Origin of the sequence: Chryseobacterium sp. GP-SGM7, assembly GCF_049166575.1 — a bacterium.
Lineage (GTDB): Bacteria > Bacteroidota > Bacteroidia > Flavobacteriales > Weeksellaceae > Chryseobacterium.
Genome location: NZ_JBMHFF010000003.1, coordinates 57,672 through 115,342 on the forward strand (window position 1 = coordinate 57,672; position 57,671 = coordinate 115,342).

The 57,671-nt window shown below is 32.9% G+C and carries 59 protein-coding genes and 1 pseudogene (2 of these 60 cut by a window edge); 13 read left to right on the plus strand and 47 right to left on the minus strand.

Translation table 11 applies throughout. The features are described from left to right. From ACOOWA_RS12620 to ACOOWA_RS12635, 4 genes are all read left to right on the plus strand, one after another. Window positions 1–1,205 carry the 3' portion of a DUF2326 domain-containing protein gene (locus ACOOWA_RS12620; RefSeq protein WP_421375663.1) on the plus strand. It extends 493 nt beyond the left edge of the window, so 1,205 of the gene's 1,698 nt are visible here — the last part of the coding sequence; its start codon lies off the left edge, out of view; its stop codon occupies window positions 1,203–1,205. A gap of 180 nt (window positions 1,206–1,385) precedes the next feature. Continuing rightward, the gene (locus ACOOWA_RS12625; protein ID WP_421375665.1) at window positions 1,386–2,240 is read left to right on the plus strand and encodes a DUF488 family protein; all 855 of its coding nucleotides are present in this window, start codon (window positions 1,386–1,388) and stop codon (window positions 2,238–2,240) included. A gap of 8 nt (window positions 2,241–2,248) precedes the next feature. Next, a complete protein-coding gene (locus ACOOWA_RS12630; protein WP_421375666.1) occupies window positions 2,249–3,076 on the plus strand; it encodes a hypothetical protein in 828 nt (275 codons plus the stop codon). 97 nt (window positions 3,077–3,173) lie between these two features. Further along, entirely contained in the window at window positions 3,174–5,420 is a 2,247-nt protein-coding gene (locus tag ACOOWA_RS12635) for a hypothetical protein (RefSeq protein WP_421375668.1), read from the plus strand. A 152-nt stretch (window positions 5,421–5,572) separates the two neighbouring features. Here ACOOWA_RS12635 and ACOOWA_RS12640 read toward each other — a convergent pair whose 3' ends face one another. From ACOOWA_RS12640 to ACOOWA_RS12770, 27 genes are all read right to left on the minus strand, one after another. Beyond that, entirely contained in the window at window positions 5,573–6,547 is a 975-nt protein-coding gene (locus ACOOWA_RS12640; RefSeq protein WP_421375670.1) for a hypothetical protein, read from the minus strand. A gap of 382 nt (window positions 6,548–6,929) precedes the next feature. Next, entirely contained in the window at window positions 6,930–7,841 is a 912-nt protein-coding gene (locus tag ACOOWA_RS12645) for a bacteriophage abortive infection AbiH family protein (RefSeq protein ID WP_421375672.1), read from the minus strand. 96 nt (window positions 7,842–7,937) lie between these two features. Beyond that, window positions 7,938–9,494, minus strand: a complete 1,557-nt coding sequence (locus ACOOWA_RS12650; RefSeq protein WP_421375674.1) for a hypothetical protein — start codon at window positions 9,492–9,494, stop codon at window positions 7,938–7,940. A 156-nt stretch (window positions 9,495–9,650) separates the two neighbouring features. Then, window positions 9,651–14,795: an Eco57I restriction-modification methylase domain-containing protein gene (locus ACOOWA_RS12655; RefSeq protein ID WP_421375675.1), complete on the minus strand. Its 5,145-nt coding sequence runs from the start codon at window positions 14,793–14,795 to the stop codon at window positions 9,651–9,653. Further along, window positions 14,795–15,472, minus strand: coding sequence for a hypothetical protein (locus tag ACOOWA_RS12660; protein WP_421375677.1), 678 nt, complete (start codon window positions 15,470–15,472; stop codon window positions 14,795–14,797). The genes ACOOWA_RS12655 and ACOOWA_RS12660 overlap by 1 nt, the downstream gene beginning before the upstream one ends. A gap of 76 nt (window positions 15,473–15,548) precedes the next feature. Next, window positions 15,549–17,159 carry a hypothetical protein gene (locus tag ACOOWA_RS12665; protein ID WP_421375679.1) on the minus strand — a complete coding sequence of 537 codons (1,611 nt, stop codon included), beginning with the start codon at window positions 17,157–17,159 and terminating at the stop codon, window positions 15,549–15,551. Between the two features lie 23 nt (window positions 17,160–17,182). Continuing rightward, window positions 17,183–17,884 (minus strand): hypothetical protein, encoded by a 702-nt coding sequence (locus ACOOWA_RS12670; protein ID WP_421376370.1) that lies wholly within the window; start codon window positions 17,882–17,884, stop codon window positions 17,183–17,185. 28 nt (window positions 17,885–17,912) lie between these two features. Continuing rightward, window positions 17,913–18,764 carry a M23 family metallopeptidase gene (locus ACOOWA_RS12675; RefSeq protein ID WP_421375681.1) on the minus strand — a complete coding sequence of 284 codons (852 nt, stop codon included), beginning with the start codon at window positions 18,762–18,764 and terminating at the stop codon, window positions 17,913–17,915. A gap of 4 nt (window positions 18,765–18,768) precedes the next feature. Then, window positions 18,769–20,757, minus strand: coding sequence for a type IV secretion system DNA-binding domain-containing protein (locus tag ACOOWA_RS12680; RefSeq protein WP_421375683.1), 1,989 nt, complete (start codon window positions 20,755–20,757; stop codon window positions 18,769–18,771). Window positions 20,758–20,811: 54 nt separating this feature from the next. Continuing rightward, window positions 20,812–21,678 carry a conjugative transposon protein TraN gene (gene traN / locus ACOOWA_RS12685; protein ID WP_421375685.1) on the minus strand — a complete coding sequence of 289 codons (867 nt, stop codon included), beginning with the start codon at window positions 21,676–21,678 and terminating at the stop codon, window positions 20,812–20,814. Window positions 21,679–21,683: 5 nt separating this feature from the next. Continuing rightward, a complete protein-coding gene (traM, locus tag ACOOWA_RS12690) occupies window positions 21,684–22,892 on the minus strand; it encodes a conjugative transposon protein TraM (RefSeq protein WP_421375686.1) in 1,209 nt (402 codons plus the stop codon). Next, window positions 22,882–23,235 carry a hypothetical protein gene (locus ACOOWA_RS12695; RefSeq protein ID WP_421375688.1) on the minus strand — a complete coding sequence of 118 codons (354 nt, stop codon included), beginning with the start codon at window positions 23,233–23,235 and terminating at the stop codon, window positions 22,882–22,884. Before ACOOWA_RS12695 ends, traM begins: the two co-directional genes overlap by 11 nt. Before the next feature lies 1 nt (window position 23,236). Then, window positions 23,237–23,851: a conjugative transposon protein TraK gene (traK, locus tag ACOOWA_RS12700; RefSeq protein ID WP_421375690.1), complete on the minus strand. Its 615-nt coding sequence runs from the start codon at window positions 23,849–23,851 to the stop codon at window positions 23,237–23,239. A gap of 20 nt (window positions 23,852–23,871) precedes the next feature. Further along, a complete protein-coding gene (locus ACOOWA_RS12705; RefSeq protein ID WP_421375691.1) occupies window positions 23,872–25,119 on the minus strand; it encodes a hypothetical protein in 1,248 nt (415 codons plus the stop codon). A gap of 2 nt (window positions 25,120–25,121) precedes the next feature. Beyond that, window positions 25,122–25,949 (minus strand): hypothetical protein, encoded by an 828-nt coding sequence (locus ACOOWA_RS12710; protein WP_421375693.1) that lies wholly within the window; start codon window positions 25,947–25,949, stop codon window positions 25,122–25,124. 4 nt (window positions 25,950–25,953) lie between these two features. After that, entirely contained in the window at window positions 25,954–26,619 is a 666-nt protein-coding gene (locus ACOOWA_RS12715) for a hypothetical protein (protein ID WP_421375694.1), read from the minus strand. A 1-nt stretch (window position 26,620) separates the two neighbouring features. After that, complete coding sequence (locus tag ACOOWA_RS12720; protein WP_421375695.1) at window positions 26,621–27,304, minus strand: hypothetical protein; 684 nt, start codon at window positions 27,302–27,304, stop codon at window positions 26,621–26,623. 10 nt (window positions 27,305–27,314) lie between these two features. After that, window positions 27,315–27,968, minus strand: a complete 654-nt coding sequence (locus ACOOWA_RS12725; RefSeq protein WP_421375696.1) for a hypothetical protein — start codon at window positions 27,966–27,968, stop codon at window positions 27,315–27,317. Beyond that, a complete protein-coding gene (locus ACOOWA_RS12730) occupies window positions 27,955–31,023 on the minus strand; it encodes a DnaJ domain-containing protein (RefSeq protein ID WP_421375697.1) in 3,069 nt (1,022 codons plus the stop codon). Before ACOOWA_RS12730 ends, ACOOWA_RS12725 begins: the two co-directional genes overlap by 14 nt. A gap of 10 nt (window positions 31,024–31,033) precedes the next feature. Then, window positions 31,034–31,354, minus strand: coding sequence for a DUF4133 domain-containing protein (locus ACOOWA_RS12735; RefSeq protein WP_421375698.1), 321 nt, complete (start codon window positions 31,352–31,354; stop codon window positions 31,034–31,036). A gap of 1 nt (window position 31,355) precedes the next feature. Next, a complete protein-coding gene (locus ACOOWA_RS12740; protein WP_421375699.1) occupies window positions 31,356–31,676 on the minus strand; it encodes a DUF4134 domain-containing protein in 321 nt (106 codons plus the stop codon). Between the two features lie 119 nt (window positions 31,677–31,795). Continuing rightward, complete coding sequence (locus ACOOWA_RS12745; RefSeq protein WP_421375701.1) at window positions 31,796–32,299, minus strand: hypothetical protein; 504 nt, start codon at window positions 32,297–32,299, stop codon at window positions 31,796–31,798. 23 nt (window positions 32,300–32,322) lie between these two features. Then, window positions 32,323–32,973 carry a ParA family protein gene (locus ACOOWA_RS12750; protein ID WP_421375702.1) on the minus strand — a complete coding sequence of 217 codons (651 nt, stop codon included), beginning with the start codon at window positions 32,971–32,973 and terminating at the stop codon, window positions 32,323–32,325. A 42-nt stretch (window positions 32,974–33,015) separates the two neighbouring features. Continuing rightward, the gene (locus ACOOWA_RS12755; protein WP_421375704.1) at window positions 33,016–34,479 is read right to left on the minus strand and encodes a relaxase/mobilization nuclease domain-containing protein; all 1,464 of its coding nucleotides are present in this window, start codon (window positions 34,477–34,479) and stop codon (window positions 33,016–33,018) included. Beyond that, window positions 34,476–34,838, minus strand: coding sequence for a hypothetical protein (locus ACOOWA_RS12760; protein WP_421375705.1), 363 nt, complete (start codon window positions 34,836–34,838; stop codon window positions 34,476–34,478). Before ACOOWA_RS12760 ends, ACOOWA_RS12755 begins: the two co-directional genes overlap by 4 nt. Window positions 34,839–34,866: 28 nt before the next feature. After that, on the minus strand, window positions 34,867–35,190 hold the full coding sequence (locus ACOOWA_RS12765) for a bacteriophage spanin2 family protein (protein ID WP_421375707.1): 324 nt from the start codon (window positions 35,188–35,190) through the stop codon (window positions 34,867–34,869). A gap of 40 nt (window positions 35,191–35,230) precedes the next feature. Beyond that, window positions 35,231–36,322: a hypothetical protein gene (locus tag ACOOWA_RS12770; protein ID WP_421375709.1), complete on the minus strand. Its 1,092-nt coding sequence runs from the start codon at window positions 36,320–36,322 to the stop codon at window positions 35,231–35,233. 669 nt (window positions 36,323–36,991) lie between these two features. On the opposite strand from ACOOWA_RS12770, the gene ACOOWA_RS12775 reads away from it, so the two are divergent. The 4 genes from ACOOWA_RS12775 (at window position 36,992) to ACOOWA_RS12790 (ending at window position 39,504) form a co-directional block, all read left to right on the plus strand. Beyond that, window positions 36,992–37,270 carry a hypothetical protein gene (locus ACOOWA_RS12775; protein WP_421375710.1) on the plus strand — a complete coding sequence of 93 codons (279 nt, stop codon included), beginning with the start codon at window positions 36,992–36,994 and terminating at the stop codon, window positions 37,268–37,270. Window positions 37,271–37,280: 10 nt separating this feature from the next. Next, window positions 37,281–37,529, plus strand: a complete 249-nt coding sequence (locus tag ACOOWA_RS12780; protein ID WP_421375712.1) for a hypothetical protein — start codon at window positions 37,281–37,283, stop codon at window positions 37,527–37,529. 144 nt (window positions 37,530–37,673) lie between these two features. Then, entirely contained in the window at window positions 37,674–38,765 is a 1,092-nt protein-coding gene (locus tag ACOOWA_RS12785) for a hypothetical protein (RefSeq protein WP_421375713.1), read from the plus strand. A 199-nt stretch (window positions 38,766–38,964) separates the two neighbouring features. Further along, a complete protein-coding gene (locus ACOOWA_RS12790; RefSeq protein WP_421375715.1) occupies window positions 38,965–39,504 on the plus strand; it encodes a transposase in 540 nt (179 codons plus the stop codon). A 193-nt stretch (window positions 39,505–39,697) separates the two neighbouring features. Here the strand turns inward: ACOOWA_RS12790 and ACOOWA_RS12795 are convergent, their stop codons facing one another. The 10 genes from ACOOWA_RS12795 to ACOOWA_RS12840 form a co-directional block, all read right to left on the minus strand. Continuing rightward, window positions 39,698–40,381, minus strand: coding sequence for a GNAT family N-acetyltransferase (locus ACOOWA_RS12795; RefSeq protein ID WP_421375717.1), 684 nt, complete (start codon window positions 40,379–40,381; stop codon window positions 39,698–39,700). A gap of 218 nt (window positions 40,382–40,599) precedes the next feature. Then, the gene (locus ACOOWA_RS12800; RefSeq protein ID WP_421375719.1) at window positions 40,600–41,403 is read right to left on the minus strand and encodes a PRTRC system ThiF family protein; all 804 of its coding nucleotides are present in this window, start codon (window positions 41,401–41,403) and stop codon (window positions 40,600–40,602) included. Next, the gene (locus ACOOWA_RS12805) at window positions 41,403–42,125 is read right to left on the minus strand and encodes a PRTRC system protein B (RefSeq protein WP_421375721.1); all 723 of its coding nucleotides are present in this window, start codon (window positions 42,123–42,125) and stop codon (window positions 41,403–41,405) included. The genes ACOOWA_RS12800 and ACOOWA_RS12805 overlap by 1 nt, the downstream gene beginning before the upstream one ends. 10 nt (window positions 42,126–42,135) lie before the next feature. Further along, window positions 42,136–43,293, minus strand: a complete 1,158-nt coding sequence (locus tag ACOOWA_RS12810) for a hypothetical protein (protein WP_421375723.1) — start codon at window positions 43,291–43,293, stop codon at window positions 42,136–42,138. A gap of 53 nt (window positions 43,294–43,346) precedes the next feature. Next, a complete protein-coding gene (locus ACOOWA_RS12815; RefSeq protein WP_421375725.1) occupies window positions 43,347–43,565 on the minus strand; it encodes a PRTRC system protein C in 219 nt (72 codons plus the stop codon). An 11-nt stretch (window positions 43,566–43,576) separates the two neighbouring features. After that, window positions 43,577–44,119 carry a PRTRC system protein E gene (locus tag ACOOWA_RS12820; RefSeq protein WP_421375726.1) on the minus strand — a complete coding sequence of 181 codons (543 nt, stop codon included), beginning with the start codon at window positions 44,117–44,119 and terminating at the stop codon, window positions 43,577–43,579. A 13-nt stretch (window positions 44,120–44,132) separates the two neighbouring features. Further along, the gene (locus tag ACOOWA_RS12825; RefSeq protein ID WP_421375728.1) at window positions 44,133–44,471 is read right to left on the minus strand and encodes a penicillin-binding protein; all 339 of its coding nucleotides are present in this window, start codon (window positions 44,469–44,471) and stop codon (window positions 44,133–44,135) included. 1 nt (window position 44,472) lies between these two features. Then, the gene (locus tag ACOOWA_RS12830; protein ID WP_421375729.1) at window positions 44,473–44,910 is read right to left on the minus strand and encodes a hypothetical protein; all 438 of its coding nucleotides are present in this window, start codon (window positions 44,908–44,910) and stop codon (window positions 44,473–44,475) included. 75 nt (window positions 44,911–44,985) lie between these two features. After that, window positions 44,986–45,198 (minus strand): addiction module toxin RelE, encoded by a 213-nt coding sequence (locus tag ACOOWA_RS12835; RefSeq protein ID WP_421375731.1) that lies wholly within the window; start codon window positions 45,196–45,198, stop codon window positions 44,986–44,988. Window positions 45,199–45,208: 10 nt separating this feature from the next. Then, a complete protein-coding gene (locus tag ACOOWA_RS12840; RefSeq protein WP_421375733.1) occupies window positions 45,209–45,607 on the minus strand; it encodes a single-stranded DNA-binding protein in 399 nt (132 codons plus the stop codon). A gap of 638 nt (window positions 45,608–46,245) precedes the next feature. Here ACOOWA_RS12840 and ACOOWA_RS12845 point away from each other — a divergent pair. Next, complete coding sequence (locus ACOOWA_RS12845; RefSeq protein WP_421375734.1) at window positions 46,246–46,422, plus strand: histone H1; 177 nt, start codon at window positions 46,246–46,248, stop codon at window positions 46,420–46,422. A 107-nt stretch (window positions 46,423–46,529) separates the two neighbouring features. Here the strand turns inward: ACOOWA_RS12845 and ACOOWA_RS12850 are convergent, their stop codons facing one another. The 9 genes from ACOOWA_RS12850 to ACOOWA_RS12890 form a co-directional block, all read right to left on the minus strand. Next, the gene (locus ACOOWA_RS12850) at window positions 46,530–47,366 is read right to left on the minus strand and encodes a toprim domain-containing protein (RefSeq protein WP_421375736.1); all 837 of its coding nucleotides are present in this window, start codon (window positions 47,364–47,366) and stop codon (window positions 46,530–46,532) included. Window positions 47,367–47,788: 422 nt separating this feature from the next. Continuing rightward, window positions 47,789–48,856, minus strand: a complete 1,068-nt coding sequence (locus ACOOWA_RS12855) for a hypothetical protein (RefSeq protein WP_421375738.1) — start codon at window positions 48,854–48,856, stop codon at window positions 47,789–47,791. A 54-nt stretch (window positions 48,857–48,910) separates the two neighbouring features. Then, entirely contained in the window at window positions 48,911–49,132 is a 222-nt protein-coding gene (locus ACOOWA_RS12860; protein WP_421375739.1) for a hypothetical protein, read from the minus strand. A gap of 24 nt (window positions 49,133–49,156) precedes the next feature. Next, window positions 49,157–49,717 carry a hypothetical protein gene (locus tag ACOOWA_RS12865; protein ID WP_421375741.1) on the minus strand — a complete coding sequence of 187 codons (561 nt, stop codon included), beginning with the start codon at window positions 49,715–49,717 and terminating at the stop codon, window positions 49,157–49,159. Between the two features lie 82 nt (window positions 49,718–49,799). Then, window positions 49,800–50,051, minus strand: a complete 252-nt coding sequence (locus tag ACOOWA_RS12870; protein WP_421375743.1) for a DUF3853 family protein — start codon at window positions 50,049–50,051, stop codon at window positions 49,800–49,802. After that, window positions 50,032–50,592 carry a hypothetical protein gene (locus ACOOWA_RS12875; protein ID WP_421375744.1) on the minus strand — a complete coding sequence of 187 codons (561 nt, stop codon included), beginning with the start codon at window positions 50,590–50,592 and terminating at the stop codon, window positions 50,032–50,034. Before ACOOWA_RS12875 ends, ACOOWA_RS12870 begins: the two co-directional genes overlap by 20 nt. A 16-nt stretch (window positions 50,593–50,608) precedes the next feature. Continuing rightward, a complete protein-coding gene (locus tag ACOOWA_RS12880; protein WP_421375746.1) occupies window positions 50,609–50,872 on the minus strand; it encodes a helix-turn-helix domain-containing protein in 264 nt (87 codons plus the stop codon). A 246-nt stretch (window positions 50,873–51,118) separates the two neighbouring features. Further along, the gene (locus tag ACOOWA_RS12885) at window positions 51,119–51,964 is read right to left on the minus strand and encodes an RteC domain-containing protein (protein WP_421375748.1); all 846 of its coding nucleotides are present in this window, start codon (window positions 51,962–51,964) and stop codon (window positions 51,119–51,121) included. Window positions 51,965–52,010: 46 nt separating this feature from the next. Then, on the minus strand, window positions 52,011–53,714 hold the full coding sequence (locus tag ACOOWA_RS12890) for a helix-turn-helix domain-containing protein (RefSeq protein WP_421375750.1): 1,704 nt from the start codon (window positions 53,712–53,714) through the stop codon (window positions 52,011–52,013). 275 nt (window positions 53,715–53,989) lie between these two features. Here ACOOWA_RS12890 and ACOOWA_RS12895 point away from each other — a divergent pair, with 275 nt between their 5' ends. From ACOOWA_RS12895 to ACOOWA_RS12910, 4 genes and pseudogenes are all read left to right on the plus strand, one after another. Next, complete coding sequence (locus ACOOWA_RS12895) at window positions 53,990–54,211, plus strand: hypothetical protein (RefSeq protein WP_421375752.1); 222 nt, start codon at window positions 53,990–53,992, stop codon at window positions 54,209–54,211. A 201-nt stretch (window positions 54,212–54,412) separates the two neighbouring features. Continuing rightward, window positions 54,413–54,796 (plus strand): annotated as a pseudogene (locus ACOOWA_RS12900) (MauE/DoxX family redox-associated membrane protein); the annotation flags it as partial. 87 nt (window positions 54,797–54,883) lie between these two features. Continuing rightward, window positions 54,884–55,930, plus strand: coding sequence for a hypothetical protein (locus ACOOWA_RS12905; RefSeq protein ID WP_421376381.1), 1,047 nt, complete (start codon window positions 54,884–54,886; stop codon window positions 55,928–55,930). A 34-nt stretch (window positions 55,931–55,964) separates the two neighbouring features. Further along, entirely contained in the window at window positions 55,965–56,234 is a 270-nt protein-coding gene (locus ACOOWA_RS12910; protein WP_421375754.1) for a DUF6520 family protein, read from the plus strand. 50 nt (window positions 56,235–56,284) lie between these two features. On the opposite strand, the gene ACOOWA_RS12915 is transcribed toward ACOOWA_RS12910, so the two are convergent. Beyond that, a protein-coding gene (locus ACOOWA_RS12915; protein ID WP_421375756.1) for an alpha/beta hydrolase family protein crosses the window boundary here: on the minus strand, window positions 56,285–57,671 show its 3' portion. Its footprint extends 1,082 nt past the window's final position; only the last 1,387 of its 2,469 coding nucleotides appear in the window; its start codon lies beyond the right edge, outside the window — the gene reads right to left on this strand; its stop codon occupies window positions 56,285–56,287.

Genomic DNA, 57,671 nt, shown 5'->3' on the forward strand with positions numbered 1-57,671 from the left:
ACATTGTAAAAGTTTTAAATGCTTACACAAAAACTGAAGAATACGAAGCTCTTTTTTTATTTTGGTTAGGTTTAAATACAGATTCTCATAATGAGAAAGAACTTTTGGTTAAGGAAAAAACAAGAGAGGATAATTACCAAAAACGATTAAAAAAGGAAGGTGAATTATCATTAATCGATCAGCAAATCGAGTTGGTAAATTCAAAAATTAAAGAATACGAAAATTTAAAGGCCAGCTTTAATTTTAATGAAAAATTCGAAGGTCAGATTAATCAATTGAATGATGTAAAACTATCTTTATCGAAACTTTCAACTGAATTCAGCAGACTCAATATGAGAAAAGAATTAATTGTTGAAAGTAAAGAAGATCTTGAAAAAGAAAAAACAAACATCGATGTAAAGCAAATAGAGCTACTTTACCAAAAGGCGTCGAAACTGATCCCTTCATTACAAGTATCTTTTCAAGAGACTGTAGAATTTCACAATGCACTAATTGATGAGAAGGTAAAATACATAGAGAAGGAATTCCCCAACATTTTAGAAAAATTAAAGGAAATAACTAAAAAAATAGATTCTTTAAGAAAAAGAGAAAGGGAATTATCAGAATTTATCAGTGCATCAGAATACAGTGACAATTATGATTCTATACTTAAAGAATTAAATTCTTTTTTTGAATTAAAAGGTTCTCTTGAACAACGAAGAAAATATTGGGTTACATCTAATGATAATTTAAAGAGAATTAACGACAAGCTAGATTCTATCAACAGCCAAATCAACTCAAAGGATGATTTTATTCAAAATAGAATTACAATATTTAATAAGTATTTCACAAAAATTTCTAATAAGCTTTATGGTGAAGAATATCTTTTAAGTACGCAGAAGAATGAAAAAGGCTATGACTTAATTGTAACTAATATCGAAGGAAATCCAAGTACTGGAAAGAAGAAAGGCCAAATAGCTGCGTTTGACTTTGCTTACATTCAATTTGCAGAAGAAATTGATATGGATTTCGTAAATTTTATAATGCATGATCAATTGGAAAACATGCATGACAATCAACTTTCCACCATATTAATTGAATTAGCTAATTCTATAAACTGTCAGTTTATTCTACCAATTGTAAGAGATAAAATCCCGGCAGAATTAGCAATAGATCAGTATATTATCCTTAAGTTATCAGAAAATGATAAACTTTTCAAAATATGATTTCAAGATAATAAGTTATTTTAATATTTTTTGACTCAAACGAATAAAATTACCAGCACATCATATTCTAAGTGTTAGTAAATTTAAAATATACAAAGATCGAATATAATTGCTCTAAATATAATCTTTTCAATTTTGTACCTTTGCAAAATGTTTTACAGAAGGAAAATACTTTTAGCTTTGTTACAAATTTTTGAAAATGAATTGGATAAAATCCGTCTTCAAAAGTTGCTTTTTCTGTATTGCAAACATAAGGAGAGTCCTGAATATGATTTTGTCCCATACAAATTTGGATGTTTCTCATTTTCTGCAAATGCTGATCTTAATACGCTTGTGAAAAATGGTATTTTAAGCGACACAGAATCTAGCTTTCAAAAGACAGATGATACTGATTATTTAAAAACACTCAAAGTTTTAGATCGTCGTAATATTGAGAATATAAAAAGTACTTACGGTAATATGAACGCTAATTCGTTGATGATTCATACTTACATAAATTATCCTTTTTGGGCAATTAAGAGTGTCAAAGCTAAGGAAATATTAAGCGATAAGCTATACGAAAGAGTTCTGAGCGCTATACCTTCAAAAAACCAAACAACTCTTTTCACAATAGGCTATGAGGGAATTTCGCTAGAAGAATACTTTATTCGTTTAGTACGTAATGATGTTAAGGTTTTAGTAGATGTAAGAAGAAATCCTTTAAGCATGAAGTACGGATTTAGCAAAGGTTCATTGACCAAATTCTGTAATGCCTTAGGCATCGAGTATGTTCATTTTCCAGAAGTGGGTATTCAATCTGACGAAAGACAGGAGCTCAATTGCCAACTTGATTATGATAAATTATTTGACAATTACAAAGAAAATAATTTGTCTAAAACGAAAGATATTCAAAATAAAATATTAAATTTACTAATAAAGCATGAAAGAATTGCTTTAACGTGCTTCGAAGCAGATATCTGTCAATGTCATCGTACGCATTTGGCACAGGCTATTGTTTCAGATTCTGGTTTTAAATATCATTTAGAACACATATAATATTTTTTATGGCTTTAACCAAAGTTCTGATAACCGTAACTACTTACCCTCTTCCTTCCAGAAGTTATGATGAATTAGTTTGTACCGCAGGTATTTTAGAAAATGGTGATTGGATCAGAATTTATCCGGTGCCACTAAAATTTCTGCAGGGTTTTAAAGAAGATGGTAAAATGAAGTCATTCAAATATCATTGGTTGGAGATTGATTTATCTAAAAGGACTGACGATTTCAGACCGGAAAGCCATTCCCCCATCAATCATACTTTTGACAATGTAAAAATTCTTGGTAAAATAGATACGAAAAGAAACTGGGCTGAGAGAAAAATATATTGTCTCAAAAATATCTACACCAACAAAAAGCAGCTCATAGATGCATCCAAAGCTCCAAACAATGTTTCTTTGGCTACATTTAAACCAAGTCAAATACTATCCTTTGATATTGAGCAGGATGAGCGAGAATGGAAAAATGAGTGGAAAGAATTAAGGAAAATGGGCGATCTTTTTGATCAAGATAGAAGTCCTGAAATTCAAATACCAAAATTGCCTTATAGATTTTACTATACTTTTTTAGACGATGAAGGTGTGCAAAGCCGTCTTATGATTGAAGATTGGGAGATTGGAGCTTTATACTGGAACTGTCTGCGAAGAGCAGAAGGTAATGAAAGTATCGCACTACAAAAAGTACGAGAAAAATACGAAGGGGAGTTTTTATCAAAAAATGACATACATCTGTTTTTAGGCACTACAAAAGAATGGCACATGCGTCGTGGAAAAAATCCTTTTGTAATTATCGGCGTATTCTATCCTAAATTTGAAAGTCAGCTATCATTATTTTAGAATATATCTTTTAAAAAGATAAAAAAATTATTTTACAAAATAACAAATTTCTCAAAAAATATTTAGATATTTGGTTATAAACTACTTATAACCAACCATGAAATATATTATTGAAATATGTGTCGCTATAGACGTCGCCATATTGGGAATTGCATATCCTATCTTAGTTGATAAAATATCAAATATTGGAGAAAAATACCAATCTGAGTATCTATCTAATGTTTTTGATTTGAAATTTCCTCAAAACCTTTCAGTTTTCAAGTTATCTTTTTTTCAGCTGATCTTAATTCTAACACTTTTAAGTTTTATTTTTAAAATATTAGATATTCCTCCTATAGGTTATTTTAAGGATGTTTACATTGTAGAAAATTCTGCAGATATCCTGATTTTTTGCTTAACTGTACTGCTAACCATTTCCTTTATAATTTGGCTAAATAGAATAGTTTTGTTTCAGTCGAAAACTTCCCAATTAGTCATATATCTGATCAAGAAATACGAAAATAAGACAGAAGATAAAAATTTATCAAAAACGTACTATTTAAAAACCATAAATGAGCTCACATTGTATGCGTTTAAGAACGATGATCCTCATATTGGAAAAACCCTATCTGATTTTTACTATAAACAATTTATGGACTATCGGACAAATGATTCTTCAAATGATGGTCCGATTTATCCATTTGATCTTTATCATATCACCAATGAAATCATTATCACATCAAGTGAAAATAATAATCGCAGATTTTCCAATATAGGTAATCTCGCATCATCCGGTATATTTTTACTGGGAGAAAACTTTACCTTCGGCAAGATATCTCAAGAAACATACAGGTGGCTATGGAGAAATCTATTAGTGTCAGCAAATCATAAAAAACTAATAGCTAATTATTGGTCAACAGCCTCTCAGCATGCGGGTTATAGTCTAAATCTTATCGCCCCAGAATATGAACCTGGGACTATGACTATAACAAATAATGATAAAATAAAAGAGATTGAAGAAGAGCGTAGAAAGTTTTTACAGCTTAACTACGCCTTAGGAGGATTGCTTTATTATCTCTCAAACTATGACATTATTAAATATATACTTTCATTTTCACAGTCCCAGCCACCTAGATATGAACTGTTACCTACAACAATGGATGAGGTTTTTTATTGGTTTGATCAATTTGCCAACCAATATAGAAGTTTGGAAGATCCTATAGAATATAAGTTCAATTTCCCCGAATTGGATAATTTAGGGGTTAGCGGTCAAACGACGCACAATATATGCTTATATATTTCCTTACTTTTTGTCAGACAGTTTACCTTACAAAAAATATACAGTTATCAAAATTTTAAAATATTCCATAGTCTGACTAACGATTTAAATATTTTGTATTCGTATCACAGGAGGCTTCAATATTTTAAAACCTGCATTGAAAAAGTCCTTGCAAATAAAGAGCTTATCGATGCTTTAAATTACAAATTTGATGAGCAAGAAGTCTTAGCCACTTATGATACTTTAAGCCAGCAAATAAAGGATAAAATTGACCTCACCAAGTTACAGGCACCAATTTCCACAGCTAAAGTTCAGCAATTTGAGAATGAGACGAAACGAATTTTAAAAGAAACTTTTGAAAAATATTCAACGATTAATAATCCTACAAATTTCAGAAAGATTGACAAGTCCATTACAACCGCAATAAACGGTAATATGACTTTATCGTATAAATCATCATTTACGGAAAATGATATTCCCAATTTTAATTATGATACCGTATATGCTGAGAGCATCTCTAATAGTAAGATTAAATTTTATATTCCCAATTCATTTCTGATTGCTAGAAATCGTAGATATCTAATTGATAAAAAGAATATTTTAAAAGCATTTCAAAAATTGATTCCAACCCTCTCTGAGGAATACATCATTATTAGTTTGTGTTCAAACTCTCAAGTAGAGCAGGTAATAAACGAGTCCCCTTATAAAAGTATTATTCAGAAGATTCCTTATACGAACAATCATCTAAAGGATACATTTTTCTTGCTAAAAAAGAAATACTTGCCTAAAATGGAGTTTAGGGATATCTCGAGTCAGGAAATAGAGAAATTCAAACTTCAACCCTTAGACAGCGAGATAAAATTATATGCATCTGTACTCGATCTCAATACTCCGGAAAACATTGATTTGAAAAATGAGTATAATAACGAAGATGAAGATGATGAACTTAAAGTTTTACTTTTGATAAGTTTTATCTACACAATTAGCTGGAGAAGTGATCGAGACATTGTAATGCTTAGCTTGTCTTCACCCTATGAAGAACGTGGAATAGAAAGTGAATTAGCTGATATTAAAAGGTTAAAATAAATTTTTACGAGGATTTAAATTATTACCTTCAGATTTACGCAAATAAAATTTCTAAGTCTAATACATAATTACAGTAGTTAATAAGAAAATTCATTTTGACCGCTGTAATTATGAAAACTCAATTTCTGAAAATAAAATTATCTAGCGAAAAATCAATAATTTTCTTTTTCCAATTCTGCCAAAGTTTTGCCGTTTTCTTCAATCCAATCATTTTTTAATGTATATCCCCAGTCAGGTTTTACATCTTTTAAATTGTATTTTTTTGTTAAATAAGACCTTAAACTGCTGAACGAATAAATTTTAGTGGAGCCATTTACATTTAAACATTTTCTTCCAACCCTAGATATTTCCGCAGTGATTAATATCTTATCAATCCCTTGTTCTAAAGCAGGTTTTAAAATGACCTTTTGTCCGACATGTAATTTATTAGAATCAAAAAGCTTAGAAATAATTGATTGTTCCCTACTACTCTCTCGTCGTACTAATCTTTCCTCAATCGCTTTTTCCTTTAAGCGAACCTGATAATCTGTCGCTTCAGGAAGCGGTATCACTTGCTGGATATCGAAAAAGATTTTACCATCATCTTTTTGTAAATTTACTTTCACGCAACGAATATCTAAATCTCTCTCGTTTAACCATAAAATGGATGTCGTTAGCTCAATAGAAAAATTGGCTGAAACCAATATTATTCTTACATCTTGTGCAAAATCATCTTCAATTACTTCAGACCATCCTAAAAACTTAAGCATCGCTTGTTCTGCATCCAAATTATGGTTGATTTTTTGAAGGTAACTTTTATACGTAGAGACCGCCTTTTCGAATTTCATTTTTGAAATCATTGATGCATATCTCAAAGACTGCAAGTCCATATGTCCTCCGTCTTGAGTACGCTTTATTTCAACTACAACCAGATTACCATCAGTATCAACACATAAAATATCTATACTCCTTCTGCTTTCTTCCCAATCACTAAATTCTGTTGCAATGACCAATAAATCTTTATCAATAATATCAATAGAATTAGACAAATATTTTTGTAAGTTTTTTACTTCATATATATTCTCATTTTCAAATGTAGTATCAGATAGCTTGGTGAATTTTTCGTTTTCAATTTTATATATAGCCATAGTTTTTTATAAATATAATATCTACTAAAGATTATGTATTAGTTTAAATTCTGCAATCGTAATAGATTGTTGCGTTATTTTCAAAATCATTTTGTCATCGGTTACCATTTAGCATTGCTTGTTATTTCGAAGGTATAGCAAATGATGCAAATCTATGAAGTCATTCTTTGCAGGTTGGCCAAGCGTTCCACTTTTTTGGGCAGAAAAACGAGAGAACGCATTGACAAATATGCTTAATTCATTATTGTAGCTATAAGGAAGTTCTAATATGGATACTTCATCTTCTCCGCCAGAAGTGGCATCAGATAAATTACGAGCATAGTGTTGAAGGTATAAAATTTAAAATTACTGAACTTCCCTGCTATAGGAGCAATATCAAAATTTAAAGTTTGCCAGATTGCAGGTCATTCATTTTAAAAAACTCTATTCTGTTTGTAGCAACCCCTATTTTCTGAAATGAAGTTAAAAGTTTAGCTTTTGATGGATCATTGAAATAACTAATTCGCCATTTTATTTTAGCATTGCTTATTTTTTCAATTTTTCTAAAATACGGTATGTCTACGGAATTCAATGAGTGACCAAGAACAATTACTTCTTCAACGTTAACAATATAATTAAAGAAGTCATTATTTTCAGAGATTATATCAGTTACAGGTTTTCTGAAAGCATAAAAAGGATATTTAGTCATATCTTCAGAATCAGAAAATAAGGTGCGCGTACTTTCTCCATGCTTGTCAAACTTAGGGCTGTTTTTTAACCTTTTATTATGACCAAATATCAAAGAGCCTCGGCTGTTTTCAACATCACCGTGTATATGCAAAATATTTTCGTTAGCAACATCATAAACTTCCTCTAAAGTCATAGTATAGTTAAAGTTTAGGAAGTTAGAGCTAGTGTCTAAAGTCAGACTGGGTGTGACAAAATCCAGACTTATAGAAGATACCCAATTCTCAAATGCTTCACGAATAAGGTCAATTATTTCATCGGTTTCTTGAGTAATATTGTCTTCAAGAGAATAAATAGAGCTTGGTTTAAAATGATCATCTAAGACATCAATATTATTAATATCCTCATAGAATGTTCTCCATTTAAATGTTCCTAAGTCATTCTCAAAGTCTGTCCATAAATATTCCTCGTTGAATTTTAATTGAAAGTAAGTATCAAAAAGAACTTGAACTTTAGCCTGACATTGAAGAATAAACTGATGAAAATCCGAATATTTAGTTGGTAGTTTATGATACAGATCAAATCCGTTACCAATTACGTAAAGCCTTTTATCTGCAACTTTGCTCATAAGATGATGTCTGTTTTTACTATTCAAAAGAGTTTAAAAATGATTTATTAATATAATCCTAACCATTGTAATTTGCGAGATTATATATCTAAATAACTATTTAGTTTTTACGTATTTCGTTGGTCTAGTAAAATCATCTGCTACTTTTAGAATTTCCTCAATCTCCTTGGGAAGACGATCAATATCCATTTTATATGACATAGTTTTTGCAAACAAAACCTTGTCGAATTTTGCTTTCTTCTTCACAAATAAAAATCTTTGCACGTTAGAAAGAAAATCCTTAGCCCCGTCAAAATCTTCTACTGTAATATCTTCACCTTCAGGATACATTTCGTTTAGAATTTCTACTGACATTTGAATATCAAATAAATCCTCGTATGTGCCTATATTGATAAATACTAATCTATATTTATTTTGATGATTCCTAATAATTCGCTCTATATCACTCCTTTCCTTCTTAGCATCCGAATCAATCAGACAAATAATTTTACGATTAGGATAATTTGCTTTCATGCTTAAAAAGTCTGCCGCCAACTTTTCCTTAGACTTTGAGTTGTATACTTGGATATTTTTTTGTGACAAAATAAATCTTTTTCTAAATGCTAAAATTGGTATTGAAGCTTCTTCGCTTTCTCCCTCTACCAATATTATACAGTCAGGATTATCCACCTTATTGATATTAGGTAAGAACATATAGAATTTTTCACTAAGATTTTGTTTATAGTTTTCAATAAAATCCTGCAGATATATCAATCCAATTTCCTTGCATAAAGCCTGATTCCCTAACAAGTATTTATATTCCAAAAGCTCCTGCGGCAGTATTATTTCCTGATACTCTCCACAGCATGGACAGAGTATTTCATCTTTAAATTTATCTACGTTACTATCAACAGTAAGACGAATTTCATCAAACTCTTTCTTGTGAGTAGCTAATAGGGGATGATTTTCAAAGGTTGTAAGCCCATACTTTTTAAATGTCGCATGATCTAAATGAAAGTAAGAATAATGCAAATATTCAGGCGTTCCAAACATAGGGATTTTTTCAGGCTCTATTCCGGAAAAGGCTATAGAAAGCCTTTCCGTTTGTTTCTTTATATTTTGATTATAGCGATGTTGAAAAAGAGCAAGTTCTTCTAAGGGTGGAAAGTTCATTAGTCGAAAAAGCAAAACCAAATGATCCTTGTTTCCTCTGGGCATCAAGTCGCTTGGTATTTTATCTCCAATACCGTTTGGAAGATTAATCGCGGGAAGACCTATTTTATCAGCTAAATCCTTAAAATCAGACTCAATTTGATCATCACTATAATTAATAATTTTTTTTAATAGCTCTACTTCAATACTGTCAAAATTCTCTTTTGTAAGTTCGCATAGCATCAATGTGTAGGGAGTAACCTCAAGATCCCACTTGAAATCATATTTAAAATGGGGTAGGTATTTTTCGTAAAGAGTTTCTAAAATACCTCGCCAAATACCTTTGAAAATGAAAAACTTATCTGAAATCAGCATTTTTTCATCAGCATTAGGCATACTGGCAACATGTAGCCGAATCAAGTTGTTTAAGATTGAGTCTGTCTCATAATAGATAATTCTATTGAATGTTCCATGAATAATATGCGGGTATGTATTTACTACAATTTCTTTAAAATCGCTCATTCAATCTTTTTTTATGGTTATTTTAATAGTTTGTATTTAAATATACAAAACTTATTTGAATTAAGTTAAAGCTTATAAACCTTATGCCCTCTCAAGATAATTACTTTTATAACTCTTAGAAATATGACATTACTGTGTTAATGGTAATTTGAATGTTTACCTTTTCATTCCTAAGTTAGACGAAAAATTATATTCATTTTTTGCTTCTTGTTTCAAAGATTGCATTCGTCCGTCAATAGTTTCTGATATAACTTGGGCTGGAAAAAGAGTTTTATTATCAACGGCTCTATCCTTTATAGTATCCAGCGATTGATTATTTTTTAACCTTTCATCCTTTTCTTTTTTATATTGAACAATCAAATCCTGTTTAATCTCAGGAAGTTCTTCTAATTTTTTGTCTAATTCATCAATTTTCTCATCTGTTATTTTTGTCTGAAATTCTATTTCTCTAACATTTACACCTTTCTCTTCTAAGCTTAGAATAGTTCTCTGAACTTCAGCTTTAGCCAAATCAATTGTTTTTTGATAAGAAGGAAGTTGATTTTTCCAATATCCAGCATTTTCAGTTTTATCCTTAGAGTATCCTAAGATTCTGTTATAGGAATGATGTGCTTTAGTAACCATCTCCTGCATCTTTAAAAAAGTCTCATATTTCCGCAAAACAAATGCATTATCAGCAAGATGCTTATTTTTTTCACTTTCAATCTTTCTTTTTAGTAGTTCAATCTCAATATTTGCTCTGGTTTCGGGATCCGTTATAATAGATGTTTTTAGTTCCTGCGTACTGATATCAGAAATATCCAAAACATTCGCTCCCTTTTTCATTGCTTCCAAATATCTTGCTTGTTTTGATTGCAGCTTCTGAAGCATAAACACGTCGATGCTATCATTGGTAAGCATAAAATTGACCCTTACATTTTCGTGCTTGTTTCCTTGTCTCCAGACACGACCTTCGACCTGTCGTAGAGTGGTAAAATTATAAGGAAGTGAGAGCATATATAAATCAGTGGTATTTTGCTGAAGATTCATCCCCTCCTGAATCGCCTCGCTGCCGAGAATAATTTTGACTTTTCCGGAATTAAAACCATCCTGAATTTTCATTCTGTTGGGTTTACTCGTTGCTCCAGTAATGACACCAATTTCTTCAGGTTTATAACCAACTTCCGTGATGAGATAATCTTTAATTTTCGGAAATTCTGAGACTGCCAATTCTGAAAAAATGATCTGACCCGAATCAGGCATATCTCTTTTATTCTGCTGTATCAGATTCATTGTCTCTATCAACTTAGGGGAATTTTCAATAAATTCTTTTACTGAGGGAAGTTCTCCGTCATAGTATGGAGACAGATAAGGAGAAATAGCGATAAGCCTTGCATTTAGAATATGAGTAAGAATTGCTCCCTTTTGAGAATCGTCGAAATTCTCTGTGAGTAAATCATATTGTTCCTGAGTTAAGTCATTCTGCTCAATTTTATATTCTTTATTAATCTTGGTTGGACGGATTAATTCAGGATTATCTTCTTCTCCTTTAATATCAATAAACTCAGATAGGAGCTGTTGAAACAAAGAATTATTTTTAAACCTGCGGACATTAGCTTTAAACTTCACGTCTCCTTTAGCATCGATTTCCATATCATTATCAGCCTCCATAAACGTTTCAAAGAATGTATTGACATTGAAGTATCCTGATTCCTCAAGACGCTTATTTGCGATCAAGGACAATATCGAATAATACTCAAGAGGTTTATTGGTAAAAGGTGTTGCTGAAAGAAGAGTAACATTTCTGCCATCATATTTATCCTGAATATATTGAGATGCCATCCAGGTATTAATTCCTAATCTGGAAGTCTGTTGATTTTGACTTCTAAAATCAGAAGCAAATCTTCGGTCCTCAATTCTTACCTTTCCAACGATGTGATTAGCATTATGAACTTCATCAAAAGTCAAATGATCAAAACCAAAATCCTCCCAATCATAGATTTTGCCACGCTTCATTTTTCCCTGGAGCTCTTTTTCTTTCTCTAATTCTTTCTGAAAATCTCTTTCGCTGATGGAATTAACACTACGCAATTCACTTTCAGAGATGTAAGAGAACTTGGAAGCCAAATCTTGAGTAATATATTCGGAGAAACCGATATTATTAAAACCTTCATAAGTAACAATTGTGATTTCTCCATCTCTATTATCAAATCGAGAAAGATCATAATCCCTTCCTAGATTTCCCAAGACATTTACTTTCGCATTCGGAATTGTTTCAAATATGGTTTCAACCCACTGTTTTAAAATACTGTCATTTGGTACTACAATCAATGGTCTTTTAGAATTTCCACGCTCCATCGCCTCGTGCATAGAAAATATCCCGGAAAGTGTTTTGCCAAAACCCACTTCGTGCGCCAGTAGACCAACTCCTTTTGTCGTAAGCCTTCCTATTCCTGCTTTCTGTACTTCTGTCAGTCTGAGTTCTTTCCCTTTAAAATTGAGATGAATTTTGGAAAATAGAGGAAATTTGGAATAGTCCGGAACGTGGATATTATTATAATTTCTGTTGAATTCTTTTATAAAACGCTCTCTTAAATCGTCTGATAATTCTTCACGAATAAACTTTTCAAAAAGGTCATTTGCAGCAGCCTTTCTTCTTTCACGTACTAATGCATTTCTTTCCTTATCACTACCCGTAACCGTTTCATTATCTACATAACTTCGAACTTCCCAAGCTGAAGAACCGGCAAAAGCTTCACTGGATAAACTGCCTAAAAAATCTTTGAACTTTTCAGCCAGATTGTAATCAACAATTACTGTTTCAATCTGTTTTGTAGAATGATTGTATTTTTCTTTCTCAACTTGCCCCAAGGCAAACTGCTGTACAAATTCGTGATTAGGGCTGATCGAAATCTCATCCAAAGACTTGGGAGTTGGCAGAACACTTAAGAGTATTTTCTTTTGCTTCTCATATTGGTTTTCAGTTCCACCGACGGCATATTTATCTGCAAAGTCTTTTTCTAGCTTTTCCAGTTTGGAATAGATATTTCCTTCTGCATAGTAAAAATCGTGTACCCATTTCCCCTCAATAAAATTGGCAAATTTGTGGTGCTCTCTTCTATTATTCAAAGCTCCATCGTAATCTGTATCACGAAAAGCAGCAATCTGCTCTGCTGAAATATCTAAGCTGTTTTGTAATGAAGTATTTACAACTTCGTCTGACTTTGAAAAAAGATATTTTAAAACACCTTTTTTTATCTCAGGTTTTGTTTGAATTCTGTACTCGGAATCAAGTTTCTTCTGGGATTGGATGAGCTTGTCAGATTTATCACAAATCTCCTTTAGCGTTTCTGCAGAAAATGATTTAACATCTTTATCGATTTGCTCTTTTAACTCGTTGTATTTCTCAATTTCTTTTACAACAGCAGGAGACTTAAATTTGATTTCTTGAAATGTTGAAAGAACATCATCTATTTTTTCTTTAGCTTCGGAAAGGTACTTTTCAGCTGGAGTTTGAACTGAAATGTCTTTTCTGATGGAAATTTCCTCTTTTACTTCCACTTGCGTATTCTCGAAGAATAAATCTTCAAACAAATTACCAATGCGCTCGTTTTGCTTTTTAGTTCTGAGTTGTTCTATTCTGTCTAAAGCTTGATCCAGATTACCGTGGACATAGTTTTCCATTCGTCCAAAACGATTGCTTTTCTCACGAATTTCCCCCAGAATATTTTCAGGATTACTTTCGAAATAATTAGAAATATCCTTTATAATTTTTTGTGAAGTTTTTTTCAAAATGATGATGTCAGTTCCAATCTGCGTTCCTGCAAAAGAACCGATAGGCAAACGATAGGCATTGAAAATTTCTGCATTTTCAAGTTTCTTGTGTCGGTTCAGCCAACCTGAGGGAAGCACCATTGCTAAAACTCCATTCGGCTTTAAAGAGTCTAAAGAGCGCTTGACAAAATAATCTTCGTATTTGCTTATTTTGGGTTCCTCTCCTAGCCCTTTGTATAAACCTCGATGTTCTCCATAAGGTGGGTTTCCAATTACCAAATTATATTTTTCAGCATATTCTCCAACATCTTTCTTATAACCTCTTTCATCAATAAATTCAGTTTCAAAAGAACGGAGATTCACATCAGCTTCAGGATGAAGTATTTTAGAAATTTTAGCCGTTGTTTCATTAATCTCAAAAGCAGAAATATTGATTTTTAAACCAAGATCTTTTACAGCATACAGAAAATTTCCAGTTCCAACACTGGGTTCTAGAACAGCAATCTCTTTTTGATTTTTAAAATAGTCTTTGATTAGATTCCGGATGATATCAACAATCTTAGAATCTGTGTAGTATTCATCTAAAATTCCTCGACCTTCTTTTGCAGTACCTCCACTTTTGTACTGATTACTGATGTTTCTTAATTCATCGGAAACATCAATATTTGGATGAATAATCACCTTATTATCATTAGAAACAAAACAAGCTGCAGAAACCACTTCCGCAACTTGCTCGTTGGTCAGTTTATGACCTTTATACTTTGAAATGAGAAAATCTAATTTCTCAATATCTTTAGAATTGTCTAATTCTCTTCCGACTCCGGTGGATACTGTTCTCCCGGGTACGATTCCGCCCAAGTGGTTTTGCTTGCCTTCATTTTGTTCAGCATTCTGCGGTTGTGTTCCGTCAACAGATCTTCCTCCTCTGTTTCCTGAATTGCTCCACTCTGTGACTTTAGATCCATTTCCAGCATTTTCGCTGCCAATAGTTTGTCCTCCTGGGTAATCTCCGTTTTGCTCGGATTGGCTGTTTTGAAAAGTTCTATCAGAATCTCGTCCAGAAATTTCGGATCCCAAGTGCTGAGCGTTGGATATTCTATCTGATCTAACAATAAGGTTTGCATTTTCTGAGTTTTTCGGTTCAACTAAATTAATATTTTTATTCTGATGATTCAATTTGTTTTTGAGATATTCATTCAAGTCTTTATGTCCTTCATTTGAAATTTCATACATCTTGCGGATATCCTTAATATTCTTTTCTTTAAATTCCATCTGAATTTTAAGGGTTGCTGCATCTCCAAGCCTATCTCCTTCTAAACACAGAAATATTTTACCTTGAAAATTTTTATATTGATTCAGAAATTCTATTGTCCTGCTTGCAGAGTTCAGTGTAATAAGACTTCTGCTGTTGACTTGTTTATTTAATTTTAAAAGTTCCAAAAATGAAAGTCGGTCAATTTCTTTTTCAAAAACAACCAACTCATTCTTAGTTCCATTGACAATAGAAATTCCATCTGTAATCATTGAAGACTCTATTTCATCCATCATTAATTTTTTCTGTTGTTAACGAAATGATTAAACTCAAAAATTTCTTTGGCTTCATCATCCCAGTTTTTTCTTGGTAATAACTGAAGTGTTACGAAAATGTCTGTCTTTTTATTATAAGAATCAATTCGCTCAAGTCTGCCGTCATAATCTTTTTCAGCGTGTCTGTAAAATGAATAAGGTAAAATGGTATCTGTTGGATAAATATAGAATCTGGTATAATTCCACGGAGAATTAATCTCAAAACGTTTATATTTTTTACTAAATAAGATTGTATCGGACAGATTTTTTCGGTTTCTGTAATTGGGAATCCAATCTTTTGAAAAGACAGCACCTTCTTTCTTTTCCCAAACCGATTGAGAACTTTGCCTTTTGGAAATATCATTGAATATGATATTGCTTCCCAATGACCCAATTGGGTAACATATTGAATCTTCGATAAAATACACCTGCTTATTGATTTCTGAATAGTTATGATCAGGCACTAATTCTATGAACTGATTATGCGAATAATTAATCTTGGATAAATGAAAGCTCTGGATCTGATCCAAACCTTTTGAAGCATCGAAATAAACATTCGATATTAGATCAATGCCTCCTTGCTCTGATTTGATATTCTTCCGACACGAGTTTAATGCGAAAAGAATTATAAAAAATGAAAGTAATAATTGAATTTTCATATCAATTGGATTTATAAAAGCGGCAAATCTTTAGATGACTTACCGCTTCCTGTAGTATTATAGGTAAGAAAGATGTTTAACGCTTAATGCTCTGTTCCCGAACATTGGCTTTATCGTGACTATTATCCTGTTCCAAGCCTTCTAAAGGTTTATTGGTATTAATTCGGTTCATCTCGTTGTCGTACAGTTTAAGATTTCTATTCTGCGGATCCAGAACAGCTTTTGCTTCTATGACCTGATCGTTTTCTTTAAATTTCACTTTTACAACATTGCCTTTTTCCAAAGACTTTATGCTGTTTTCTTTCCAGTCCGGATTATCAAATACCAGATTAGATTTTTCAACAATCTTGGTTGTATCAACCCCGTAATTTTTGTAGAAATTTTGGAAATAATAATTGTCTTTATCCGTCTTTGGCTCATTAAAATTAAATTGAACGAACGCAGGTTCTGTTTGATTGCTCTTAGGATTGACAAACTCAATTTTCACACTTCGTCCTTCCAAAAGGTTGACAGCTTCTTTTGCAGTAAAAGAGTTTTCCCGACTTACAGGAAAATTATGTGATATTTCCTCTTTTTGATCATTGGTTAATTTGGCATTATAGGAATTAAGAAAAACACCTCCCTGATCACTTTTACTAAACTTCAAAGTAAAATCGACCTTGTTTTCGGGTAATGCTTTGTCGGAAGAAGTTTTGATTTCAAATTGCTGTGCTTTACCTTTCATCCCTTTTTCTAAATTTTTGTGAAGTTTTTCGTCTTCTCCAAAACCAAGATATTTCATTTGGTCTTTCAGGTATTTTACCTGATCAAATTCTTTTTGTGTCTCCATAATTTTTGGATTTTGATTGTTAATAATTATTTGATTTGTATTTTGTTGATTTTTATCAAATTGCTTTAATTCCTTTAATTTTGCACGGCTATCAGTATCGGTGATGACATTATATTTTTCTTTATACGAATCGAGAGAATTTGGATTCTCTTCTCCATAAGTATCATATATCAAATCGTCTACTTTTCTAAGGAGCACTGGAGACTTTACTAAAGTCTCATATTTGAAACCTCCCATATTAGAATTTAATTCTTTCTTCAGAGCATTTAAATAACTTTGCTCGGATGAATATTCCATTACTTCTGCAACCTCTCCATCGTAATCGTAGAAAGATATTTTCCCAACTTTTACACTAATCTCTTTTTCATAATACTCATATTTGCGGTAATGATCGGCTTGCCGTTCATCAATTTCAGAAGCCGTCATTCCTAAACTTAAGTCAGTTCTTACCTCTAATTCTTTTGCCCAGGAATCCGAAAGATATTTTTGTTTTGTAGCTTCATTATCGATAGTTAAGTCCGTAAATGCCGCGTTATCTTGTATTATCAAAATTCTACCTTCGGTTTTCTGCTTATTGATAAAGCGTACTACTTCAGCTGAACATTTATAATTAGTTTTGATGGAAGTTTCAGTGTCAACATTAAAGATTGCATTTACAGTGTACGCAGAACCTTGAACTATTTTATTTGCTGTGGATTTATGAATCTGCATAAACTTTTTCTCACGCTCAGAAAACATCCTTTCTCCATCTCTGTAAAATATTTCAGGAGAAGTATCTTCTATTTCTTTTGCAAAATCTTTATAAGCTTTGGTTTTGGGAGTAATCACTCTGTCAAACCAGGATAATTCATTCTCCATAATTTATAATTGAATTTTAAATACTACCTTCTAAATCCCTTTGTCTTTTCACGTTCTTCAGATTGTTCTTCTTGCTGCTCTTCGCGATGTCTGTTAGCATCTTCATACCTATCCTGATCATTCACATTCAGTTGAATATCTGAATTACCAGCTTTCGAAATTTGTTTTTGATCAGCTGAGATACTGTTCACAGAATCAATCTCTTTGGATACGACATTCATATCATTAGAAATTTCCTTGGCTATTTCAGGATACTTATCTGCTTTAACTTGTAGAAAACTTTTTAGTTTTAACAATTCGTTTTTATATCTATTGAGTTCTTCCGGATCTTTTTTATCAGCAATAATTGCAGTAAGCTCTCTGGCATTTTTGATGAAATCAAACTCCACAACTTTTCCTGTTTCATTATCGAATATGAAAGCTTTCTTTTCAATATTTGGGTAATCACTCGAAAGTTCTTTAATATTGGTATATTGAACTTTGTCTTTACTGTTTTCAATAATTTTATTGAGGCTTTTGTCCCGCTCGAGGAAAATGACCTTCAATTTGGTATTATCTTCCGTGAGCTGAAACGTAGCTCTGTTTTTATCATTGTCAGCGACAATGGTATATCCTTGTAGGAACTTTTCAATGTCATATGGACTTAACTTTTTTGAAAAAGTGAAGTCATCATTAATGATTCCAAAATTTTTTAGTTCATCAGTAGGTAAATTGTGATTTTGCATAATGGTAAGTATTTTATTGTTGGGCGTATTAATATTTTCCTGTTTCATAATGGACAGCAATTAGATTATTGGCATTGATAAGGTCATTTAGAAACCTTATTGGATTGATATATTTTCCGTTTTCCTGAACTGAAAAATGTAGATGAGGACCTGTGGAATTTCCGCTATTGCCACTTCTTGCGATAATAAATCCAGCTTTTACAAATTCTCCGGATTTGTAGTATATTTCCGAAAGGTGTAAATAGGAGGTTACAAATGAATCAGAGTGCCTGACTTTTATATATTTTCCGCCACCTCCTGAATTACCGGATTCTATTACAATTCCATCTAAAACTGTATAAACATTTTCATAATTGGCTTTAAGGTCCGCGCCATTGTGCATTTTTCCATTTCTGAAAATAGGATGCGTCCGCCATCCAAAAGGAGAAGTAACAACGATGCTCTTGTCCAAAGGCATACTTATTTTTGATACAAAATCCTCTTCTTTTATGAAACTGAATTTTTTAATCGGTTTTTCTATATTCTTAATCTTTTCGAAGAATTGTTTTTTATCTGCCAGTAATAGAGAGTCATTATTAGTTTTTGGAATTAATATTTCACGCTCTTTTTTTGACAAGCTGTATTCTAGCATCATCGTTTTCAAAGAATCAATTTGCTTTCTTAAATCCGATTTAGTTGATGAATTAAAAAATTTATTAAAGAAATTTTTATTGTCTTTCACCTTTTCTATAGCTGGCTTTTCTTTCTGAAATGTTTTTATTTCTGCAATAGATTCATTGGGTTTCATTTCTTTTCTGGTCAGTGTATTGAATTGTCCAAAAACCAACAATTGACAAAACAATATCATCCCAGCTATCAAATATTTTTCTGTTGATTTCATAATTTTATTCTTTGATATTTTCCTTTACAATGAGTTCCACTTCTTTATTGATCTTTCTGAAATTGGTCATCAGAACTTCCTCTTTACGATTGATATCTTTTTTATCCACGAATGAATAGTAATTGGGCATTAGTACATAATTTTTTTCTTCCTCCTTAATGGCTTTCATATCCAGATTGATTTTTCCTCGTATGGCGGAAGTCTTATATTCTTCAGTAGTATTTTCTTCGCCCTGTGCTATCATTCCAACCATCTCTCCTGTTTTCAAGGCCGCAATTTTTCCAGCAGGAATCATAAAATCCATTTTTTCATTGATACTGGTAGTTGTTCCTTGTTGAGAGGTAGATTGTGAATAGGATTTCTGTTTAATTTTTCCGAACAATTTTTCAAGCCACTCCAATGTATTCTTATCTCTTGCGGAACCGGAAAGAATATTTCCGACAATTGCAGAAATAGTGTCGGCAACTTCCTTCTTGTAAAACTGTCGAAGCTGGGGAATTTCCTGAAGCCCTAATACAACAGCAACCTTATTACTTCGAGCAGTTGCCACTATATTGTCAATCTTGTGAATGTAGATCGTCGGAAATTCATCAGCGATTATTCCCCCAGGTAAATTATGTTTAGAATTGATTAACCGTAAAGTCCTGTTAAGTATTGAAGAGTACAAAGCTGAATTAATATCCTGTGTTGCAGGATCTGAAGCCAAAATCATAATTGATGGATTTTGCTTATCTGTTATCTTTAATTCCACTTCATCTCCTGAAAACACCCAAAAACTCTCCTTAGTTGCCAGACGCGAAAGAAAAATTTTCAAAGTTCCAACCTGTCCTTCCAACTGGTCAAAAGCTTTATTGTCATAAGCCGTTTTGAATGGAGAAAGCAAAGAAAAAATCTCTTCGTTCGTAAAAAGAGTATCGAAAATCTCTTTGTAGCTACGGTTCATAAAAGATAGAATATGAGGTAAGTCCGAATATTTTCCATTCTCGAACGTAGCAAAGAAGTAGATACAAGAAGACAAAAAATTGATAGCCGATTGTGTGAAAAAAGCTTCTGAACCACCTCCGGAACTTGCTCCACCTTTTTGTAATGATGAAACCATTGATTCTGCCATTTCCTGCGCTTCCGCTAAAGTTTGGATATACTTTTTATGAAATGGATTTACTCTTCTAGACTTTTCAACTTCGTTCAGATTGATGACGTGAAAATCATAATCATATTCAGATTCTTTACTTTTCTTAAGCAGATAATGATAGTATGCGATTTGAGCTAAGTCCGGAAATTTAAAATCGTAAATGCAAAGACAGAAACCTTTAGCAATCATTTGGCGTATTGAAGGATTTATAACACCGAATGACTTTCCGCTTCCCGGTACTCCGATTACAATAGTACCTCGAAAAGGGTCTATGTTGATATAGCCATTGTGTATTTTGTTATTATATCGAAATGTGTAAGGAATATTTATTGACGTTTCTGTATTTACAAGCTCTTTATTTTGATCAAAAGATTCTTCTTCCACATTCCAACGGTCTTTTCCCATTTTCTGCTGCATTAGTTTTGAGATGCTGTCTGCTCCCATCTGAAGAATAACTGCTCCTAAAAAAGAAAGAACTGCGTAGATTGCCTGATAAAGATTAAGCCCTGGAAAAACTTTTGGTAATTTGCTACTTCCAGCTTCATTTTGCCAATTCAATGAAAAAAAAATCATTGCTAAACCAAACACCATTGGAACAATGATTTCAGTGGCAATATTTAAGTCTTTCTTTTTCTTTGCCTTTGTTCCGACGGCAACAAGTCCTATAAGAATTACCGTTGCAATCTTCGCATTTATCGGTGGATAAATGAAACTCATTTTTGAAAAATTCTTCAATAAGTTGGATACTACAGGAACGTCAGCATTCAGATAGAACAACGAAGCACAATCCAATGCGACCACCGCATACACTACTTTCTGTAGAAAGCCGTAAATCTTTATTTGATGTTGTTGCTCTTGCATTTTCTTATAAAAATTTAATATTTAGAGAATGAGAAAAAGGAAGCGGAGCTTCAGCTAGAAAGTATCAGCTTTAAGTATATCAGAATAATTCACTTTCATTTCAATGGTTCTTCCTGAGAGTTGTTCCTCAATCAATCGTATCATCATCACCTTGGAATTTGGATAAGTAAATTTTTTGAAGACATAGATATTTCTGAAATTCTTCTTGAAATGCTTTTGAGGATTCAGCTGAAAAAGTGGTGTCATCTCAATGCTTTGATTATTGGTGGCTTTATGGATCTTTTTGTCTTCGATTGAAAACTTAAACGCTTCTATATCATAGCTCAGATTGGATTTATTTTTAAATGTCATATCAAGAAAAATATAATCACTAATGACATAGACATTATTAAGCTGGAAGCTCAGATTAAAATCTTTCTCCTGTCTGATCGGATTGTTTTCAGATTTTTTCTGAATAATGTCCATCGCTAATTTTCTGAGCTCCAGATTGGAAAAGATCATTTTATCAAATTCAATAGGTTGCATCGCTTCAGGTTGGATATGAATATTGGTAACGGTGTTCAAACTTTCTGAATTCCTGTAAACAGCTTTGTATTGAGCAATAAAAGATTGGCCCACTACAGTAATAATTCCAATTTTATCTCCTCTAAAAAATGAAATTGGTTTCGCTTTTTCTTCCTTCACTTCAGACTTTTCTTCATCGGTAATCTTAATCCTTGCAATGTTGGTTGTAGGTAAATCCCCAGTCAATTTTTCAGTAGACAGATCGACATATTGAATAGGCTCCGGAGAAATAATATGCAGATTGATTCCTTCTGTAATTTCGATTTCCGGCAACTCTGAAATTATCTGTTCTTTGGCAGCAGTTTGTGCTTTCACAGTTACTGCAAATAATAACAGTGTATATAAAAATGATTTCATTTTGTTTAAGGTTTTGATTGGGTTTGAGATTCTTTGAATTGTTTTTCGTCAATCAGAAATACATAGGAATTGTACTTCAATTTGGCTTTGTTGGTTTTGATCAGATTGGCGATTGATTTGGAGGTGGATGTAAATAATTTGGAACCGATGGTTGTAAAAAAACCTTCCCCTCCCATATCCATCTGAGTTCCCTGAACAGAGTTGCTACCCATTTCACGAATCATATCCCTGAATACGCTTTGAGGAACATATAAACCTTTCATCCCATCAACATCATAAATAGAAAGGTTAATAGGTAAAATCTCTCCTTTAGCAAATACTGAAATAATTTTAAGGTCAACTCTTTGCATTGTAAATCCCGAGATCTGACCATATAGAATAGAACCTTTGCTAATTTTTTTATTGCCAACAAATATGTCTTCAAGTAATCTGAATCGAATCCGGCTTCCTAAAAACCCCTTGTTGTCTTCATCGATAACTGCCTTGATAAAACTGTTTTCTTTTTCTTGATAAACTGCATTAAAATCAGTGTTAATCCCAGATTTGCTGACGTTAAATGTTGAATTCAGAAACTCTTCCATTTTCTCTTTGTTGGCTTTAAGCTTATTTTCTGCTGACAGTTTATTTTGATAATCGGGATCTCTTGCCTTTTCCAAAGAATCCATCACCAGCATCTGCTGCTTCAGATATTTTAGAGGATCTTGTTGAACATTTTGTGCCTTTTCTTTTGGTGTTTCAGCATAATTATTTTCCGGTTTTCCATAGGATTTGTCATTCAGCATTTTTATAATCTCGGATGACCTTTTATAATCCTGATCATCTTTCTCTTGCTTAGGATTGTAATAAGATGACAGATTACCATTAGTCTGATAATGATTTTGTCTTGAGTTGACAGCCTTCAGAGAATCAATCCTTCTTTTCTGAGCCAAGGATAACTGATCCTCATAACTTAACAGGCTATCCTGTTCCTTATCCAATCCGCCAAGCATCGTCCTGTTGTCATCCTTTTTAAAGAAAGCATCATACGCATCATTTTTGGTCATTATAGAATCCTGCGATTCACCCAATGAAAGAGAAAGTTCTTTTGGTTTTTCCTTCGGTCTTTCATCTTTCATAAATTGTGCACCTACATAGGCAAAAAGAAAAACAAATGGTAATGCAAGAAGTGGCAGAACATATTTTTTCTCTTTAAAGTTGATTTTTTTAATGTCCATTTTTAAATTTTTGGTATTGGTTAAACAGATATTCTATTCGTAAACTGTCTTCCTTCAGTAATTTCCCACGATCTCGTTTTGCTTTCAACAATTGCAACTCGCCGACTATCTTTTCCATCTCTTTATTATTTTTTGTCATATTATTTTGAGCTACCGAACTTTTTGAATAAAGAATGGGAGGTTTTATTTTGAATGTCCTATCAGACGGAAAAAAGATGCCTTGTAATATGGATATGATAAAAGAAACTGATAAAAAAATCATTGAATACATAAAAAATTTCTTCGGATTCTCTATTGACCAGCCTACCCATTTTTGTCCTCTATTTTTAATAAAAGTTTTCATTTTAGTAAGAATTTTTAGTTTGAGTGGAAAGTTCTTCGTTATTGATAATTCGCCAGTTTTTTAGCAACACACCGTGAGGATTATTAGGACTCCGGATGATATCCTCAAAAAATCCTTCGGTAAATAATTTCCGTGTAATGACAGATGATTTTCTGGTAATCATCTGCTTTCCAAAAAACTGGAACTTTTTGTTTTCCATATTCAGAGAAATCGAATCCGTGTGAATACTGACCATTGAGCTGGAAGCAACAATCTGATTGTAGAAACCTTTTTCTCTTAGATTGGTATATTCTTTCTTGCCGCTGTCATCAATGAGATACAAAGATTTTTGAATATTCTCCTTGATGTAGGAATCGTCGGGAGCCAGTGTAAAAAACAATCGATGGAATAATTCGATCTGGGCTTTATACTCAACAGGTCTGTTCAAAAGAACATCGGTTTGTTTAGCAAGAACCGGAACGCCGTTATCCAAAATATAGATCGATTTTCTCGAATCCTGAATCATCCTGTAAGCGAAGAAAAACCCTGCTACAACAATTAAAACAGCAAATGCAATCGCTCCCAATGAAACTATCTTATTGATCTTTATTCTTTGTTCTAAGTTTTTAATAAGCATTTTTAATACGTTTAATGAGATTATTTACCATTTTTCATAGCATCTTTAACTCTTCCAGATGCAGAACCTGCGGCTGCCGATTTTGCAGTTGCCGCAGCTGCCGAAGTACCTCCTGTTTTCACAGCCAATGCTGCTGTTTTGGCACTGCTCGCCATTTTACCTGCTGCACTTTTCATTTTCGTCATTGCGCCTGCTCCACCTGCTGTTACTATCGTATCTGCAATAGTCGGCGTCATCAAAACTCCAATGCCTGTGACGATGTAAGCAACACACGTAAAAAGTTGGTTGTAGATCATTCCTGAATTGCTCACATAGACCATCAAAGCATCCAAATTGGTAATGGTTCCGTTAGTTAGAAGCGTATCATATCGCTCTATTTCCATTGTATAACCGGATGCGATCAACTGCTGTCCAATATTGATTATGGTGTATGCAACAAAAGTGTAGAGATTGATATTGATGAATTTGGAAACCCAGCTGTACAAAGAGTTTTCAAATCCCGGAATCAGCGCCATTCCGACAGCGATTGGTCCAAGGATGATTAGTATATAAGCCCAGATCTTTTGAATAAAAAAGATGAGATAAACACAAACTCGAAGAATGGAAAGACATACAAATTCAATGATTTCTGCTACCAGTTTCTGCATTTGGAATTCCATTCTGATCTGCCATTCCTTGATTGGTTGTAATAATTTGTCTATACCATCACTGATATCAAACCAGGAATCATCCGCGTCTTTCGAGGTATTATCAATAACATCTTGTTTCGCATCTTCTTCCGCGTTAAGCTTAATAACTGCATCCAATAATTGTTGCTGTTTTTTAAACCTTTCTATTCTTAAATCATTAACCTCGGATTCGATGTCACTAAAAATGGCTATTCCGGGTTCTGCAATGGCTTCAAAAGGTGCCTTAAGTAAATTGACAAATCCTGTCCAGTAAATCAGCGTGAATCCTATAAGAATAGGTTTCAACATCGGGACAATTTCCCATTCGCGGTCTCCAGCCGCCATCTGCCAACCCATATATCCAAGGTACATCAAAGCACCTAAGCCACCAATAGCTCTACCTACCAATGCTGAACCCTCTGCACTGTCCTGAACACTGTTGTCCAGTTTTGTGAACACTTCCATAAACCATTTTTCAAAAGCTCCATCGCCTTTCAAGAACTGAAGCAGATTACTGTAATCACTGTCGGTTTGGGCAAAACCAAAAACCGGCAGTAACAATGCTATACAGCAGAAAATAAATGTGATTGATTTATTCATATCTAATATTTGTGTTTATACTTCTGCATCACATCCTGAACAATTTGTTTATCCGAAACAGAGTTCGATTGTGAAGGTATTGCTGTAGGTAGGTGATTATTTAAAATGTTTTTATAGTCTAGAAGAAGTGTCGTTTTATCATTGTGCTTTTTTAATTCCTGAACAAACTTCCTCCACTTGATCAGTGTTTCGTGATACATTATAAAGCGCTTTCCCCTTGGTATATCCATCGATCGGGACATCGAATATTTATCTTTGATAAGATCCAATTCTTCCTGCAGTCTTTTTAATGTACCGGTGGTAGAAAGTGCTTCGTAAGTTTGCTGGTCTTTCAATCTCCATTCAGTAAAATTTTGTGGTGTATCGGGAAATTCTGTGATTGGTTTCAGCATCCGTTTGTAGTACAGCAACCAAAGAGGATCGGCATCAACAGTTGCCGAAGTCCAATGAGCGAGATCCTGAACACTTCTTTTATAGATTGTATCAGAAGCTGCTTTGATTTTTTTGGCTTCTTCTTCCTGAAACTTTAACTGAGCCAATCTTAAATTCTGTTCTCCGGTTGGTTTTAATGGTCTGATATCATCTCCATCTTTGTAATCCCTGTTGATTTTAGGAGCCCAAATTCCCCATACCGTAGCGTACGCAAAATTGGTTTGGATACCCAGAAAATATTTTGGATAAGGTCGCCAATCTCCCCAGCTTTCGAATGTCATTCGCTTGTGCTGCGCAACAATAGCAGGATCGTTCAGTCTTTTTACACTTTGTCCAAATAGGTTTGTGACAGTAAATAACAACAACAAAAGTTTTCCTTTTTTTAATAGATTTTCCATAGGTTTAGTTGAATAGGTGTTTGTATTTTTGAATGATGTCTCCGACAATTGCTTTATCGATATTGAGATAGTTTCGGAGTACAGGAACCTGATACAGGTAAGGAATCTTCTTGGCATTTTCTAATCTCAAAATAATGTAGAGAATGTTCCCATTAATATTTCTTACCTTGGTAAAGACTTTTTCAATAAGCATTTCCCTATCCATTGCATCCATCAGAAAATCTTTATTTTCATTGAGGATATCCTGAGTAACTTCCTGCTGAAGTTTTAAAGTTTGTTTACCTATTTCTGCATAATATTTGGAAACCAAGACTGTATATTCCGGATGTTGAGCAGACAAGTCAAGCATCTTATTGGAATTGGTCACAATCTTACCCAGATACTGGTACAGGTAAATCAATTTCTTACTTTGAGTAAGCGCTGAATTGACATTTTTAAGCTGCTGGTAGATGTATTCCTGAATGGCAATAATTTGAGTCGTTTTATTATTGATATCATCATAAAGTTCTTTCTGTTTTTTATAAGAATCTAAAAAAACCTGCTCACTTGCTAAACGAACACCGTGGTTGACCGTAATTTGCGATAAGAGCTTATCATTGATGACAATCTGCTGGCTTTTAGTAACAATACCAAAAAATGTTACTATTCCAAAAGTTAATATTTTCTTCATCTTAAAAATTTTTGATGTTTGTCATAATACTTTCCACCACTTGCTTATCTCTGTTGACATAGTATTGGAATGCTCTTTTATTTCGTAAGACTTTGGCTTTGATATCCCTGATTTTTAAAAGCATAAAAGTGGAATTTCTGCTTAGTGTTTTAACTTCGCTTAATGCATAATCCAACAAAACCTTACGTTCCGACTTTTCCATTTGGTTAATCGCTCCGTATGACAGGATAATTCCGGTTATTAATCTTGTGACCATCTGCAAATCATCTACAAATTGCACCTGAGCTGGTAAAACAACTATGATAGAATAAGGTGCTGTATTAATTTCATTGATAATTGCGGTCTGATTATCTGTTATTTTTGTTACTTCCCTACTCATTGCAATTCCAGTAGGTATTGACTGAATCGCAAATGATACAATTCGAAGCCTGTCCTGCACTTTCGTTATTTTCTCCTTGAAATCTTTCCATTGCGATTGATTGGCTGTTTCCACAGTAGCATTCAGCGTCTGCTTTTGTCTCATTTCTTTTTGCCTATCGTGCTCTTTCATTGTAGCATTGATTTCCAGATCCATCATTGGAAAAGAAACATTTTCCTGCTGCCAGGCAGGTGTTGAACTTCCACCGGAAGAAGTGATTACCATATAGATTGTTGGAATAGTCACTATTTTAAAAAGCTTTTTCATCTTCTAATTTTTAAAAATTCCGCTTATATCTGTTCATTATGTTTTCCACAATACCTTTGTCCGTATTAATGTATCCTGCAAAAGGATTGATGGAATTCCAAAATCCTAATCTGTTTGCCTTTTCTAATCGTAATTTGATTGCCAAAAGCCAAAGCTTTAAAGTTTTTACATTGCTGGAAATATTATGCAGAATCTTGTATCTATCCCCTGCCATAGCCAGATTCAGTTCTCCAGAGGCAAGAATGTCTGTGACATCTGTTACGATCTTCAAACTATGCTCATAAGTTTTTTGTGAAGCGTTAGTTCCGAATATAGCATACTGTGGATGCTGTGAGGCCAACTGTACTATTTCTGAAGAATAAGTATAACATTTGTTCAATTCAGAGTAAATCTGCTGTACCTGAATTCCGTTCTGCAGTGTTCCGGAAACTTCTTTTAAACCTTTCAGTATTTTATTCTGAATGTCATTGGCTGCTACCATTTGTGTTCCCACCCAGGTTTGTGCATCTTTTAATTTTGACGTTTCCTCTATGACATCATTCTGTTTGGCTTTTAGATTTTCAGAATACAATATCATTGCAGCCGTAACAGTAGGATCGATGTAAGTGTTCTGGGCAAAAAGAAAACTCCCGCATCCTAAAAAAAATAAACTAAACTTTTTCATAGTGGTATTTTTTGTCGATTAATTCTGAAAAACTGACTTGCCGGTCTTCCATTTCCTGACTGATGATTTTGAAAACATTTTTTCCTTTGTTTTCACTTTTCATCATTTTGTAAAAAGAATCAACTGTTGAATCCAATGGATTTTGATACAGATTGACTAGCGATACAAGATTTTCAAGATTATCTCCAAAAGATTTTAAATCCGATACAATTTTGATCAGCGCTTCATCGTAGCTTCCGTATTTTTTAACATAATACTCGACTGCGGACTTTTCTGGTTTTTCTGTCGTATAGGTGAGGTATTGTTCTATTGAAACTTCATTCCCATATACTTCGCCTTTAGAGCCTCGTTTCAGATAAAACTCTTTGAATCTGCTTCGACCAAATTTGTTGTTAAGATTGTTGATAGTAAAAATCTTGTTCTGCTCAACTTTATTTAATGATAGTAAAGCTGCAATACGATCAAAATTATCTTTAAACTTGGTCTGATCCAAAAGAATGAAAGTATCAGAATTATTAATGATGCTGTCTTTTACGACAGCATTTCCAATAATATCATCCAGCTCCTGCGTCACGACAACTGCTTCTCCCCAGAATTTCCTTACTGTTTTATATAGATATAAAATGTATCCTCCCATCAACTTACTGGCGATTGCCTTCCACGCTTCTTCGATGATGAGCGCTTTTCTTCGGTCTTTCCTCAATCGCATTTTTTGGATGAACGTATCCATAATGATTAGCGTCACAATAGGGAAAAGCTTCGGATTGTCCTTTACATTATCAATTTCAAATACAATAAATGACTCGTCAAACAAAGTGTTGTCAGCACTTTCGTTGAGCGTGGTTCCGTAACGTCCATTTTTGTAGAAGTCCTTCAGAACGAACAAAAAAGTCCTCAGATTGAATTCTCTTTCTGTAATAGTGTATTTTTTATTGTTCAGATACAGAGGAAGGAATTTATCACAGTAATCGTAGAATCCATTAAATGAAAGCTCTTTTGCCTCGAGCTTTTCTTCGAGTTCCTTAATCTTTTTGATGATGGCTTTCCTGAACGATTCACTCCAATTTTCTTCCGTATTGTGTTCCTTAATAAGCTCATTGGATTTTATGAGAATTAATTGGGTTTCATTGTAAATCCGCCTTCTTTCTTCATCATTAAGCGTTTCGTAGGCCTCATAAACAGTATAAAACTGTTCGCTGTCGTAATCAGGGTTATTGATATTCTTATCCGGATGATAGAATTTTAACAGTTTCCTCCCCGCTTCTTTAATTTCCTCGGAACTTGCATCGAAAGCAATTTCCAAAATGTCATAAAATGTTCTTTGTCCTTTAGATTTATTCTCGTATTCGGTATAAATATCTTCTTCATGAATATTGTATTTATTGAGGTAAAGAATCAATTCCTCGGAACTTTTATCTTCATACCATTGGGTTCCTGAGTTAAAATACTGATGATAGTATGACATCAGGACATTATCTAAAATGGATTTCTGTGCTGACGACATTGAAGCATCGGGACCTTGCCATATCAGGAAGATAAGATTGGTCAAAAATTCAATTTTTTCAATATTGAACTCTTTCTTATCCATTAAAAAAGGATTCATCGTGATTGGCTTTTCCTCAGTGTACTGAATGTATCGCCCTCCCTTATATTTACAGGTTCCCGAATAAGAATCTCCGGTATCAACGATGACCACGTCATAATTGTAGGTAAGATATTGCTCTATGATATTATTCATTAGAAAGCTCTTACCTGAACCGCTTGGACCCAGAACAAACTTGTTACGGTTATTGATCCGTCCAATTTTCATCGGTAAATCAGCAGGGTCGACCTTTAACGGAACACCCTGCCGATCTGTAAATCTTAAATAGAAGTTGGATTCCTCATTCACGGGATAACTCTCTTTAAAAAAAAAACACAAGGCCGCTTCGCTTGTTGTCATAAAAAGATCATATTCTCTGAGTTCAGTGGCGTTCCCTGGAATGGCTGACCGAAAAAGTTCCAGCTGATTGTAGGCATTCTTAGAAATGATGATTCCCTTTGTGAAAAGTTTGTTTTCAATCAGGGACTGTGTCCCCTCCATTTTTTCGAGAGTGTCTGCAGAAAATAGTAAGGAGAAATGAGCATTCACAACCAATTGCCCGTCAACTGCAATATTGTGCAAAAGAGTTTGAATTTCTTCAGCTATGATGGCATTGGACGGAGAATTGTTGGCCGCTCCCTCGTGCTTTTTCTTTTTCTTATCAAGTTCCCTTTGCTGTTGTGCCTGAAGAGGAATAGTGATGACCTGATTGTAGATGATGGTCTCATAATCTTCCAGTTCATTGATGAATGTAAAATTATCCACGGCTGTTTCAGATGCTGCGCCGTTTCCTCCAAGAATAGAATATGGTTCAATTTCAGAAGGCAGGTCAATACTCTCAACATCAACAAATGAAATATTTTTGACAAATCGGTTTCCTATCTGCAGGTATTCACTGGTACTTTTGATGTTATCAAAACTTGGAACCTCTGACAAGTGCATCGATAATACACCTGATATATAAGATTCAAAATCCTTTTCAAATAAAAACTGCGGTTCACAATCATTCTGTTTCAAAAGCATTAGTACCTTCTGACACTTATCCCGAAGCTCTTTGTAACTTTTATCGGAGAAATGATAGTGCTTCATTTTCTTTTTCAGCTTATCATCTATGATATCCGTAAAGAAAAGTACAGTTTCAATGGTTTTGAACAGTCTACCGTCAAAGTGTTCGGAGTATTTTTGCTGAAGGAATTGATTGGAATGTTCTGCAGAATATCTCTTCTTTGAAAAAATATCGAGCTTTTGAACAACCCTACCTTCTCCAATAATGGATACAACTTGATTTAAAACCGTATGGAAATTCAGGTAATTATCGGGGTCAGCAGAATATTGTTCTACAGCATTTTTAATACGAATACCAATAATGGGATTTCCATATTGTCCAAACAAAACATCAAAATCCCATCCGAAATCTCTCCCGTAGTCAAACCCGATAAATGGGATGTCAAATGCGTGTTTCTTGATTTTCATTCTGATTTATTTAATTGTTGATTTCAAACTCATTTGGTTTGTTTTGCTTTAAAAGTTTAGCGTTGATAATTCTTTTAGGGAAAATTAAAATCTGATTGAAGTTTTTAGTCTTGGCATAAAGACCGTGCTTGTCCTGTCTTTTAAAAATGAGATATACACCTCCTGCTGTTAATGCAAGTCCGAGTAGCGAACCAAGTAATCCGAATTTTGATAATATCAGTGAAGCAACCACTCCAATACCTATAACTCCAACAGAATAGATGATATACTTGCCTTTGAGTCCGAAGAATACAAGGGGTTTCTTAAGCCCCTTGTAGAGATAGAAACCCATATTAAGCAAAGAATGCTGTTACGAATTCCGGAACTACCAATAAGAAGATCATCGCTCCTCCATAGCCTAGGATTTCTTTGTTGACATCCTGATCACCGTTCGTCCATTTGTTATAGACTCTTAGACCGCCTATAAAACCGACCAATCCTCCGACGGCCTTTAGAATTAGCTTGATTGGATCCCAATAATCCTTGATGTCATTGGCTGCATTGGAAATTGCCGTTGCACCGCCCTGAGCAAACATTGGAGTTACTGCGAGAAGTAACAATGTGGCAGTAAATAATTTTGTAATAACTTGATTACGTTTACTTCTGTAAGTCATAATGATTAAATATTTATGGTTAGAATTATGTTTATTTTGCTCAGAACAAGGCATAAGGGGTGTGCTACCCGCCATTTATTGGCGGATCAAAGTGTAATTGAAAAGAGTAAATTAATGTCTTAGATCAGCGACTGATAAACCTTGTAGCCGTCAAGGTCTGCAAGAACCTGTACACTGGTTTCGGCAAGGTTTAGGAACTGATAGAATTGCTTATGGTATGAGTTGTTTTTTGAGTCGAGATTTTGAGTTTTTTCAACTTGTTCAACAGTGGGAATTTCTTCTACTTCTTTAGATTTTGAAATTTCATCAAAACTGTCAATTTCCTCTTCAGATTCAAACTTGTTTCGCCAGTAGTCCAGATCTCTTCCTTCATCTTGTTCTTCATCTCTTACAGGAGAAAGTTCTTTTTTGTTGAATGAATTAGGAGTATTTATATTTTCGACATCATCGATGCTTATTTCTTTTACTTCAGTTGTACTATTTTCAGCAAATTCAGAGAGAGAATATTCTTCGGTTTCATCTTCTTTTTTGGAAATATCCTTTTTAAGAAAAAGATCATATATGAAATTCCCTGCGTAGTATAGCAGATAAACAGAGATAATGCTGATAATTATTTTGGTCATTTGAGATGGTATTAATGATTTTGTTATAAAGTAATTTCAAGACATTTATTAATGTATTCTGTCAGTTCCAAGAAGGAATTTTTCACAGCATATTTCTGTTCATAGGTCAGTTTCCTTGTATCTATAGTCTGCAGGCAATTTCTTTTAAAGACCGGACTTTTTAATACAAGACCATATTTACTGATCTCTGAATCCATACCCTCCTGATTCTGATATTTATAGCCTTTATCATACTTTGACCGGATAAATACCCGCTCCGCCTGACTTTCCAAAAGACCTAAAAAGTTGATAAAAACCAAGGTCGATTTTGCAGAAACATTAGAGTATTCAAAAGGAATAACTATAAAATCGCTGTAAATCAGCAGATCGCTATATTTTGCATCCAATGTTCCTGCAAGGTCAAACACATTTACTTCTTCGCTTTCTTTCATTTCAATCAAATGCTCAAAATCCGAAAAAGGCTGTTTGTTCTCCTCATCAATAATTTCCACGTCATATAGCTTTGGAATATCGAGCAACTCATCTTCTTTCCATTTGTGGTAAAATGACTTCTGAAAATCAAAATCGAATACATTGACCTTCCTTTCGAAAGACATTGCAACGTAGTTGGCAAAAGCAATAGCTAATGTTGTTTTACCTGTTCCTCCTTTCTGTGTTCCAAAAGTGATTATCATATGATTGGTTAATATTTATCGGTCTAATAAATAGCCTTGCTACTATCGGCGTTTCCTTCTCTTTTTACGTTCTTGCTCAGCAGGATCTTTAGCTGAGCCTGAACTTTTCATCAGTTCAAAAAACAATTCAGTGACCGCTGCATTCAATTCATTTCCTGTTTTGTTTTCAATTTTTGATGTGATCTGTATATTCGGATCAAGCAGTTTTTGGTACTGCTTTTCTCCAATCAAAGCCTTCACTTCTCCGATGTAATGGAATCTCGAATGAATTGCATAATATTTTCCATCTTCTGATTTAATGATGCTGACATCTCCATTATTTTGTGTTTTTAGATAGTCTCGAACATCGTTTCTGATGGCATTGTATATTTCCTTGTTTTTAAGTTTTTTATTCCCAAAAAGCATAAATTCCTTTATCTCATTTTCCGGTTGTCTAACTTTGAGAAAATCCAGTAGTAGAATTTTACTTTCACTATCTCTTACATTGTAATCCTTCAGACTTTCAAACAGTTTTTTATCTATTTTTTCGGAGGTGAACTCAAACAATTCGCTCATTTTCATAATCTCACTTCCTTTATAAACTGAGCCTGTTTTGTGGTCAATTAAAGTGTAACCAAAAGGTTGATACTCGTCTTTGTGATGAAAAACGACGTCAATCCCAAAAACATCTCTCAACTTTTTTTGAAGCTCACTTTCAAATTCAATCTTGGGAACTAGCTGATCTTTTTCTCTTATCTTTTCTTCTGGAAGCATTCCTTCCTGCTTCCTAAAATCCTCAACCTTGAAAACTTTATGTGAATAAATGTTTTTATATTTCCATAGAATTGCCCGAAGTTGCTTTGTTCTGTTTTTATCATTTTTATTATCAAAGGCCAATTGGTTTCCTGATATTGTTCGCTGGATAACTCCGTTTTTTAATAGTATCAAATATTTTTCATCATTTGTGTTTTTGCCCAGTTTGTATCCATTCCTATCAAGTAAAGTTTCTAATTGGTTTAGAGAACTTATATTGTAATTCAAAAGTCTATTCAGTTTTTCCTCTGGCTTGATTCCATAAATCTTTTCTAAAGTATCGCTTAATGATTTTTGAGCCTTCAGCTTCTCGTAGCTGTCGTTGATCTTCTTTCCTGTTTCTTTGTCAACACGCGTTGTAACAATGTGGACGTGACTGTTTTCTGTATCGTTGTGATAAACTATTATAAATGGTTGTCTACCATATCCCATTTCATCCATAAAACCTTCAGCAATCTTAGTCAACTCTTCTTTTGAATGTTCCTGAAATTTTGTTGAGATGATTGAGTGAAACTGGGGTTTCAAAACTTTTTTATTTCCATTTGAAATAGCTTTCAAGTAATCTTTGACCTGCTTCTTACCGCTATTCTTATTGATAAAGGATGGAAAGTTTTTCATTTTCATCAACTCCCCTTTTATTTCACTGACTTTCTTGTCATTATAATTCACTCCAGGAAAATCTGAACCTGCCGAAGCCATAATTTTGACAATCATTTTGCCAGCAGCGCATAGATGTTTTCAAATATTCTATTCTGCGACTGTTTTAAAATTATAATCTCTGAGAGCTTTTCTGAAAAATTATCCAGCTCTTTATTACTAATAAACTTTTGAGTATTGACAATTTTAGCGACCTGATTGATGTTGGTTTCGATTTTTGTAAAAACATTATCCTGTTTTTCAATGAACTCTAAAACTTTTCTTCTCTCATCATCTAGCATCCTGTTTTCTACAGAATTAATAATCAGACTTGTTAAAGAAATATTTTTTGCCTTGCATATAGTTTTCCAGTCTTTCTTTCTTTGGGTTGTAATCCTGAAGAATATCGTTTTACTCTCGTTTTCTTCTAAACTCATATCAAGAAAATAATTGATTTTTATTGTATCATATTGGAATGAAAATAACTGCTGCTACGACTAGAGCACCGACAATAACAGAGTTGAATGTTTGCCATTTCTTCATCTGTCGAATATTTGATTTTGTAATTTTGACCGATGTGTTTTTATTGGTGATTCCGTAAATACAATCTCTATCGATTCCGACGATTCGTACATTATAAACTTTTGCACTGAAGTCTTGTATTTCATAAAGTTTACCAATTTCTATCAAATTATCCTGCAGAGGCTTTGCTGGATTTGATATGATGGATTTACAGGATGTCAATGAAATGCAGATTAGCAGAAGTAAGAATTTAGAAATGTTTTTCATAGCTGTCTTTTTATTTAAATTCAAATGACTTTTCTTATTCTTAGGGAGTTGTCCAGCTTGCTACACCATTAACACTTTTAAGTATGTAAGTGCCATTAGATGGCGGCGGTGGTATTACTTCCGTAGCAAAACCAAATGTACCGTCTGCTTTTGCCATTACTTTTTTGGTATATGCTGGATCATTATCTGCGTTTGGCATTTGAGATGGCGTTACACTTAGCTTTCCATTAATATTTAGCCATCGTTCAGAAAAATCCCCCGAAATCAATGCAAATTTGTAATCCGTATAATTATTCGTGATACTATCCCAAAAGTTGGTTGAACTTGTTGTGACGGGGGTTGAATGTATAGCTAATTTATTACTGACACTTCGGTCTCCTGCAGCCGGACTGCCTGCTCCAACACCAATAAAAATGTTGTTAGAACCGGTTCTGTTTCCAGTACCTGATAGATAGCCGATTGATATATTATCATTTCCTGAAGTGATGTATGACATTGCACCAGGACCAATTCCAACGTTTCTGTTTCCTGTGATTGTTCCATTCAAAATTCCATTCAATGCTGAGACTCCTGCTCCATAATTTAATTTGCCTTTGATTTCTCCTTGAGACATTGCATAAGAGCTGGCTGAATTTCCTTTTCCGGAAGTTATTTTAGAATCTGTAGCGATAATAGAGTTGTATTCTCCACTAATTACACTGCGGGATTTTCCCAGAATATAATTTTCTTTTTGGTCAAAATTAAGTTCCAGATTATTTTTTATGATAAGTTCTACTGTCGAAGAATTTCCTCTAAGTGCCACTGTATTTATTGGATCCTCTTGAGTAAACGGCATCCAAATAATTCCATCAAAATAATATAATCCTGACTTTGTGATACGAAGAACCTGACCACTTAAACTAGATGCCGGGTCAGTCACAAAAACAATTGTTCCTTTTTTCGATGGTGAATAAGTTTTAGCAGAAAGTTGATCTCCAGTAATTCGAGGCGGAATAATCCCGTCATAATGATTGGTATCGTTGGGTTTTCCTACAACTTCTAAAGTTGCCTGAGGAGTTTGTGTGTTAATGCCGACCTGCCCTTGAACTATAAAACTAATTAATGACAGAAAAGAATAAATTAATGTCTTCATTTTTTTGACTAAGATTTCTTCTGCAAAGTTGGAACATCATAACCTCCAAAACAATAGTGTTAATGGGAGCTGGGCTAAATAAGAATACTCTGGATGAGTCTGGAATCTTCAAAGATTAAAAAAGAACAATTTGGATTAATTTGGAATCTTAACCCTAATTTTATTCAAAATAGAAAAACAAGTTCCGCCGTTTTTCCTCCTTTTTGCAGAAAAGGCAAGATCGTCTTTGTGTATCAGACTTGAAAAGGATGTATATACAAAGACACATCTTGCTATGAAAGAATTTAATTTTTTTAGAGATTTAAAAGAATACATTTTACGACTGATATTTAATCAGTTACATATTTTTGCCTCTAAAAGAAAAAAAACAAAGTAAGTTTAGATATCCAGCTACGGACTTTCTACTGAGGTTATGTTTTAATTTATGAATTTTTAGGCAGGTATAGCAATTACCTTAGTAATATTTACGTAGGTTATTTTTATACCTCGGTAAATTTTACGTAGGATAGACCAAAGTTTTGTCTTTTTATTATCCTTAAAAATTATAAACTGTCTCGTAAAATTTCCAATATATTATGGCTCAATTGATTCTTTAAAAAATCAATGATTTGTTTTATTTTTTTTCAAAAATTATTTATATTTGAGTAATAACCATATTAAACAATTTTTATGAGCTTCATAATCGTTGACGATGCTAATAAGCAATTTGATTATTTTATGCACGTCACATCTGATAGAGAAACCCACCTATATTCTAATATTTCAAAAATTAATAAAAAAAATAGTACTCAACTAAAACCAATTCCTGATGCTGACGCTGATGGTTATGTAAAATATTATGAGGATTTAGGTTATAGTATGAATCAGGGGCTGTATGATAAATTAATCTCGGATTTCAATTATAACTTAGCCGAAGGTGAAAAACATTTAGTACCGTGGATTATATAAAAAAAAACTTATGCATAAAACTACTGAATACACCTCTCAAATTATTGATTTGATAACCAGGGCTAAAATTATTAATCCAAAATTAGGGTCATATGTTGAACATTATTTAAATGATGATTTTAAATACTCCGTTGTCCTAAGCAACAATTACGGAGTAAAAATATCGAGAACTTTAGTAAAAGATTTTAGTGTGATGCCAAGTGTACTGGAGAAGTCTGACATTATCGATATTGCAGAAAGTGCTTGGAAACTTGAATAGTCCAATATTAAAATCAATTTTGGTAGATTTTTTTAAATGAATAACCTTCTTTAGATTATGAATGTATCATTTCTTATACAGTTAAGAACTTTCTCTCGATATACCATCGAATTATTTCGTTTTAATATGTTATAAAAGGTAGCAATGAAAGCAGGAAACGTTAAGGGAGCACTGTTAGAATATATTGTACGACAGCTGCTAAAAAATTGTGGTTTTACAAATGTGCGAGCTGTTGATCCATTTTCTTTTGAGAGAAGTGGACTGTTCTTCGTCAATGGTAAGGGAGCAGCGCACGATGCGGATATCATTATGAACCCACCAATCCAAATGCCCTTTGCTTATCCCACCCAACTGTTATTTGAATGTAAAGCATATGGCAATAGCGCCAGTTTGACAATTGTTAGAAATGCAGCTGGTTTGAGAAATGATATAAATGACTTTGAAATTGTAACCAGAGAAAGTATTTTAGAAAGGCAGAATAATAGACGAGCGAACTATGCTGTTGATACAAGAACTCGCTTTCTGTATCAAGTTGGAGTTGCGTCTGTCAATGAATTTACAAAACCGGCGGTTGAATTTGCTTCCAATAACAAAATTCCCTTGCTTTCGTTAAGTTGGTTTTTAGGTCCGAATACTATACAAAACTTTAATAGTATTAATCAAGCACTAATAGATAGTTTTGCGCAAGAAGATATTAGAAACGTTTATGATTTTTTAAAGGATAGAGAGGGAAACTTGTATAGTGAAAGATATCATAGAGCATATGAATTTCTTAGAGATGACAACATCCTTGGCGATATTGTAACCTTCGCAAACACCGTTTTGCGTTACTCCTATGTTGGTTTGTTAGAGACAGGTGATATGGTTTTTTTGTTTTCTAGAATGAGAACTGAGAACAACATCCTGAATAGTGAAAATAATTACGGAACTTTTTCGATATTAAAAGCTGAAATACATTGGAATGGAGAGAACCCCAATGTTTGGACACTTTCTGTTTATAATCCAAGAAATAGAGAGCAGTCGACAGATTTTGATTTTTATGTACCAAAAAGAATTTTTAGTCACTGGAAATCTTTTAACCTAAATAAATCAGTTGCCCTCGATATAAAACGTGATTTTTTCTCAAAAATTTTTGTTTTTAACCAACGTAACAATCCAGAGGCACCTTTCAGCATTATCAACATTGACGAGGAGTGGCTTGAAGGAGCAAGACAAAGGTTAGCTGAAGAAGGATAAGTAGTTTTTTTGACTTAAACTTGATCAGTCCCAAAAAAAACTGGAACTTTTTTCCAGGAATACATCAAGACAAAATAGTATTTTGACTTTGAAAAGTAATTATGTATTAAAACAAATCCACTACGTACGAGTTATAATTGAGATGCAAAAAAATCATTGTAAATTGAGACTTCTAATCAACCAATCGAATATTAATAAAATGAAAAATATATTACTCCTTTCCATTATTTCAATCTATTCTACAGCATACAGCCAAACTAACTGCGAAGCTTTAAAAAAAGAAAACGAAACCTTACAATTTGCGAATAAAACTTTAATATCCGATAAGGAGTCTCTTAAAAAAGTACTAGATATAAACAAACCTATTACAGAAATTGAAAAAGAAAATTCATCATTTATAATAACAAAGGTCGCTGGCAATAAAAAAGAAAAAAGTATTGCCATTTCATTTCTCATTGAAGCAAAAGATGAAAACAAAAAAATGACAGTTGAAGATGTATCGATAGTAGATATAGAAGGGAACGAATACAAAATTGATTTGTACAAATCAAGCAAACCATATCCTGACTTAGTATTAAATGTACCTCTCAAAATGACTTTCTCATTTAAAGATATACAAGACGAACCTTTATTTATAAAGCTTTTCAAATTTAAAACAACCTCACAGCCAGAAAGAAACACATTCGAAAAAGCAAAATCTAATTTAGAGTTTCGTGATTTAAAAGTTTTCTGGAATTAATAATATTTTGAATATCAAAATTCAAGGTATTAAAATATAAATACACAACTTTTTTTTCAAAATATGGTAAGCCCATAAAGGCAATATTTTTGAAAATAGGTTGCATACAAATTAAAACAAAAATGCATTTCCGACCACACGGAGGAATTGCATTTTTGAATTTTATATTTTCTCTAGCCATAAAACTCAGCCCTTACGAGTTTTTACTCCAAAAAAAGTCTTCTAATTTCCAAGTTTGATTTCTTATTTGATTAACCAATTCTTTAAGTTCATCCGTATAATCTGTATTTCCATAATTCATTTCTATTTCAGTTTGTATTGCCCAAAGAGATCTTGCCAAATAATTAATTTGTTTCTTAAGTTCACTTATTCTCTCCTGAGATAAATGGGTTTCTGCTCCTTCATTGTAGTCATTAAACGTAATTTGATGACTTGATAAAAAGTATTCGCCATCTTCAAATGCTGTAAATCCTAAATTAACTGCTACTTTTTCAGAAGCCTTAAAATTTTCTGCACCAATCTCATTTTCCTTTATTGTTATTCGTTGTTTATCCCTACTTAAAAATAAATGAGGAATAATACGATCTCTCAAAGCCATTGTCAAATAACCCATTCCTCTGTAATCTGGAAGCACAAACCAATGTAAATCTTTTTGCATATCGAAAACAATCGCTACAAAGATGTTTTCATTATTTTTAACCAGATAAAAATTACTCGGACCATCTGAATTCGTAACACTATCAGTCAATTGTGGTTTATCAATCCAAATCTTAGCAAAATATACGTTTGCGTTCAAGGGTCTTAAATAAATAAGACTAGATGATGTGTCATTTTGATTTAATCTTTCAAGTAGGGACTGGAGGGCTTTGTTCGTCATTTTTTAAACCTTAGTAATATCAAATTTAGAATAATACTTTTTAACAAATCAATAAATAATTATAATTGGTGGTAACCTTTTTTCTAAAACATCATATAGCCAGAGAACTGCAATGTTTTAGAAATGTGGTTGCATCATTCTTAGCAAAAATGCGTTTCCGATTACAGGGAGGAATTGCATTTTTGCCGCCCGATATTTTAATTAGACGGCAAAATTTATTACACCTTAATTGGTTGGGAATGGAAATTTTTCAAGTTTAGAAAAAATCCCCTGTTCTCCGTAAGTCCATCACGGAATAAATCAAATAAAAGTGAGCATCCCATTTGCGCCAATGTAGCATTAATATATAAGCCTTGCTTTTCTAAAGCTTCTGCTAAACTGCAACTTGGCGTATCATCTTCAGTTTTGGATTGTTTTAAAAGCTCCCCAAATTCTTCTGTAACAAAAGGTAAATTACTTCTCGTCTCGTACTTTTCAGATTTGGGTTGCGGTACACTGCCGACGGTCGAAAATAAAACTTGACCTGTGGTTTTACTATTACCAAAGTCCATCCAATATTTCGGCTCATTATAAAAGCTTCTGTAATCATCATTGTTTTTTAGAATTTCGGCAACACCAAATCTTGCTTGCACATTATCTACGCAGGTAATAGTAATGGTTGCTTTTGCATTTTCAGGAACTCTGCCGAAACTGTCTTTTTGAAATTTATTAGTTTCGGCTTTCCAATTAGTTCCTGCCCATCTGTTGATTCGATTAATTAATGCAACTGATTTATATAAACCTATTTCACATTCAGCAAAGCGTTGCCTCCCTAAGTTAGCACTTGTGATAATATCATCATCCCACAGACGTACCTGCAATCCTGCGTGTCCTAACTCAATCATACTGTGATTCATTTCCATTAAAGCGGTTAAAACTTTTGAACCCGTTCCGCCTCCGCCTATAAGATTTACCGTAATTGGATTTGTTGGATTCAGTACACTACTATCTGTAAAATGTACAGTTTTCTTTATCGTCGTCATTATAAAAGATTTTTAAGAGTTTTACTGCTTTTTTTCAGCACTTTTGTAGGAAATAATTCATTAGTTTTCAAAAGTTCTCTCCAAAGGCTCACAACGTTTCCTTCTATAGGATTGTGACCTCCAACCAAATGACTGAAATAAGAATTAAAAAAATAATTCTCCCATTGTTCTATAAAATCTTCTACAGAGCTTGAGTTTTGAATATTGACATCTACTGTTCCCATACAAACATTACCATCGTCATACACATTGAAAAAAGGAGCATAATACAATTGTGTTTTTTCTGTTGGTCTTTTGTCGCTATTTAAAGCAAATACGGTAAGCTGTTCTTTATCTGCAAACCAAAGCATAGCAGGAACATTTGCGAAACCATTTGGTATTTCCAAATATTTCACAAAGTACATTTGTCGCTGTTGTGACAGAGTGTACCAAATCACTGAACCATTTGCACTTGGATTGATATGCAAAATATTAGCTGATAAAATACCTTTAGGTTTTAAAAATGCTTTGTCTTTCTCTTCATCAATATTTAATGATTTTGCCAAAGCTTTTGCTTCATTTACAGTTAATGGATGTGCATTGATTGGACTTCCATCCTTGCCCATATCGAAATGTTCAACATAGGAAGTCTCATTTTTATCAGTCGATTCATAAAAAACTAATGCTGATTTTGGCTGATAGAGAACGCCAAAATATTTATTTATATCAAGTACATTATTCATTTTTTGAAGTTTAAGTGGTTAATAAATCGTGTAAATTTTCGATGAGGTTGAAAAAACGATTTTCAAAATCAAAATCGGCTGTTATAATACTTCTTCCATTGATGGGAGTATAAATTGTCGGTTCTTCAATACTTCCGTACTCGTTGAACTCTGCATTAATACTTTCTTCAATATTTCGATATAGACTGCCTTTTGTATCGGCAACAAAAGAAATATATTTCTCCATCCCAATGGCTGTATTGCTGTAGTCATCCTCGTATGGATTTTCTTCGGAGCTTGGTTTGTGAGTAAAAATTGTTTTTGTTGGATACTCTAAATAGAGTGCAAAAGCATCCGAAGCAATTTTTTGACAGTCTCGGTCAAATTCATTTCGAATTTTAAAACTAACCAAACGCTCATCAAAAAATTTCAAATTCTGAATATTTGATATTTTTTGTTCTATCTTATTTCCTATACTTTTTGAAATCAAAAACTCACGTCTGTATTCTCGTAAATCCTCTTCATCTTCATCATCCTGCGTCAGCCATTCTTCGTGCATATCGTATATCCAATATAAATAACTATCCTCTTGGCGGTAATATGGTACGTCAGCAACCTTATATAGATAACAGTACACACATAGTAATAATTCAGCGTTCCGCTTTAATTTCTTGTTAGAAAGCATTTGAAAAAGTGGCAGAACTGGAATAAAAAATAACGTTGTCCCAACATCAAAAGTTTCTTCCTTTGCAAACTGAATTTTCTCGTTCTCTATTATTAATTTGAAATTACTCCAATCTTCATTTTGTCGTTTTATTTTACTTTCAATATCCCATATCGCCAAGGCAATATTATAAGGATAATCAAAATCTCGAGTTTGCATTGGGTTTAAATTATATTGACTAGAAAACTTAGAAAGGGACTTATAAAAATCCCTTTCTGTTTTAATAATATCTTTGCAATCTCGGAATATTTCAACCTCTTCTTGCTTCGGAAGAAACCTGCATTTTAGAAAACCATTGGAAGCTGTTGAATCGGTACAGATTTCAGTTTGTCTTTCTGAATTTCGTTTAAAGTCTTTGGTTTTTGAATCCAATTTGCGAAGACTTGAAGTTGTCGATGTAACTTTTGTTGTTGCTGTTCTTCGGGTAGTTTTATCTTTCCCGATATTATTTTTTGTTGCATTCATTTAAATATTGTTGGTATTTGAAAATTTCGATTGAATACAATCTACTACGTTTTTTATCCTTTAGTTCCCATTACACTCTCAAATCGATACTGAACAGTATCATCAATAATCTGTGGTGCAGAAACTTTCGCTGTTGTCAATGTTGGATAAGTATTGGCATAAAAGTTCATTACAGCTTCAACACTCCATTTCGGTTCGGGGTCTGTCAAACGGATTTCCTGTCCGTTCTCTTTCAGTATGAAAATCCTTTCTAATTGTGTTGCTAATAACATAAAATCAATTTTTAAGATTTAACATCCTCGGTTATTTGCTCAGTAAAGAGGCTTGGAGCAAAATGCCTTTCGTATTCATCTTGTTTTTTGCCGATAGCTTCTGCAAAATCGGGATAATCCGAAATTTTCGGTAAAGCTGACCACGCATCTTTATACTTACCCTCTTTTTCGAGTGATTCGGCTTTTTCAAAGGCTTCTCTGTATTTTTTCTGCTTGGTTTCCGTCTCTTTTTTTTCCTTGTCGGATTTTTCCTTTTCCATTGCAGATTTTTTCTTTGCTTCTTCAAGCTGTTTCATAAAACTTTCCATATCCACCATTAATCCCGAAGCGGTCTGCAATGGTGTTGAAACAGTTTCAAAAAAACCGTTATCCAATTCTTCTGCTGTACCTCTTAGATTCAGAGGTGGAATATGTTTTCTTGCCTCGTCTCCACATTGCTCATTATTGAGCAATATGGAAATAACGAAACTATTTTCTACTGTAGGTCTAATGGTGAATTGTAAATCTCCCTGGAGATTCATTTTTGCTATTTGTCTAAAAAAATTAGTCTGCATAATTTTAAAACTTTTAAATTTTATCTAAGCTTTTGATATAATCACTGTATCGTTGAGTTACATCCTTACCTTTTCGAAATGAGTTTTTTGTATAATTAAAACCCTCTTCGAAAAATTTTATATCCTTTGTTATTAAATCTATATAATATCGATAAGTAGCATTTATCCGTCTTTCGTCCATTGTACAATGTGTTGTCAAAAATGTCAATTCCTTTTCGCTATCATTAAGTAAAAGCAGAGGTAATAGTAATTGTTCAACGATGTAACCTTGCTCAGGTGCTGAGCTGGAATCAGCAACGCAAATCAATGATTTGCCGTTGCTGAGTTTGATATGAAGATTGGAACGTGTCATATTATTGGATTAATGAAGTCAATGTAAATTCCTCTGTCCAAAATTCTTCGCTCGTGTGTTTTCCGAAAGCGTTGTAGATAGCATTCCCATTCTTAAAAACCTGCATCTGATAGCAATGGAGGTTATTGTCGGGTTGAAAAAGCTTTTTCAAATCGTCTTTTTCCAACTCAATAAAAAATCTGCTTTCTTCTAAAAGCCATTCTTCCAATTCGGGATAATTTTCTGCCGTAAATTTGAAAAATTCTATATTGGTGTCTGCATAATTCAGCCATTTTAAATCGTTATCATTTTCAACTTTCTCAACTACTTCCAATCGCTTCTTTTGAATTCTTTTCCAATCTTCTGTAATATGAATGACTGCAAAATTGCAGTTGTCCCATTCGCTGTCGGTCATTGCTTTTACAAGTAAATATTCTGTGGGTTTTATTGATATTGTCATTGCCTATTATTTTAGAGTTATAGTTAAAGCAACCACCATTACAGGTAGTTACTTGTTTCTTAGTTGTTTTTATTATTAGTTAATCATTTCATAAATGTATGTTCCACTTGCTTTGAAAGGATTTGTCCCCTCGGTCAATCTTATTTCCGAATTAAATATTTTGGAAATTTTTCTTGCATACCGTATTGCTGTGGTTCTATCGCAAACAGTTTCATAGTAAACTTCTATTGCATCCCATTCTCTTTTATCCTTACGCTGTTTTATCTGAAAATTAAACTGCACTTCCATATCTCAATAATTAGAATGGTAAATCGTCGTCCGTATCTCCTGCAAAAACATTCTTATTCTGCGACTTATTAATGCTTTTACCCTTTTGTGATTCTGCTTTCTGTCCACCGCCGTGCAGTTTAATATTTGATGTATGGAAATTCAATCCCGATTTGATTTCTCCGTCTTTGCCTATCCAAGCATTACTGCTTATTCTTCCCACTAGCTCTACCAAAGTTCCTTTGGTCAGAAACTCGGCAATTTTAGCATTAATCCAATATGAGCAATTGTAGTAAGTAGTCATCTCTACTCTTTCTCCTTGTTTGTTGTAACTGTCATTGATAGCAACTGAAAAATTAACGACTTGTTTGTCGTTATTTAAAATGTTGATTTCTGCGTTTTTGGTAACTCTACCGATAATTGTGTTCATAAAATTTCGCTTTATTTGTTAATATTTTTGTTGATTAAAATTGTGAGTGATTTGATTTGGTATCGAGGACACTCGGCTCTTTTTTTTAATTAAGTTTTGAAAAACAGTATTTCTTGTTGGTATTTTTATTTGTTTTATTCGTTGATGTCAAAGAACGTCTTGAGTTGAATTGATTTGTATAACTGAGGTTCCGGCTTTTTCTTTGCCTATGATTATAGGAAAGCATCAGGCATACAAAACCCGATTCACTTGCAGTAAAAGGCTACGTTGGTGAATCGGGCTTGAAATCTTTTTGTCCGGAGGATTTAGGAGTGTCTGGAAAAATTATTGGAGTGAAATGGAAAGAATTTTTATAGAAACCCAAAAAGATTTTTTTGAGTGGATGATGCTGTCCTACATTTGCATTAGTAAAAAGCCACGACTACAGTTATGAATGATTCAGCGACGTTTTTTTCAACGGATAATCCTAGAAAATTCATAAAAAAAAGTTTTTCTTTCAACTCTTTTTTTTTAAAAATATATCTACATTAATCTGAAATACATTTAATCATCGAGAATATCTAATAATGTGGCTAAAGATTATTAGATAGACCAGAATAAAAATTATATTTGCGCTCTTAATTTTATAAACTTATCTTATGAAAGAACTTATTGAAAAAATCAACGCAGAATTTGAGGCGTTTTCTAATGAAGCTGCTCAACAGTCAGAAAAAGGAAATAAAGCTGCAGGAACAAGAGCAAGAAAATCAGCTTTAGAACTAAGCAAACTATTTAAAGATTTCAGAAAAATTTCTGTTGAAGAATCTAAGAAATAATAATTGATAATAATAAATCCCAGCTTTGCAGTTGGGATTTGTTTATTCATCTATTTTTAATTATAATATGTAAAAAAGCTTTAAAGAAGACATTTTCAAATAAAGAGTTAAGCTTGTTTACAGTACCATTCATTCAAATCTTTATGGTCTCTGTAAATCAGTGAACAATCTTCGGTATTTTTATATTGACTTTCAATTTTGGATTTAACCAATTTTCCATTGGAATCATTATCTAAAAACAAGGAAATTTTATTGTACTTTTTCAATTCACTTTCAATTTTAAATAGCATTGCGGTAGAATTTAGAATCAGAAAATCTACATTTAGTTCTGTATTCATATCTTCAAAAGTTAGGTAATCGAAGAAACCTTCAAAAATTATAATCTCGTTGTAAACATTCGGTTGCGTTTTTATCAATGTCACATCCTTTTTACCCAGACAAATCTTAGAATACTTATTTCTGATTTCTACTCCACCGGAATTATTATAAAAACCAATTCCAAAAAACCTTTTCCCGTTTAGTTTATAATGAATTTCTTTTACGAGATGCATTTGCTTATCCACTTTGCGAGATACCAAATATTGAATTAATGCAAAATGTTTTATTTCATTCACTTTTAAGATTTCATATTCCTTTTCGGTTTCACTTTCAATATTCTGAATTTTATTTTGGCTGGAAAACTCAAACTTCTCTAAATATTTTAAAGCTTCCGAAACAGAACATTGATTGATTTGCTGTACAATCGAAATAACATCGTAACTCCTTCCTGTACCAAAATCAAAAGCCTTATTTTTCACATAATCCACCGATAAACTTGGTATTTTTTCTTCTCTATCCAAAGCGAAATAGAAAGCCGTTTTTTTGTTATTCTTTACAGGTAAAAGGTTGAAAGATTCTAAAACAGTTCGAATATCTACTTTTTGTTTAATTTCTTCACAATTCATTTTTTTCTTTTTTAAAGCAAAATTTTTCGTGGCACTTTTCCTTTTAGATAAAAAAAGACTTTTCAATTATTTTTATAATATACTTTTAGCCTTTCGCCGTACGTTCGACTAACAAAGGCATACTTTAATATTTGAAATGAGTGCAATTCCGAATCTTAAATCAGCGTAATTCCGAAATTGGAAGGAGCTCAATTCCGAAATAATCGGAATTTATAAATGAGCGTAATTCCGAAATAATTTTTGTTAGTATTTATAACTGTCTTCAGTTATTAACATTTTTGATCAATTATTGATAGTATTCGGGCCTTTTCCAAATTGGAATGAGTGCAATTCCGAAAATATCGAGTTCAACTCCTCTACTTTAAGATATTTTTAACTTCAGCCACCTCAATTCCGAATTTCGAATGAGCGCAATTCCGAATTTAAATGATGATCGGATAACTATTAGGTAGTAGTTTTCCTGTTCTACTTTCCTGATATAATTCGATAATAAATTTCTGAATTTCTTTCAAGAAGTCTGAACCTTGAAATAATGTAGACTTTAATCTTCTAAGTCTACAATTTTTTATAAATCGCTTAAAAGATTTCTCAATCAGTATTCGTGTCTGCGGTATGTTGCGATACTGATGAAAAAACTGCATCATTTTATCTTCATCTAATCCAAATCTTTTACGGAAATAGCTTAATCTTTTACTGATTTCAGATATTTTAGAAGGGTATTCCGATGGTTCAATTTCAGAAATTACTTTGATTTTCGCAGGAATGATTGAAATTAAATCTGCTTTATATCTGTAATTAAAAGACAAGTTATTGTATTGATTTAAATTTTGTCTCGCAGGTTTTAGAAATTTGAAACAAAAGTCATTTGCTGTTTTATAATTAAGCCCAAACTTATTGTTGAATGTAGAAAGTTTAAGTGAGGTTCCGTTTTCCGGTATTTTAGAAAGCCAAATTGCGAAAATTATATGTTTGTTGTTTCTCACATTATATACTAAATTGTACAAAACATAATTGTACTCTGGAATGACCAAGAGTTTTTTTAGCCAATAGCTACTTACCAAAAAAGTCGTATAACCCCGTTTGTCATAACTAGGTGTAGAAATTAAACCTCCAAAAGTTTTAATTTCTTTACCCTGTGAATTCAACGACTTATACCAGCCCATTTTAAATTTTGTCAGAAACTCATAAGCACCGATGACTTGCTTTGTCGAGCCACTAGGTGAAATTTTACTATTCTGAATTTTGACAGAAGCAAAAACATTGTTACTTGTTTCAAACTCTTCATCAAAAAGAGAAAGTTGTTTTGGTCGATCTTCAGGACGGAACTGCTCACTACTGATAATCGAAATGAGGTTAAAAATAACCCTCAGAGCATTAACAGGAATATCAGCTGCCTCCGCATCATCAAAAATAAAATCATCTACGAAATGATTTCCAAGCCGGATTCTATCGTGAGTGATTTTGGACTTTATCTCAAAATTTTTGCGCACAACTCGCAAATTCTTTTCTGGAGTAACCATATTATTGAAGAACTTTTGTCGATCTTAAAGCAATTTATTTTTTTCACTCTTGAGCATTTTTGAACCGTCAGCAATGGTGTAATAAATAAAAGAATTTATTCCCGCCACTTGAAAAACTCTCTTTTCAGCTTTTCCAAAATTTAAAATCCTTACTTTTTGGATTCCTTTATATTCGGCAATGACTCCTTTAATGTTTACTTTTTGTCCGAGTTTTAAATCGGATATTCTCATTAAGTTATATTTCATTTTTTGCATTTATTAATTATACTTTTAAAGCTCAGGACGTTTTATGTTTGGGATGCTTTCTATAGAAGTTGAGCTCTTTTCTTGAGAATTTTTCATATATGGCAAAGCACTTTTTAAAGTAGCTTTCCAATTGCCTATAGGTCGGTTTGAAGAATTCTTCCACCCATTTTTAACCCAGATGCTATACTTTTCCGTAATATTTGAATCAAGATTACTTTCGTAATTTTCCAGTGTTTTGACAAACTCTATCACATCGTATAAAGAAGGTATATTGATATTGCCTTCATTAATGTTCGCAGGTTTAAAAGAAATTTCTTCACCAGTAGGTTTTAAAAACTGTTCTACAGTCGTTGTATTTTGTTCTTGTATTTTATCTGATATGAAATCAAGGCGATAATTTAATAACAAACGATAATAACAAGGTACTCCGTTGGCTGACTGAAATTCTATAAGTCCTTTAGTGTGCAGTTTTTCTTTAGTAGATTTTACTGTTTTGGCAGTCAGTCCTAGAGCTCTTCCAATTTCAATGTCTGAAATCTTAAAATCGTATCGGTCGTGTTCATAACCAGTTTTTAGTAAATACAAATACAGCGAAATTTCCGACGCGCTTATCTTTGCACTCTTGTTAAACTCCCAAAATCGCTGTATTAATTCAAGGTAGTACATCTTATTTTTGAGCAAAAAGCTGCAAAGCTTTTTCCTTATCTATGATGATTATATTACCCTTCTGAACAATGGCCTCATCCAATATTCCAGTGGATTTTATTTCAGAAGCTTTTGAAACCGAACACCCAAGAATCTTCGCCAGTCCCTTTAATCCATATTCATACTTTTTTTCATAGATGAAACTTTTTGAAATTTCTAAAAATTCTCCGACAGTAAGCTGCCATAAAGGTGTTTCAAGATTTATTTCCTTCATAGGTTTTAGTTTGAATATTATTTTTGATCTTAGAGATCCAAATTCTAGCTGCAGAGCGCCAACATTTCATTGGCTCTTCATTACACAATTTCCAATCTTTGGACTGATAAGTAGAATAAAACCTTTTAGCATCTTCAGACAACATATTCATTTCATCAAAATATAATTCAACTTCATAGTGCTGTGGAATATAAAATGAGTTCCCTTCATCTTTAGACATCCTTTTGCGTTCACGTCCTTTTAAATCTAAAGTTTCAAAATCTACAATCTCAATCGAACTCCCCTTATATGAATTGTAAGTGGGAGAATAAATTATAAATCCTGCATTATGCATTTCTTTTATACACTTATGATAAGTTGCAAAAGATTTAATCTTGCTAAGCCTCATTACCTCTTTTCGACAAATACGAAAAGGACTTTGAAATTTATTTATACTCCACAATTCGAAAAGTGCAACATAGAGACTTATATGCACTGGTTGCATCTGACTGTCTTTTATAAAGCTTGAAAAGTAACTGATGATTTTTTCAGATTTTTCCATAATTCCTTAATATGATTTAATGTTTGAAATCTTTCAAAACCTTCTCGATATCTTTATAATTGTAATACAATGTGCCTCCAATCTTGCTGTAAGAGAGAGTTCCGTTAATCCGTAGGTTTTGTAATGTCCCTGAGGAAATATTAAGGAGCTTCTTAACTTCGGATGTTCGAAGCCATAATTTCTGTTCAGTTACATTATTCTGCAGTAAAATTTTGATCCCTTCCAACAACTCAATCTTAAATTGTTGAAGGTCTTCTTTAGTAATGATAGATATTGCCATAATTCGAAAATTGTTTTGTTTGACAAATTTTCGAAATCACGCAAAACATCTTTCGGTAGTTTATCGGTACTACCGAAAGATTTTTTTTATTAAGTACTTTAAATAAAATATGTATTCAGAGAGATTTTATAAAGTGAACTTGATGATATTAGAACATTTAGAAGGTTGAATAGTTATAAAATTTTATGATTTGCTATAATTAGATATTTTTCGGTAGTTTATCGTACTACCGAAATGGAAAAGACCTTAAATATCCAAATCATCTAAATGCTGATTAAGATTTTGTTGAAGTAAATTTAAAAATTTAGACCGTTCGTTTTTTCTTATTCCAATCTCGCTTAAAGTCTTGTGATAGTTTCCTAAACTAATATCAAAAGATTTTTCTGCCCATCTAAAAATTTCGGTTAATTCCGTGTGACCAGCGTTAAAACAATTACTAAGATGCAAAGCATATAGCAGCTCAGTTAAAGCCACTTTTGATGCGGACCAAATTAAAGGTGATAAAATTTTACCCTTACTGTTGTTTTCACTAAGATTATCAATTGACTCTTTTAAATATTGATCGAATAACTTATTAGCGATAAATCTTGCTATTATATGATCGTGAGATGTCGTAAAAGTTGTATCAAAATTGTAAAACCCAAAAGATAGCTTCATTTTTAAATCATAAGAATTTCTTACAAATATTTTATGGTCAAGGTAGGTAGCATCCCTTCGATAATAGCTGTAAAATTCTGATTGTTCAGTATAGAAATTTTTAAGCTTTTCCTGTTCTGTCTCATAATATTCTTGGATTATCTTATTACTTCCATTAGGTCTGTGCGATTCAACATCAAGTATTGTAGTGTAATAAATAAATTTTGAAATAAACTGAGGTTTTAATTTCTTGAAAAAATATATTTCTTGTGCAATTGTTTCAAAATGATGAGGTGAAATCATTTCTTTTACTTTTCGTACAGCCTCATCAATTATAATTAAAGATTTTTCAGCAAGTTTGACTACATCAATATCTTCGTTATAAACTTTACTGATTTCGATTTCTAAATCATCATGTAATTGTGTAATTTCTTTAAAAATTGTTTTTGTTACCATGTCCTTTTTTAAGAAATTTACAAAAAAACGTTTATTGGAGCCATATTCAGGCTAATCCAAGCTCTTGTTTACGCTTTTTTATATAATCGGACGGACGGATCCCGTTGATCTCGAAGAAAACCTTTGAAAAGTTTTGTCTGGCTACAATTCCACACTCCTCAGCTAAAGCGTCTAAAGTAAAATTTAGGTACTTATTGTTCGTGTTTAATAGATTAGTTATATGGTTGATACGTAACTCGGCGATGTATTTATTAAAGTTAACCCCTTTATTTTCATTGATATATGTTGACAAGTATTTTGAGTTGGTATTGAACTTGGTGGCTAAGCTCTGTTGTGTTAAATGCTTTTTGGTAAATTGGAGATCCTTTTCGAACTTCTCGAGTTTAATTTTGATTTCATCTGATAATTCAGGCGTAAGAGTAGACTTTCTTAATGAGTTATCAGCGGGTTCATCTGCTTTTTTATCCACTTGCGAATTGTTAGTGTCCGCTATTTTTTGTTGCAATAAGTCATATTTCTTTTTTATTTTCTGATCTTTAACATATTTGTATGTAAGAATTGTAAATGCAACTGATCCCGTTAAGATTAGAATATTTGCAAACAACATATTATGTCTAGCTGTTTTCTCAATATTTTCTTTCTCCTGGATCATAGAACTGCGATCGTAATCTTTATGTAATTTATTTGATAAGTAGGGATAATCTTTTGTAATTAAGCTGTCAGCTTTTAGAAGCTGATTTGTGTAATAAAGCTGTTTATTAACATCTTTACCTTTATAATAATTAATTAGATAATTATAACTTCTATAAACCTCTGGTAGTATAAACTGTTGTTTTTGAAAAATTGAATCAATTGCACTATAATATTTTATTGTAGCCGGCATCTGATTTCTCGCTTCAGAAATTTTACCTAGGTAAAAATAGATTACAGAAGACCATGCAAAATCATTTCTTTGCAACAATATGGGCAATGCTTGCTCTAAATACTTTTGTGCCTGAATATAATTTTTTTTGTGAAATTTTGAAATTCCTTTGCATTTCAAAAAGTAACTATTTTCAATAAGAAAATCTTGATCATATTTTGTTAGTTGATATCCTAATTCGCTTAGACTATCGCTTTTTACAAAATTTTTCAGATAGCGGTTAACAATTGTCATATGATGCAGTGAATTGTAATAACCTTTTTTGTAATTAAAAAGCACATTTTCATGCATATTACTATTCATCTTACTATTGTAGAATTCTGCACAATCTTTAAAATGTTCCAGCGCTTCATCATAATAGCCTAGATGTTCTTTTACTATTCCGAGATGATATACGACTTTGTAATGATGATAGGCATCTTTTGAATGCTTTGAATATTCATAAGCTTTTAGATATTCATTTAGAGCTAATTTATATTTCTTTTGATAGAAATAGTATATTATTCCTTTGCTGAGATAGTCCTTGCTTATGTCATCTGGGCTATTAACCTTCCTACTTACTGCTAATGCACTGTCAGCATACTTCATTTTGTTTGCAAAATCAAACTGCCTTCCGTCTCTGTATCCCTGAAGGAGTTTTGGCAAGTTATTCTCTGTCTTTGCTTTTTGAATATATATCTTAACAAATGGCATTGCTCTAATGTCATCAATGGTCATTTTTTGATAATTTTCTCTAATCTCCCAGAAGGTCTTGTCTTTTTTTTGCTGTGAAAATATGAGTTTAGAAAATGCAAAAAAGAAGACGAGAAAGTAATTGAACTTTTTCATATGCTATTATTAACGCCTCACCATCTCAAAAATACGCATTTCGCCTATAAATACTGCCTTTTTTAACGGATTACAACCGATTTAAACATTGATCTTACATAAGTCTGATTAATAATACATTATCGTTAAAAATTACATGGTACTATTCGAGAATAGTGACGTAACTATTTTAAAATAGTACCGTAGACCAGTTTTTTTCTTGCCACTTGCCAAATAACTTTGGCTTCAGAATTCTAAAAGATCCGACGTCGGGATAATCAACAAAAATTATTACAATGAAAAAGTTTATCCCCTTTTTAAGCATAGTGATTGGAACAATTTCACTTCAAAACTGTGCGGAGAGAGATGAAGATATCATCTCAACAAACAATGAAAAATTAGAAATAAGAAGCGATGCGTATATGAAATCCGATTCCGCCAAATCAGCAGAAGAAATCCTTGACCCAGATCCACCTGTCAGAGACGGTGATAATTGGCGGACTATTAATAAAAAATAAAATTTTATAAACTATGATTCCTCATACATCCATATCAGTTGTCACAGGCTTACCATGTCCGGAAAGCGGCATCTGGGAAAGTATGGGGAATTTCAGAACAACAATATCCCTTTTAAAGGGGGAACTAATGCCTGACTATTGCGGTAAAGATATCAAATGGAGATTGATACAGGTCTGTTAATAACTAATAAAACAAAAGCCATGAAATCTTTTCAGACCATTTTTGTCCAAGCTGTTTCGTACTTCTTTATTTTGTTATTTATCTATGCGAGTGTTAGCAAATTACTTGAATTTGAGAATTTCCAGGTTCAATTGGCGCAATCGCCGCTCATAAGTGCATACGCAGAATTGATATCTTATACTGTAATAATTACGGAATTTATTATTGTAACAATCCTTTTATTTCCAACACTGCGAATACTAGGTTTGTATTTATCATATGGAATTATGGTTTCTTTTACGGCATATATTTACTTAATATTAAATTATAGTGATTATATACCATGTTCTTGTGGAGGAATATTAGAGAAAATGTCGTGGAACCAGCATTTAATATTTAACATTGCGTGCGTTCTACTAGCGGCGGCTGCAATCTTCCTGCAACAATCAAAAATAGTTTTAAAGTACACAATTGTTAAAATTGTCGGTCTTACAGTTTTATCTTCAGGAATTATGATATTACTTTTTTTAACATCGGAGCACATTATCAAAAAAGAGAATAACTTTATCCGAAGATTTCCTCAACACACTATAAAAGAAGACCAATCATATGACTTAAAAGTAAACTCCTATTATATTGCCGGAGTATTTAAGGACACTATTTATCTGGGAAATACAACTTCTCCATTTCTGCTCACTAAGATTGATGAAGATTTAAAAGCAACCAGAACAACTTACTTAAATCCCGATAAAGATTTAAGATTTAGAGCTCCAAAAATCGCTGTTGCTGATCAATCATTTTATTTATATGACGGAACAATTCCTATTATTTTTAAAGGACTTGTTAGTGATCCAAAAGGCAAGGCAAAAACTTTCAGTTATCAATATGCATTCTTCGATCAAATAAAGCCTATTAATGATTATCAACTGGTTATCAGAACTCAGAATAATGATAATAACAGAAAGATACAGAATAATCAGAATGTCTTAGGTTTATTATCTTTTCGACCTTTTGAATATCTAATCTTAAGCCGAGATGCGCTCCAAAAGAAAAAAGACGGAGTTTTCGATACCGACGGTCAGCTGTTGTATGATCGGAATAATGAGATGATCTATTATTTCTACTATTACCAGAGTAAAATCCTACAGTTTGACAAAAGTTTACAGTTACTCAGCGAACAAAAAACTATTGACCATAGTATATCAAAAGTTCCGGAAGTTAAAACCTTAAGCAACGGAACAAAGAAAATAGCAGTTCCTGCTCTACCAGCTAATCAAAATATGACAGTTTATAAGGGGATTATTTTTACCCAGTCAAATTTAATGAGCAAACTAGAAACAGCTTCTCTTTGGAAAAAAAACAATGTTATTGATGTTTATAATATGAATGAAAGCGAATATTGGGGCAGCATTTATTTACCTAATCCTGAAAAAGAGAAAGTGCATCAACTCTTAGTGTACAAAAATTATCTATATGTTCTTATAGGAAAAAAAATTGTGAAGTACCGTATTGCGCAGACGTTGACCGATCAGTTTAAACAGGGGAAGCCGAAAACCTGATTAAGAGTAGGCAACCATCATAAATATTTAAGCAATGAAAACGATTAAAACATCACTGCTTCCAATTGCAATCCTACTAATCGGAGCTGGAAGCGCTTTTGCAACAAACCTGTCAAAAGATGCCAAACAAGCCTTAAGACCAGGTCACGTAATTAGAGAAGATCAGCCTGAACAATGTCAAGACGCCGGAATTGAGTGTCAAGATACAGGTTCAGTAATCTGTACGGTTAATCTCGGAATGGGATCAGAACCGGTATATGAGAAAGTTGGCAGCACTTGCGTCAACAATCTATATTTTAATTAAAAAAAGAAGGGATGCACGGCGTGCATCCCTTCTTTAATTGTTAACAATTATTATTTCTTATTCATACGATCGATCCAATCTACTCCCAATCCTTTGAGGTAATAATCAAGCCAATCGCTGACTTTTGTAAAAATATCGACTTTAGATTCAGTTTTCTGAAATCCATGTGCTTCATTAGGATAAAACAAAGCTGTAACCTTTTTATTATTTCTTTTCAAGGCTAAATAAAATTCCATGGTCTGCTCCCAGAAAATATTCTGGTCTTTCATTCCTGCCCACAGTAACATTGGAGCTGTAACTTGTTCTGCAAAATAGACAGGACTATTATTTATATAGAGCTGCTTATCTTCGAAGAACGATGAAGGCATTCGATATTGTCCATTTTCATACTGAAAATAAAAAGGACTGTAAAAATTATAGTTATAGGAAAAGTAGGATCTGATTAAATCGCTGTTTCCCCCACCTGCAAGATATGTTTTAAATCTATTTGATTGGGTTGCAATAAAATTAGTTTCATAACCACCATGTGAGAAGCCAATGAGGGCAACATTATCAAAATCTATAGCCATATTATTTTTTAAAGCATCCATTCCCAGTTCTACTGATTCATAAGCTGAATAACCTGTCCCTTTTTCACTATATATAATGTCAGGCAAAAAAACAAAGTATCCCCTTTTAAGGTAGTATCTCTCATTGAATGCATCTGTAGTTCCTGAAAATCCATCCGTTAAAAACTTGTTACGCAATTTGCTTTGATTCTCATATATATTTACAATCATGGGATATTTTTTGTTTGCATTAAAAGCTAGTGGGTATAATAAAACTCCCTGAAGATTTTTTCCTTCATTTGTCTTGTAACTGTATAGTTGAGACCGAATATTTGGAGAATCTTTATCGCTCTTATTACTGTCGTAAATAACATTACTTTTTTTACCGAAACTTTTTAATTGTGGCGGTAGATTAAAGTCTTCTGCAACATAACAAACTTTAGAAAAATCAGTACTCCATTTAATTGTGCTTATACGGTGGGATGTCTTTTTCTCAATATAAGTCACTTTTCCTTTACTAATCATAGCAATTCCAGTTGAATAATCAGGATACATTAGGTTCACAATAATTGATTTTTGCAGATCAATCCAGTTCCTATAGAACAATACATTTCCGCCGATGTTCTCTTTATTTGAATTAACAACCTCAACTTGAGAATTAGGTCCGAAATTTATTCTTTCAACCTTGTTATCTTTTATATTATAAATCGCTATACCTCCTAGTTCTTCAAATAGAATTGCATCCGAATCTTTAGAAAAGATTGGTTTTGAAGATTTAAAATCCGGTAATTCTTTACTCTCTGAAGTCTCTACATCAATAAGAATCCACTTTCCTAAAACTCGGGATAATAGATATTCTCCCCTCCTATCCATCGTTTTGAAACTGCCG

What these genes read in the sequence shown, in the direction of transcription:
- traK (WP_421375690.1), bottom strand. Translation starts at nt 23,851, where the DNA reads ATGCTTATTAAAAACTTAGAACAAAGAATAAAGATCAATAAGATAGTT.
- ACOOWA_RS12775 (WP_421375710.1), top strand. Translation starts at nt 36,992, where the DNA reads ATGAGCTTCATAATCGTTGACGATGCTAATAAGCAATTTGATTATTTT.
- ACOOWA_RS12635 (WP_421375668.1), top strand. Translation starts at nt 3,174, where the DNA reads ATGAAATATATTATTGAAATATGTGTCGCTATAGACGTCGCCATATTG.
- ACOOWA_RS12750 (WP_421375702.1), bottom strand. Translation starts at nt 32,973, where the DNA reads ATGATAATCACTTTTGGAACACAGAAAGGAGGAACAGGTAAAACAACA.
- ACOOWA_RS12835 (WP_421375731.1), bottom strand. Translation starts at nt 45,198, where the DNA reads ATGGAAGTGCAGTTTAATTTTCAGATAAAACAGCGTAAGGATAAAAGA.
- ACOOWA_RS12905 (WP_421376381.1), top strand. Translation starts at nt 54,884, where the DNA reads ATGATATTACTTTTTTTAACATCGGAGCACATTATCAAAAAAGAGAAT.
- ACOOWA_RS12890 (WP_421375750.1), bottom strand. Translation starts at nt 53,714, where the DNA reads ATGAAAAAGTTCAATTACTTTCTCGTCTTCTTTTTTGCATTTTCTAAA.
- ACOOWA_RS12880 (WP_421375746.1), bottom strand. Translation starts at nt 50,872, where the DNA reads ATGGCAATATCTATCATTACTAAAGAAGACCTTCAACAATTTAAGATT.
- ACOOWA_RS12870 (WP_421375743.1), bottom strand. Translation starts at nt 50,051, where the DNA reads ATGAAGGAAATAAATCTTGAAACACCTTTATGGCAGCTTACTGTCGGA.
- ACOOWA_RS12830 (WP_421375729.1), bottom strand. Translation starts at nt 44,910, where the DNA reads ATGACAATATCAATAAAACCCACAGAATATTTACTTGTAAAAGCAATG.
- ACOOWA_RS12780 (WP_421375712.1), top strand. Translation starts at nt 37,281, where the DNA reads ATGCATAAAACTACTGAATACACCTCTCAAATTATTGATTTGATAACC.
- ACOOWA_RS12805 (WP_421375721.1), bottom strand. Translation starts at nt 42,125, where the DNA reads ATGAATAATGTACTTGATATAAATAAATATTTTGGCGTTCTCTATCAG.
- ACOOWA_RS12740 (WP_421375699.1), bottom strand. Translation starts at nt 31,676, where the DNA reads ATGACTTACAGAAGTAAACGTAATCAAGTTATTACAAAATTATTTACT.
- traM (WP_421375686.1), bottom strand. Translation starts at nt 22,892, where the DNA reads ATGGACATTAAAAAAATCAACTTTAAAGAGAAAAAATATGTTCTGCCA.
- ACOOWA_RS12765 (WP_421375707.1), bottom strand. Translation starts at nt 35,190, where the DNA reads ATGAAAAACATTTCTAAATTCTTACTTCTGCTAATCTGCATTTCATTG.
- ACOOWA_RS12800 (WP_421375719.1), bottom strand. Translation starts at nt 41,403, where the DNA reads ATGACGACGATAAAGAAAACTGTACATTTTACAGATAGTAGTGTACTG.
- ACOOWA_RS12665 (WP_421375679.1), bottom strand. Translation starts at nt 17,159, where the DNA reads ATGGAGAATGAATTATCCTGGTTTGACAGAGTGATTACTCCCAAAACC.
- ACOOWA_RS12875 (WP_421375744.1), bottom strand. Translation starts at nt 50,592, where the DNA reads ATGGAAAAATCTGAAAAAATCATCAGTTACTTTTCAAGCTTTATAAAA.
- ACOOWA_RS12720 (WP_421375695.1), bottom strand. Translation starts at nt 27,304, where the DNA reads ATGAAAAAGCTTTTTAAAATAGTGACTATTCCAACAATCTATATGGTA.
- ACOOWA_RS12815 (WP_421375725.1), bottom strand. Translation starts at nt 43,565, where the DNA reads ATGTTATTAGCAACACAATTAGAAAGGATTTTCATACTGAAAGAGAAC.
- ACOOWA_RS12850 (WP_421375736.1), bottom strand. Translation starts at nt 47,366, where the DNA reads ATGAATTGTGAAGAAATTAAACAAAAAGTAGATATTCGAACTGTTTTA.
- ACOOWA_RS12640 (WP_421375670.1), bottom strand. Translation starts at nt 6,547, where the DNA reads ATGGCTATATATAAAATTGAAAACGAAAAATTCACCAAGCTATCTGAT.
- ACOOWA_RS12895 (WP_421375752.1), top strand. Translation starts at nt 53,990, where the DNA reads ATGAAAAAGTTTATCCCCTTTTTAAGCATAGTGATTGGAACAATTTCA.
- ACOOWA_RS12825 (WP_421375728.1), bottom strand. Translation starts at nt 44,471, where the DNA reads ATGACACGTTCCAATCTTCATATCAAACTCAGCAACGGCAAATCATTG.
- ACOOWA_RS12860 (WP_421375739.1), bottom strand. Translation starts at nt 49,132, where the DNA reads ATGAAATATAACTTAATGAGAATATCCGATTTAAAACTCGGACAAAAA.
- ACOOWA_RS12820 (WP_421375726.1), bottom strand. Translation starts at nt 44,119, where the DNA reads ATGCAGACTAATTTTTTTAGACAAATAGCAAAAATGAATCTCCAGGGA.
- ACOOWA_RS12710 (WP_421375693.1), bottom strand. Translation starts at nt 25,949, where the DNA reads ATGGAAAATCTATTAAAAAAAGGAAAACTTTTGTTGTTGTTATTTACT.
- ACOOWA_RS12845 (WP_421375734.1), top strand. Translation starts at nt 46,246, where the DNA reads ATGAAAGAACTTATTGAAAAAATCAACGCAGAATTTGAGGCGTTTTCT.
- ACOOWA_RS12760 (WP_421375705.1), bottom strand. Translation starts at nt 34,838, where the DNA reads ATGAGTTTAGAAGAAAACGAGAGTAAAACGATATTCTTCAGGATTACA.
- ACOOWA_RS12675 (WP_421375681.1), bottom strand. Translation starts at nt 18,764, where the DNA reads ATGAAATCAACAGAAAAATATTTGATAGCTGGGATGATATTGTTTTGT.
- ACOOWA_RS12910 (WP_421375754.1), top strand. Translation starts at nt 55,965, where the DNA reads ATGAAAACGATTAAAACATCACTGCTTCCAATTGCAATCCTACTAATC.
- ACOOWA_RS12745 (WP_421375701.1), bottom strand. Translation starts at nt 32,299, where the DNA reads ATGACCAAAATAATTATCAGCATTATCTCTGTTTATCTGCTATACTAC.
- ACOOWA_RS12645 (WP_421375672.1), bottom strand. Translation starts at nt 7,841, where the DNA reads ATGAGCAAAGTTGCAGATAAAAGGCTTTACGTAATTGGTAACGGATTT.
- ACOOWA_RS12660 (WP_421375677.1), bottom strand. Translation starts at nt 15,472, where the DNA reads ATGAAAATTCAATTATTACTTTCATTTTTTATAATTCTTTTCGCATTA.
- ACOOWA_RS12785 (WP_421375713.1), top strand. Translation starts at nt 37,674, where the DNA reads ATGAAAGCAGGAAACGTTAAGGGAGCACTGTTAGAATATATTGTACGA.
- ACOOWA_RS12730 (WP_421375697.1), bottom strand. Translation starts at nt 31,023, where the DNA reads ATGAAAATCAAGAAACACGCATTTGACATCCCATTTATCGGGTTTGAC.
- ACOOWA_RS12885 (WP_421375748.1), bottom strand. Translation starts at nt 51,964, where the DNA reads ATGGTAACAAAAACAATTTTTAAAGAAATTACACAATTACATGATGAT.
- ACOOWA_RS12680 (WP_421375683.1), bottom strand. Translation starts at nt 20,757, where the DNA reads ATGCAAGAGCAACAACATCAAATAAAGATTTACGGCTTTCTACAGAAA.
- ACOOWA_RS12715 (WP_421375694.1), bottom strand. Translation starts at nt 26,619, where the DNA reads ATGAAGAAAATATTAACTTTTGGAATAGTAACATTTTTTGGTATTGTT.
- ACOOWA_RS12840 (WP_421375733.1), bottom strand. Translation starts at nt 45,607, where the DNA reads ATGAACACAATTATCGGTAGAGTTACCAAAAACGCAGAAATCAACATT.
- ACOOWA_RS12655 (WP_421375675.1), bottom strand. Translation starts at nt 14,795, where the DNA reads ATGATGGATGAAATAGAGTCTTCAATGATTACAGATGGAATTTCTATT.
- ACOOWA_RS12755 (WP_421375704.1), bottom strand. Translation starts at nt 34,479, where the DNA reads ATGATTGTCAAAATTATGGCTTCGGCAGGTTCAGATTTTCCTGGAGTG.
- ACOOWA_RS12670 (WP_421376370.1), bottom strand. Translation starts at nt 17,884, where the DNA reads ATGCAAAATCACAATTTACCTACTGATGAACTAAAAAATTTTGGAATC.
- ACOOWA_RS12795 (WP_421375717.1), bottom strand. Translation starts at nt 40,381, where the DNA reads ATGACGAACAAAGCCCTCCAGTCCCTACTTGAAAGATTAAATCAAAAT.
- ACOOWA_RS12705 (WP_421375691.1), bottom strand. Translation starts at nt 25,119, where the DNA reads ATGAATAAATCAATCACATTTATTTTCTGCTGTATAGCATTGTTACTG.
- ACOOWA_RS12810 (WP_421375723.1), bottom strand. Translation starts at nt 43,293, where the DNA reads ATGAATGCAACAAAAAATAATATCGGGAAAGATAAAACTACCCGAAGA.
- ACOOWA_RS12650 (WP_421375674.1), bottom strand. Translation starts at nt 9,494, where the DNA reads ATGAGCGATTTTAAAGAAATTGTAGTAAATACATACCCGCATATTATT.
- ACOOWA_RS12790 (WP_421375715.1), top strand. Translation starts at nt 38,965, where the DNA reads ATGAAAAATATATTACTCCTTTCCATTATTTCAATCTATTCTACAGCA.
- ACOOWA_RS12725 (WP_421375696.1), bottom strand. Translation starts at nt 27,968, where the DNA reads ATGAAAAAGTTTAGTTTATTTTTTTTAGGATGCGGGAGTTTTCTTTTT.
- ACOOWA_RS12695 (WP_421375688.1), bottom strand. Translation starts at nt 23,235, where the DNA reads ATGAAAACTTTTATTAAAAATAGAGGACAAAAATGGGTAGGCTGGTCA.
- ACOOWA_RS12770 (WP_421375709.1), bottom strand. Translation starts at nt 36,322, where the DNA reads ATGAAGACATTAATTTATTCTTTTCTGTCATTAATTAGTTTTATAGTT.
- traN (WP_421375685.1), bottom strand. Translation starts at nt 21,678, where the DNA reads ATGAAATCATTTTTATATACACTGTTATTATTTGCAGTAACTGTGAAA.
- ACOOWA_RS12735 (WP_421375698.1), bottom strand. Translation starts at nt 31,354, where the DNA reads ATGGGTTTCTATCTCTACAAGGGGCTTAAGAAACCCCTTGTATTCTTC.
- ACOOWA_RS12630 (WP_421375666.1), top strand. Translation starts at nt 2,249, where the DNA reads ATGGCTTTAACCAAAGTTCTGATAACCGTAACTACTTACCCTCTTCCT.